General features: G+C 32.5%; 54 protein-coding genes (2 of these 54 only partly in view). 12 read left to right on the top strand and 42 right to left on the bottom strand.

Annotated elements, in window-relative coordinates:
- The 5 genes from RM519_RS01790 to RM519_RS01770 form a co-directional block, all read right to left on the bottom strand.
- Positions 1-254 carry the start of an alpha/beta hydrolase-fold protein gene (locus RM519_RS01790; RefSeq protein WP_311591788.1) on the bottom strand. Its footprint begins 958 nt before the window's first position, so the window shows 254 of its 1,212 coding nt (coding positions 1-254); its start codon is at positions 252-254; its stop codon lies beyond the left edge, outside the window.
- Positions 238-1,230: a hypothetical protein gene (locus tag RM519_RS01785; protein ID WP_311591787.1), complete on the bottom strand. Its 993-nt coding sequence runs from the start codon at positions 1,228-1,230 to the stop codon at positions 238-240. The genes RM519_RS01790 and RM519_RS01785 overlap by 17 nt, the downstream gene beginning before the upstream one ends.
- A 29-nt stretch (positions 1,231-1,259) precedes the next feature.
- Complete coding sequence (locus RM519_RS01780) at positions 1,260-2,528, bottom strand: nuclear transport factor 2 family protein (protein WP_311591786.1); 1,269 nt, start codon at positions 2,526-2,528, stop codon at positions 1,260-1,262.
- A 158-nt stretch (positions 2,529-2,686) separates the two neighbouring features.
- On the bottom strand, positions 2,687-3,376 hold the full coding sequence (locus RM519_RS01775) for a GOLPH3/VPS74 family protein (protein WP_311591785.1): 690 nt from the start codon (positions 3,374-3,376) through the stop codon (positions 2,687-2,689).
- A 126-nt stretch (positions 3,377-3,502) separates the two neighbouring features.
- On the bottom strand, positions 3,503-4,624 hold the full coding sequence (locus RM519_RS01770; RefSeq protein WP_311591784.1) for a histidine decarboxylase: 1,122 nt from the start codon (positions 4,622-4,624) through the stop codon (positions 3,503-3,505).
- 152 nt (positions 4,625-4,776) lie between these two features.
- Here RM519_RS01770 and RM519_RS01765 point away from each other — a divergent pair, with 152 nt between their 5' ends.
- Positions 4,777-5,238, top strand: coding sequence for an Lrp/AsnC family transcriptional regulator (locus tag RM519_RS01765; RefSeq protein WP_311591783.1), 462 nt, complete (start codon positions 4,777-4,779; stop codon positions 5,236-5,238).
- Between the two features lie 31 nt (positions 5,239-5,269).
- Here RM519_RS01765 and RM519_RS01760 read toward each other — a convergent pair whose 3' ends face one another.
- Positions 5,270-6,421 carry a glycoside hydrolase family protein gene (locus RM519_RS01760; protein WP_311591782.1) on the bottom strand — a complete coding sequence of 384 codons (1,152 nt, stop codon included), beginning with the start codon at positions 6,419-6,421 and terminating at the stop codon, positions 5,270-5,272.
- A 201-nt stretch (positions 6,422-6,622) separates the two neighbouring features.
- Between RM519_RS01760 and RM519_RS01755 the strand changes: the two genes are divergently transcribed.
- Together RM519_RS01755 and RM519_RS01750 are read left to right on the top strand one after the other, a co-directional pair.
- Entirely contained in the window at positions 6,623-8,905 is a 2,283-nt protein-coding gene (locus RM519_RS01755; RefSeq protein WP_311591781.1) for a type IA DNA topoisomerase, read from the top strand.
- Between the two features lie 325 nt (positions 8,906-9,230).
- On the top strand, positions 9,231-11,303 hold the full coding sequence (locus RM519_RS01750; protein WP_311591780.1) for a S9 family peptidase: 2,073 nt from the start codon (positions 9,231-9,233) through the stop codon (positions 11,301-11,303).
- Positions 11,304-11,383: 80 nt separating this feature from the next.
- On the opposite strand, the gene RM519_RS01745 is transcribed toward RM519_RS01750, so the two are convergent.
- The 17 genes from RM519_RS01745 to RM519_RS01665 all read right to left on the bottom strand — a co-directional run bounded on the left by RM519_RS01745 (position 11,384) and on the right by RM519_RS01665 (position 27,747).
- Positions 11,384-12,316 carry an EamA family transporter gene (locus RM519_RS01745; RefSeq protein WP_311591779.1) on the bottom strand — a complete coding sequence of 311 codons (933 nt, stop codon included), beginning with the start codon at positions 12,314-12,316 and terminating at the stop codon, positions 11,384-11,386.
- A 97-nt stretch (positions 12,317-12,413) separates the two neighbouring features.
- A complete protein-coding gene (locus tag RM519_RS01740; RefSeq protein WP_311591778.1) occupies positions 12,414-15,200 on the bottom strand; it encodes an alpha/beta hydrolase family protein in 2,787 nt (928 codons plus the stop codon).
- Between the two features lie 131 nt (positions 15,201-15,331).
- Positions 15,332-15,943 (bottom strand): carbonic anhydrase family protein, encoded by a 612-nt coding sequence (locus RM519_RS01735; RefSeq protein ID WP_311591777.1) that lies wholly within the window; start codon positions 15,941-15,943, stop codon positions 15,332-15,334.
- A 12-nt stretch (positions 15,944-15,955) separates the two neighbouring features.
- Positions 15,956-17,788 (bottom strand): SulP family inorganic anion transporter, encoded by a 1,833-nt coding sequence (locus RM519_RS01730; RefSeq protein ID WP_311591776.1) that lies wholly within the window; start codon positions 17,786-17,788, stop codon positions 15,956-15,958.
- Positions 17,789-17,885: 97 nt separating this feature from the next.
- Positions 17,886-18,146 carry a hypothetical protein gene (locus RM519_RS01725; protein WP_311591774.1) on the bottom strand — a complete coding sequence of 87 codons (261 nt, stop codon included), beginning with the start codon at positions 18,144-18,146 and terminating at the stop codon, positions 17,886-17,888.
- Positions 18,147-18,216: 70 nt separating this feature from the next.
- The gene (locus RM519_RS01720; RefSeq protein WP_311591773.1) at positions 18,217-18,837 is read right to left on the bottom strand and encodes a YqaA family protein; all 621 of its coding nucleotides are present in this window, start codon (positions 18,835-18,837) and stop codon (positions 18,217-18,219) included.
- Between the two features lie 232 nt (positions 18,838-19,069).
- On the bottom strand, positions 19,070-19,846 hold the full coding sequence (locus tag RM519_RS01715) for a Rossmann-fold NAD(P)-binding domain-containing protein (protein WP_311591772.1): 777 nt from the start codon (positions 19,844-19,846) through the stop codon (positions 19,070-19,072).
- Between the two features lie 95 nt (positions 19,847-19,941).
- Entirely contained in the window at positions 19,942-20,883 is a 942-nt protein-coding gene (locus RM519_RS01710; RefSeq protein WP_311591771.1) for a DUF4097 family beta strand repeat-containing protein, read from the bottom strand.
- A gap of 10 nt (positions 20,884-20,893) precedes the next feature.
- Positions 20,894-21,508 (bottom strand): HEAT repeat domain-containing protein, encoded by a 615-nt coding sequence (locus RM519_RS01705; protein ID WP_311591770.1) that lies wholly within the window; start codon positions 21,506-21,508, stop codon positions 20,894-20,896.
- Complete coding sequence (locus RM519_RS01700; RefSeq protein WP_311591769.1) at positions 21,477-22,043, bottom strand: RNA polymerase sigma factor; 567 nt, start codon at positions 22,041-22,043, stop codon at positions 21,477-21,479. Before RM519_RS01700 ends, RM519_RS01705 begins: the two co-directional genes overlap by 32 nt.
- Positions 22,044-22,169: 126 nt before the next feature.
- Entirely contained in the window at positions 22,170-23,039 is an 870-nt protein-coding gene (locus tag RM519_RS01695) for a porin family protein (RefSeq protein WP_311591768.1), read from the bottom strand.
- Between the two features lie 43 nt (positions 23,040-23,082).
- On the bottom strand, positions 23,083-24,783 hold the full coding sequence (locus RM519_RS01690) for a mechanosensitive ion channel family protein (protein WP_311591767.1): 1,701 nt from the start codon (positions 24,781-24,783) through the stop codon (positions 23,083-23,085).
- Positions 24,784-24,835: 52 nt separating this feature from the next.
- Positions 24,836-25,600 (bottom strand): LytR/AlgR family response regulator transcription factor, encoded by a 765-nt coding sequence (locus RM519_RS01685; protein WP_311591766.1) that lies wholly within the window; start codon positions 25,598-25,600, stop codon positions 24,836-24,838.
- Between the two features lies 1 nt (position 25,601).
- Positions 25,602-26,627, bottom strand: coding sequence for a sensor histidine kinase (locus RM519_RS01680; protein ID WP_311591765.1), 1,026 nt, complete (start codon positions 26,625-26,627; stop codon positions 25,602-25,604).
- A gap of 132 nt (positions 26,628-26,759) precedes the next feature.
- Complete coding sequence (locus RM519_RS01675; RefSeq protein WP_311591764.1) at positions 26,760-27,419, bottom strand: hypothetical protein; 660 nt, start codon at positions 27,417-27,419, stop codon at positions 26,760-26,762.
- 27 nt (positions 27,420-27,446) lie between these two features.
- Positions 27,447-27,584 carry a hypothetical protein gene (locus RM519_RS01670; protein ID WP_311591763.1) on the bottom strand — a complete coding sequence of 46 codons (138 nt, stop codon included), beginning with the start codon at positions 27,582-27,584 and terminating at the stop codon, positions 27,447-27,449.
- Between the two features lie 7 nt (positions 27,585-27,591).
- A complete protein-coding gene (locus tag RM519_RS01665; RefSeq protein ID WP_311591762.1) occupies positions 27,592-27,747 on the bottom strand; it encodes a hypothetical protein in 156 nt (51 codons plus the stop codon).
- Between the two features lie 227 nt (positions 27,748-27,974).
- On the opposite strand from RM519_RS01665, the gene RM519_RS01660 reads away from it, so the two are divergent.
- Entirely contained in the window at positions 27,975-29,711 is a 1,737-nt protein-coding gene (locus tag RM519_RS01660; RefSeq protein WP_311591761.1) for an ABC transporter ATP-binding protein, read from the top strand.
- A gap of 49 nt (positions 29,712-29,760) precedes the next feature.
- On the opposite strand, the gene RM519_RS01655 is transcribed toward RM519_RS01660, so the two are convergent.
- From RM519_RS01655 to RM519_RS01635, 5 genes are all read right to left on the bottom strand, one after another.
- Positions 29,761-31,077, bottom strand: coding sequence for a TolC family protein (locus RM519_RS01655; RefSeq protein WP_311591759.1), 1,317 nt, complete (start codon positions 31,075-31,077; stop codon positions 29,761-29,763).
- Positions 31,078-31,087: 10 nt separating this feature from the next.
- Entirely contained in the window at positions 31,088-34,258 is a 3,171-nt protein-coding gene (locus RM519_RS01650; protein WP_311591757.1) for an efflux RND transporter permease subunit, read from the bottom strand.
- Between the two features lie 2 nt (positions 34,259-34,260).
- Entirely contained in the window at positions 34,261-35,370 is a 1,110-nt protein-coding gene (locus RM519_RS01645) for an efflux RND transporter periplasmic adaptor subunit (RefSeq protein WP_311591756.1), read from the bottom strand.
- Positions 35,371-35,375: 5 nt separating this feature from the next.
- Complete coding sequence (locus tag RM519_RS01640; protein ID WP_311591755.1) at positions 35,376-35,828, bottom strand: MarR family winged helix-turn-helix transcriptional regulator; 453 nt, start codon at positions 35,826-35,828, stop codon at positions 35,376-35,378.
- Positions 35,829-35,971: 143 nt separating this feature from the next.
- The gene (locus tag RM519_RS01635; protein ID WP_311591754.1) at positions 35,972-36,748 is read right to left on the bottom strand and encodes an NUDIX hydrolase; all 777 of its coding nucleotides are present in this window, start codon (positions 36,746-36,748) and stop codon (positions 35,972-35,974) included.
- A gap of 78 nt (positions 36,749-36,826) precedes the next feature.
- Between RM519_RS01635 and RM519_RS01630 the strand changes: the two genes are divergently transcribed.
- Positions 36,827-38,797: a glycoside hydrolase family 3 protein gene (locus RM519_RS01630; protein ID WP_311591753.1), complete on the top strand. Its 1,971-nt coding sequence runs from the start codon at positions 36,827-36,829 to the stop codon at positions 38,795-38,797.
- Between the two features lie 283 nt (positions 38,798-39,080).
- Here the strand turns inward: RM519_RS01630 and RM519_RS01625 are convergent, their stop codons facing one another.
- Together RM519_RS01625 and RM519_RS01620 are read right to left on the bottom strand one after the other, a co-directional pair.
- Positions 39,081-40,190: a BamA/TamA family outer membrane protein gene (locus RM519_RS01625; protein WP_311591752.1), complete on the bottom strand. Its 1,110-nt coding sequence runs from the start codon at positions 40,188-40,190 to the stop codon at positions 39,081-39,083.
- Between the two features lie 75 nt (positions 40,191-40,265).
- Positions 40,266-40,718 carry a cold-shock protein gene (locus RM519_RS01620; protein WP_311591750.1) on the bottom strand — a complete coding sequence of 151 codons (453 nt, stop codon included), beginning with the start codon at positions 40,716-40,718 and terminating at the stop codon, positions 40,266-40,268.
- A gap of 110 nt (positions 40,719-40,828) precedes the next feature.
- Between RM519_RS01620 and RM519_RS01615 the strand changes: the two genes are divergently transcribed.
- The 5 genes from RM519_RS01615 to RM519_RS01595 are packed head-to-tail and all read left to right on the top strand — an operon-like array spanning position 40,829 to position 46,013.
- The gene (locus tag RM519_RS01615) at positions 40,829-41,356 is read left to right on the top strand and encodes a potassium channel family protein (protein WP_311591749.1); all 528 of its coding nucleotides are present in this window, start codon (positions 40,829-40,831) and stop codon (positions 41,354-41,356) included.
- 1 nt (position 41,357) lies between these two features.
- The gene (locus tag RM519_RS01610) at positions 41,358-42,512 is read left to right on the top strand and encodes an HlyD family secretion protein (protein WP_311591748.1); all 1,155 of its coding nucleotides are present in this window, start codon (positions 41,358-41,360) and stop codon (positions 42,510-42,512) included.
- Positions 42,502-43,545: a hypothetical protein gene (locus tag RM519_RS01605; RefSeq protein WP_311591746.1), complete on the top strand. Its 1,044-nt coding sequence runs from the start codon at positions 42,502-42,504 to the stop codon at positions 43,543-43,545. The genes RM519_RS01610 and RM519_RS01605 overlap by 11 nt, the downstream gene beginning before the upstream one ends.
- The gene (locus tag RM519_RS01600) at positions 43,542-44,945 is read left to right on the top strand and encodes an efflux transporter outer membrane subunit (RefSeq protein WP_311591745.1); all 1,404 of its coding nucleotides are present in this window, start codon (positions 43,542-43,544) and stop codon (positions 44,943-44,945) included. The genes RM519_RS01605 and RM519_RS01600 overlap by 4 nt, the downstream gene beginning before the upstream one ends.
- Positions 44,946-44,969: 24 nt before the next feature.
- Positions 44,970-46,013 (top strand): AI-2E family transporter, encoded by a 1,044-nt coding sequence (locus RM519_RS01595; RefSeq protein WP_311591744.1) that lies wholly within the window; start codon positions 44,970-44,972, stop codon positions 46,011-46,013.
- Positions 46,014-46,081: 68 nt separating this feature from the next.
- Here the strand turns inward: RM519_RS01595 and RM519_RS01590 are convergent, their stop codons facing one another.
- From RM519_RS01590 to RM519_RS01580, 3 genes are read right to left on the bottom strand one after another with little or no spacing between them, the layout of a single operon-like run.
- Positions 46,082-46,315, bottom strand: coding sequence for a DUF1456 family protein (locus RM519_RS01590; RefSeq protein ID WP_311591743.1), 234 nt, complete (start codon positions 46,313-46,315; stop codon positions 46,082-46,084).
- Positions 46,315-47,433, bottom strand: a complete 1,119-nt coding sequence (locus RM519_RS01585) for a DEAD/DEAH box helicase (protein ID WP_311591742.1) — start codon at positions 47,431-47,433, stop codon at positions 46,315-46,317. Before RM519_RS01585 ends, RM519_RS01590 begins: the two co-directional genes overlap by 1 nt.
- Positions 47,434-47,452: 19 nt before the next feature.
- Positions 47,453-49,009 carry a DEAD/DEAH box helicase gene (locus RM519_RS01580; protein ID WP_311591741.1) on the bottom strand — a complete coding sequence of 519 codons (1,557 nt, stop codon included), beginning with the start codon at positions 49,007-49,009 and terminating at the stop codon, positions 47,453-47,455.
- A 111-nt stretch (positions 49,010-49,120) separates the two neighbouring features.
- On the opposite strand from RM519_RS01580, the gene RM519_RS01575 reads away from it, so the two are divergent.
- Complete coding sequence (locus RM519_RS01575; protein WP_311591740.1) at positions 49,121-49,696, top strand: pseudouridine synthase; 576 nt, start codon at positions 49,121-49,123, stop codon at positions 49,694-49,696.
- Positions 49,697-49,959: 263 nt separating this feature from the next.
- On the opposite strand, the gene RM519_RS01570 is transcribed toward RM519_RS01575, so the two are convergent.
- Genes RM519_RS01570 through RM519_RS01550 form a run of 5 tightly spaced genes read right to left on the bottom strand, consistent with a single transcriptional unit; the run spans position 49,960 to position 54,501 of the window.
- Complete coding sequence (locus RM519_RS01570) at positions 49,960-50,826, bottom strand: 5-oxoprolinase subunit C family protein (RefSeq protein WP_311591739.1); 867 nt, start codon at positions 50,824-50,826, stop codon at positions 49,960-49,962.
- Complete coding sequence (gene pxpB / locus RM519_RS01565) at positions 50,826-51,551, bottom strand: 5-oxoprolinase subunit PxpB (protein ID WP_311591738.1); 726 nt, start codon at positions 51,549-51,551, stop codon at positions 50,826-50,828. The genes RM519_RS01570 and pxpB overlap by 1 nt, the downstream gene beginning before the upstream one ends.
- Positions 51,538-52,248, bottom strand: coding sequence for a 5-oxoprolinase subunit PxpA (gene pxpA / locus RM519_RS01560; RefSeq protein WP_311591736.1), 711 nt, complete (start codon positions 52,246-52,248; stop codon positions 51,538-51,540). Before pxpA ends, pxpB begins: the two co-directional genes overlap by 14 nt.
- A complete protein-coding gene (locus RM519_RS01555) occupies positions 52,248-53,450 on the bottom strand; it encodes an Nramp family divalent metal transporter (protein ID WP_311591734.1) in 1,203 nt (400 codons plus the stop codon). Before RM519_RS01555 ends, pxpA begins: the two co-directional genes overlap by 1 nt.
- Positions 53,443-54,501, bottom strand: a complete 1,059-nt coding sequence (locus RM519_RS01550) for a DUF2891 domain-containing protein (RefSeq protein WP_432280177.1) — start codon at positions 54,499-54,501, stop codon at positions 53,443-53,445. The genes RM519_RS01555 and RM519_RS01550 overlap by 8 nt, the downstream gene beginning before the upstream one ends.
- 197 nt (positions 54,502-54,698) lie before the next feature.
- On the opposite strand from RM519_RS01550, the gene RM519_RS01545 reads away from it, so the two are divergent.
- Positions 54,699-55,133, top strand: a complete 435-nt coding sequence (locus tag RM519_RS01545) for a hypothetical protein (protein WP_311591732.1) — start codon at positions 54,699-54,701, stop codon at positions 55,131-55,133.
- A 58-nt stretch (positions 55,134-55,191) separates the two neighbouring features.
- On the opposite strand, the gene RM519_RS01540 is transcribed toward RM519_RS01545, so the two are convergent.
- The 4 genes in view from RM519_RS01540 to RM519_RS01525 are tightly spaced (at most 1 nt apart) and all read right to left on the bottom strand, a layout consistent with a single transcriptional unit that may run on beyond the window.
- Positions 55,192-55,812 carry a trimeric intracellular cation channel family protein gene (locus RM519_RS01540; RefSeq protein ID WP_311591731.1) on the bottom strand — a complete coding sequence of 207 codons (621 nt, stop codon included), beginning with the start codon at positions 55,810-55,812 and terminating at the stop codon, positions 55,192-55,194.
- A 1-nt stretch (position 55,813) separates the two neighbouring features.
- Positions 55,814-56,581 carry a sulfite exporter TauE/SafE family protein gene (locus tag RM519_RS01535; RefSeq protein ID WP_311591729.1) on the bottom strand — a complete coding sequence of 256 codons (768 nt, stop codon included), beginning with the start codon at positions 56,579-56,581 and terminating at the stop codon, positions 55,814-55,816.
- Positions 56,582-56,764, bottom strand: a complete 183-nt coding sequence (locus RM519_RS01530; protein ID WP_311591727.1) for a zinc ribbon domain-containing protein — start codon at positions 56,762-56,764, stop codon at positions 56,582-56,584.
- Between the two features lies 1 nt (position 56,765).
- On the bottom strand, positions 56,766-57,671 hold the 3' portion of the coding sequence (locus RM519_RS01525) for an alpha-ketoacid dehydrogenase subunit alpha/beta (RefSeq protein ID WP_311591726.1). 1,068 nt of this gene lie beyond the right edge of the window; only the last 906 of its 1,974 coding nucleotides appear in the window; its start codon lies beyond the right edge, outside the window; its stop codon occupies positions 56,766-56,768.

The raw sequence follows: 57,671 nt of genomic DNA, 5'->3' as shown, positions 1-57,671 counted from the left end.
TCCTGACCATCTAACACATATAAAACAGGGTATGATTTAGCGATAGAAGTATCATATGACGGTGGTGTATAAACTTGAATTTCTCTATCTTGGTTTAAAACCTCAGAATTAATGATAATTCTAGTACCGATTACGATATTCGAAACTTCATTTTGCCCAATCGCTGATAAAGAGACGGCAAAACAACTAATAATGAGTATTCTTGATTTTATAAATTCTAATAACATCATTTTTTTTTTAAATTTCTTCTCCATTTAAATTGTAATTAGACCTTCCTAAGAATTGACCATTAGTATTATAATTATAAATGGATTTATGCACGCCATTTCTATCCCCAGTTCTTTCCCCTACGTTATCATAATAAGAAATACTTTCGCGCGTCATATTATTTCTATACGATATGACAGCATATGCCCTTCGCTTATGAGGATAACCTAAAGAATCGATGTAATAAATACGAGTAGGTTTTCCATATTTATTGAATTCACGCCAGTTAATTTTGGCCAAATCAAATTGTGGATGCAAAAACAACTCATTGTTTTCATCTAAGAATTGTTCTTCGAAAAACATTCCGTCTTCGTTGAATTGAAAAATTACAGTAGCATATCCCCGCTGTCCATTTACAACTTCCCCTTCTTCAGTTCTACTTTGCCGGTATAAGGTCAACCCATTCTTATCATAGGCAAAATGAACGATTGGGAAGCCGTTTCCATCTGGAATAATATCGCCTACTTTTGAGAATTGGATTTCGGTTGCTAATTCATTATCGCTGTTTCTAGTAACTATAGAATAAGCAATTCCACTTTCTAGTTGCTTTCCTTTATTCAAATGTTCTTTTTTAATCCAAAAACCATCAGGGTTCAAATGGTATTTTTTTTCAGTAACCCCTTTTTCAACACTCACATAGTTACCGTCCGTATCTTTAAATTTATCTATGTAGAATCCACTATAATAGGTGCGTTCTAATTCAAATGCTCCATAATTTCCATAATTACTCGGTTTACCCGAAAAGAAAAATTGTACCCTTTCAAATCGATTGGCGTCATCAAAAAAAACTTTATAGCAATTTATAGTTCTCGCTTCTGCATCAAATATTCGAATACTTGGTTTTACCGATCGTTCTGTATGATCTATATTCCAATCCATATAAAAACCAACTTTAGATTGAGCGATGACAACTTGTGAAGTGACAATCAATAAAACGAAAGCGAAATAAAACCTTATTTTCATCTTTTAATAGTTGTTTAAAGATTTATGAATTAATAAGGATATCTATTCACATCCTTATGCTGCCATAAAAGGTTGATAATAGTCCATTTTCCGTCTAACTTAATTAAATGCAAATATTCGACCCAATTATCAGAATACAACTTCACTGTAGCCATTCTGTGATAGATGTCAAGGATTGTAATTTGATTGTTAGGATCCGGAGGGAATCGCGTACCTGATTTATTCCAATCCGTTGCATTCTCAATCATTTTTTCTCTAGAAATGCTCGTTACTACTTCTTTTCTTATACTTCTATTGAAACCAATCGTTACTTTATTTAAACTATCATTCAGCACTTCATCCATTAAAACGGGATTCAATTCTTGAAGAGCTTTTAGATAACCTAGAGCAATTCTTTTAATTTCTAATGAGTCCTTTTTTGAAGCGATACTACTAAGTCTAATGTTTTGATTGTTCGGAACATCTCTTTCTCTCAATAATTTACCATTGGTATCGAGGTGTTGCTGTTTGATGTAATTTCCTTTATCGTCATATATTTTAATCCCTATTGCCAATCCTGAAGGGTTGATAACCAAATCATCTTCTTTGTTATGATAGGTATATTTTACATGATTTCCATTTTCATCATAGGTGTCTTGATATGATGCGACACCAGCAGAATTATTTACGATTTCAAAATCTTCATTAAGATTATACTTTCCTATTGGTGTTCCATCATTTCTAAACGTCATTCCGGTAGTGCCAAATTCAAAATAACTCGAAAGGTTTTTCGCTTCACCTTTTAAATTAAATCGTTGTTCAATTATCATTTTTTTGTAAGATTTCCACGTGTAATTAGAAATTCCCCAGTTAGACTCCATTGGATTGTCATCTAAATCGTAAAATTCTAATTTTGCGTAATTCCCCTTTTTATCAAGTGTGAAAATTTCTTTAAATACAGCTCTGTCATTTGGTACCCGTTCTCCATTAACATATAAATACACCCGAGTTTCTTGGTTTCCATTATAAGTAATCACTGTTTTATACGCGCCTATTGAGGCTAAAGGATGTCTTCTTTCTGTGGCATAATGATAGTTCGTTACCTCTGTTAACTGATTTTGTTTATTATAAGTAAATGTATAATGTGAAGAATTTAGTGCTTCCTTAGCACTAATAGGATAAATTCCCGCTAATTTTATATAAGGCGAAACATGGTTGTATCTTAAATGCCTGTAGTGTTTGTCTGTACTATTTTGTGAAAATGTTACTAGTGATACACAAAGGGTGAGCAAAAGAATTGCATAGGTTCTATAATTCATTTGGTTTACTATTAATTTTGTTAGTTAAGTTCAAATGTAAAAACTTGAATACTCAAATCTAGATACTTGAACTTTTTTTACCATTTATTTAACAAAAGTGAAATGCTATACCTTTAGATATTATGAACCTAGTACACAAATCCAAAACAAGTTATTTATTAATTGCTAGACATTGTCGCTGCAGTAGTAGATGTAGTTATAATCACAACAATCATTGCCAAAATTATATCGTGTACTTCTTTTATTGTTGAACTTATTGAGTTGTTATGTTTCGCGTCTTGTATTATTTCCTTTATATTCGATTTACATTTATTAGAGCGTTCCTTTCCATAAATAGTTCTATTTAAGTTACATGTGTCAATTAAACTAATCAACATCAATTCATCAACTTCAGGCTTTCTTAAATTTTCTATAATTTCATACAATCTTTTTCTAAGCATATTTTCTGGTTTAGAATTAACAGTAGGAAATTTATCATTGTTGAATACCCACAAAAACTTTTCTTCACGTTTTACAAGAATCCCTTTTGAAATAAGTTTTTCCAAAATCTCTTTTTTAATTTTTCGTTCTTTATTTCCAAAGGCCTGAACCCAATGCATAAGCGTTCTAACTTTTTTAGAGTTTGCTATCAATTCTAAATAAGTATCTAAAAAGACATCTTCAGTTCGTTTCTTACGCTTTAAGATTACCTTTTTGTTTTCAATTGAAACACATTCTTTCAGTGACAATTCTAAAAGAAGTGCGCCAGCCAATCCATAAGTCATAGCAAAAGGTTCTGAGGCAAAAGTGCCTTTGTCATCATCTAAGGCGAGTAATAAAAATTTATCAACTAAGTTTAATCGTATCATAATTATAAGTTATCTATTTAATTAGTGTCATATCTTTTAAAAAGTTACATAAAATTAAATCCTTTAAAGCAAATCACCCCACAAAATGCGGGGTGATTACTCAAATAACTATAATCTAATTGCCTATTAAGCGAGTACTAATTCTTTTTCTAAAGCTTTTTGTTCTTTCGCCAAATCTTCAAATAACAAATCTACATGTGCTTTTTTAATTCCGGGTACACAAATTACATGTGCAATATCATCTTCAGAAGCCAATTGATGTTTTGTACAAATGGCATCAGATGGTTTGTCAAAAACAACCGTTAAGGCTTTACCATTCCTCCAAGCATTCAAACCCAGTTCATTTAATTTGTCTTTTACATAATCTGCTAATGCAATCGATTCTTGCACTCTTCTGTTCAATCCTTCCTTTCCAAATTTTTGAATAAAAGACCACATAAATAACGGCGTTAATCCATTTCTTGACCCCGTAATGGTTGTATCAAAAGTTCCTACATACGAAACTGAATTCGCGACCCTATTTCTATGATTTCTTTTCGCCATCACAATTCCACTAGGCATTGGCCCCCCAATAAATTTATGTCCAGAAATAGAAATGCTATCTACTCCTTCTGAAAAATCAAATTTGGGTTTAGGAGTAACAAATGGTGCAACAGAACCTAAAAAGGCAGCATCGCAATGGATATAATAATCCTTAATTGCAAACTTTCTAATGATTGCCTTTATTTTGTCAAGGTCATCTATTGCTTCTTTCATCGTAGAGCCAATATTTAAAAAGAAAATTGCTGGCTTATCTCTTCGCAGCATTAGTGTTTGTTCTAAATCTTCATAGTCCATTTCCCCATTCTCTTGACTACGAATTACAATGTTATTTATGTTTAATAAGTGTAGATTCTTTTTTACACTATAATGCGTAGATTCACTGTAGTAAACGACACCGTTTGGAAAGTTTTCTCTTGCCAAATACAAACCATACAAATTACCTTCTGTACCACCGTTCGTAATATATCCCCAAACATCATCCATATTTGTAGATAACAAGTCTGCAAAGAAAGCTATACATTCTCTTTCCATTTCTTTCGTATCTATGGCTAATGTAGAAGTTGACTCAGGGTCTCCAATATTATTGATGCACAAATCTAAAAATGGAGCAAATTGCTGGTACGAAAAATCTTTAGCTAAAGGATAACCTAATAGGCTATCTGTGTTGCTTTTAATTCGTTTGTAAAGTTTATCTACAGTATTCATAAATGGATATATTTTTTTCACAAAGATAGATACACCATATAAATTTTTTATCAATAAATAAATAATACCTAAATTTTACTAAATTTAATTTATATGTTAGAAATTATTTCTTTTACTACCTTTGCAATTATTAAACAAAAGAAATTTTTACCATGATTCAGTTAGATGCGACAGATGTTCTATTAATAAATGAACTACAAAAAGATTCGAAGCAGTCCATAAAACAGCTTTCTGAGAAAATTAATTTATCAATAACACCTACCCATGAGCGTATAAAGAAAATTGAGGCAAGTGGTATTATTAGAAAATATGTAGCGCTTGTAGATCAAGAATTAGTTGGAAAGAAATTCACAGTATTCTGCCAGGTTACTCTTATAAAACATCAGGAGTCCTCTTTTAAAGAATTTGAAAAATACATAGCACCTTTTAATGAAATTCAGGAAGTTTCATATATCGCAGGTAATTATGATTATTTGCTTAAAATTGTCTTAAATGACATGAAGGATTATCAGGAGTTCATTATGCATAAGATTTCTCAATTAAAGGTTATTTCAAATATCCAGAGTTCATTTGTTATAAACCAAATAAAAAATGAGACTAAAATATTTCTATAAGAGTCTCATTTTTACAATTAAGTTGATTTAATTAATTTTTGGTGTAATCATTATGTATTATTTCTGCTAAGATTTCCCAATCTTTATCTGTCATTCTTCCTGGAGTAAATAAGCATATACCCGCAGCACCATTTACCATTGATTCTCTAACGGCATCCTCTAATTCTTCGGGAACCAATCCATGATTTTCAGGATCCGCTTGTGATGCTTTCTTTTCTGGATTTGGACATATGAACAAACCACTAAAAATTGGTTTTTTACTGTCTACTGAAGTTACAGCCTCTTTGGTTACTTCTCCAATCCATTTCGTATCTTCCAAATAGAAATCATTATAATTCATTGGATATATAGCATCTAAATTCCATTTATCCCATTCTTGTCGAACTAATTTTTTGGCAACCGAATGTGGACCAGGGAATACTGCTGCATTTATTTTTTTTCCTTTTGCATGCACAACATCAGCTAACCTGTTTACAATGGAAGTAATTAAATCGTATCTATATTGCTTCCACTCTTCTACCGAAGGAGCGTCATCAACTGATTTAATATCAATACCTGTTTTTGCCTTGAAGCCACTTGTACAATCATCACAATAGCAATAATCAAATTGAGGGTGTTCAACGTTCATTGTCAATCCATATTTATCCCATAAACCTCTTGCCAAAATTACATCTGGATAACGAATATAATCTAAATGAATTCCATCGACTTCAGGTACATCTGCAATGCTACCGTATAATTCAGATAGGAAATTATACGTTCCTTCCTTACTTGGACATAGAAAGGTATAATGCGAAACGTATGCTGGTTTATCATATGCAGACTCTCCATTTCTATTAATAGCATACCATTCTGGCTTTAATTTTTTGTTTTTTCCTTGCACCATAGTTGGCACCCAGGTATTAAATTCTAAGCCTTCAGCTTTTGCAATTTTGCCTGCACGAGCATAAGTTGCAGGGTCATGCCCTCCGTTATACATCAAGCCATCAACCCCTTTTTCTTTTAAATCTTTAAAATGAGCCTGTAATTCTTCATCACTTGCATCCTTTTTATGTCCCATCCATGCATGGACCGGAATTTTATAAGAAGCATCGGTTCCTTTTACAATATCGATTTTTTGCCTTTTATCGTTACATGATACTAATAAGCCTAGTACAATTAAAAAACTCATTATTTTTTTCATTTCTATAGATTTAAATATTACTCGATAAATTTGATGAATTTAAATTAAACAATCGCAAATTATTATATGGAAGTTGCAATTTAATAGATGAATGACTTATAATTGTTTTGAATTTCAAATGATAGAATGTGTATAACTTTTCTCTATATAATTGATGTTGTTTTTTAAATTTGGACATTCACTTAAATCGAATATCACATCATGCAAGTTTGTATTGCCGAAAAGCCGAGTGTGGCCAGAGAAATTGCTTCTGTATTAGGAGCAAACACAAAGCGTGATGGTTATTTTGAAGGAAACGGCTATGCTGTTACCTACACCTTTGGGCATTTGTGTACATTGTTTGAACCCAATGATTATAAGCCGCATTGGAAAAGTTGGGATTTGAATAATCTACCAATGTTACCTGAAAAATTTAAGACTAAAGTTTCAAAAAATGACGGTATTCAAAAGCAATTTGACATAGTTAAAGGTTTGTTTGATAAAGCAACGGTTGTTATAAATTGCGGTGATGCCGGCCAAGAAGGAGAATTGATTCAACGCTGGGTTTTAAATCAAGCGGATTATAAAGGTGAAGTGCAACGATTGTGGATTTCATCTTTAACAACAGAAGCTATAAAAGAAGGTTTTAAAAATTTAAAACCTAGTGAAGATTACGATAATTTATATTATGCTGGGTTTTCACGCGCTATTGGAGATTGGTTACTGGGGATGAATGCAACACGGTTATATACTGTTAAGCATGGCGGTTATAAACAAATGCTTTCCATTGGAAGGGTTCAGACTCCAAGTTTAGCGATGGTTGTAGAGCGCTATCTTCAAATTCAAAATTTTAAGCCTCAACCCTATTGGGAATTGCAAACGAGTTTTAGAGATACTTTATTTAGTTATGAAGAAGGGCGTTTTTTTAAAAAAGAAGAAGGTGAGGAATTAGCAAACAAAGTACAACAATCGGAATTTGAAATAACTGAGATAAAAAAGAAAAAAGGAAAAGAATACGCTCCGAAATTATTTGATTTAACAGGACTTCAAGTTTATTGTAATACAAAATTTGGATTTTCTGCTGACGAGACTTTAAAGATTGTTCAAAAACTATACGAGCAAAAGGCCGTTACCTACCCCAGAGTTGATACTACGTTTTTACCAAACGATGTATATCCCAAGGTTGAAGGTATTTTAAAACAATTAACGCGATACCAAAAATTAACGGCCCAATTAATTGGAAAGCCAATTAAGAAATCAACCAAGGTTTTTAATGATAAAAAAGTTACGGATCACCACGCAATTATTCCCACAGGTGTAGAGATTAATTTACAATATAATCAGCAGCAAGTTTATGACATTATTACCAAGCGTTTCATTGCTGTTTTTTATAACGATTGTATTGTTGCTAATACGAATGTGCAAGGTAAAGCTACCGATGTTTTGTTCAAAACAACCGGAAAGGAAATTTTAGAGAAAGGCTGGCGCGTAGTTTTTGAATCAGCAGATACTAAAGAAAAGAAAGAAGGAAATATTTTACCAACTTTTACAAAAGGCGAAACTGGTTCGCACACTCCTACTTTTACAGAAAAGTTTACCAAAGCTCCGAATCAATTTACTGAGGCATCATTGCTAAGAGCAATGGAAACTGCAGGGAAACAAGTAGATGATGATGAGATGCGAGAGTTGATGAAGGAAAATGGGATTGGACGTCCTTCTACACGGGCCAATATTATTGAAACACTTTTTAGAAGAAAGTATATTGAAAGAAAAAAGAAGCAATTATTGCCTACTTCTACTGGTATTCAGTTAGTTGCCACCATTCAAAATGATTTGTTGAAATCAGCCGAACTAACAGGTCGTTGGGAAAAGCGTTTGAAAGAAATTGAACGCGGTGAATTCAATGCAGGAACATTTATCAAAAACATGAAGAAAATGGTAGATGAACTGGTTTATGAGGTAAGAATGGAAAAAGTTAAAGCGAATATTTCTCACATCAATTCTAAAGTCGAATCAAAACCAGCCAAGAAGAAAATTTTATCAAAAGGAATTACTTCTGAAAAATGTCCAAAATGCAAACATGGAACAATTCTAAAAGGCTCTTCTGCATATGGCTGTAGTTCATATAAAGATGGATGTACTTTTAAATTACCTTTTAAGTTTGAAGGAAAGAAAATTTCAGAGAAACAATTTATTCGTATACTGCAAAAAGGATGTACTGTTAATTTAAAGGGCTTTAAGTCTAATAATGGAACTGTAGAAGGTCTTCTCAGGTTCGATGAACAATTCAAATTAAAATTAGAGCCAAAAACACAGCCATTTCCAACCATTATTAAATGTCCAAAATGTTCAAAAGGGAACATACTAAAAGGTTCTAGTGCGTATGGTTGCAGTAACTTTAAAAATGGATGTGATTTTGTGTATTCATTTGAGAATCTTAGAACTGCTGCAAATGGTCAGAAATTAACAAAGGAATTGGTTTACAAATTATTAACTAATAAGTAATCAAATTTATACTTATTTACTCAAAAAGTCCTTTCAGTTAATTTATGTTAAAGTTCTAATTCACTGCAACAAAATTCAAATGCTATCGTCTATAGAATATGGATTAACTAATTCAGTTATTTTTATTTGAATTGAAAGCGTAGCATTTCGTGCTGCGCTTTTTTTATATGCTCATTTTTCATTTTGAGTTCTATTGGAACAAAGAATGTTACAAACTTCAAGTTAAGTTTTTCCACACGTTAATTAGGTGTTAATAGCAGTGTTCCAACTTGATATATTAACTTTTATAGCATACATTTAGCATCTTAATTCAAATTAAAATATAATGAAGTTAAAAAAGTTAATTACTTCGAGAAAATTGCTCGCCCTAATTTTAACGGGTGGTGTTTTTTCATTAAACGCTCAGGACAAATTAAAAAGTATGCCTGGGTATGAAAATTACACAATTGTATCACCTAAAATTAATGATGCTATCGTTTCTGGCGCTGTCCCATCTAAATGGAGTGAAGACAGTAAATCATTTACATACATATTTGATGGAGATCAATATGAGTTTGATGTAAAAAGCAAGAAAAGTGAACTTATTGGAGAAGCGCCAAAAACAGAGTTTAGAAGAAGACGAGGTCCGGCAAGAGGAAGACAACATGCATCGGTAGATTCTCCTAATAATAAATTAAAAGCATTTACTAAAGATAGAGATATGCACATCAGCAATATTGATGGAAGCAATAAAATAACTATTACTAATGCCAATGACGATGTTGAAAAAGTAAAGTACGGTATTGCAACTTGGGTTTATGGAGAAGAACTAAGACAGACATCTGCTATTTGGTGGTCTCCGGATAACAAGAAAGTAGCCTTTTATAGATTTAAAGAAAAAGACATTCAACAGTATTATGTTTTATTGAATCAAACCAAAATTCAAGATTCTTTAGAAATAATGTCTTACCCAAAAGTAGGTGCAAAAAATTTACCTGTTGATTTAATGATCTATGATTTAGAATCAAAGAAGACTACCTTGGTAAATGCTAGAGATGGCCAAGCATTTAATGATGGAGCAATTGGTACATATCTGTACGGTATTAACTGGTCTACCGATAGTAATGAACTTTTATATCATAGCACTAATAGAAAGCAGGATATAATGGAATACAAGGCTGCAAATGCAACTACAGGTGAGTCTAGAATTGTTATTAGAGAAAAATGGCTGGCAAGTTTTACTAAGAATTCTCCAGAGATAAAAGTTCTAGAAGATGGTAAACGTTTTATCTGGGCTTCTGAAAGAAGTGGATTCAATAACTATTATTTATACAATTTTGATGGAACTTTAATTAAGCCGTTAACACAACACAATTTTGAAGTTTCAAGAATTGTAAAAATTGATGAGAATAAAGGAGTTGTGTATTATTTGGCACGTAGTGGAGACAACCATATGAAAATGCAATTACACAGTGTGAAATTTGATGGATCTAAAGATAAGCGTCTGACTGATCCTGCATTGAATAATACCGTTTCTATTGCTCCAAATAACAAATACTTTACGGTAGTTTCTCAAGCACACAATAAAGCGCCATTCACAAACCTTATGAGTATGAATGGTAAAAAAGTTTCTGAAATTGCTAAGTCAGATTTGACTGTATATAAGAAACTTGGCTTTAAAAAAGCAGAACGATTCAATTTTACCTCTGCTGATGGTGAAACTACTTTAGATGGTCTGATTCATTTCCCATCTAATTTTGATGAAACAAAAAAGTATCCTGTTTTATTAAGCATTTACGGAGGTCCAGCCACAAATGGATTTAGAGAGAATTTTGCAAAACCGAATTCATTAACCGAATACGGGTTTATTGTGGTTAATTTAGATGGACGTAATGTTGGTGGAAGAGGAAAACATTTGCTAGACAAACTATACGGTAATTTAGGTATTGTTGAAATGGATGATTTTGCTGAAGGTATTAAAGCTCTACATGATAGGCCATACATAAACAAAGATAAAGTAGGCGTTTACGGTACATCTTATGGAGGTACCACTGCAGCCATGAGTTTATTGCGTTTCCCTGATGTATATCATGCCGCAGTTGCAAATTCTGCTGTAACACATTGGAAAAATTATGACAATATTTATACAGAGCGTTTCATGAACTTATTAGAGAATAACGAAGAAGGTTATGATAATTCAAGTATTATGAAATATGCACCAAATTTAAAAGGAGACTTAATGATTTTCTTTGGTACTAGCGATAACAACGTACATCCATCTAATTCATTACAATTAATCGAGGCACTGCAGAAAGCAGAAAAAAGTTTTGAAGTTCAAGTTGGACCAGATAAAGGGCATACTCGTGTAAATACGGATAGAATGATGGAGTTCTTTATTGAAAGTTTAGTGATTGACTAGTAACTCATATTAGTTATTAATAATGTAAAAAGCACAGCAATTATGTTGTGCTTTTTTTGTGATCCTGGTTAGAAGTATTCTTACTCTTTATTTCTTATTTTAAATCTTGATAAAATAGCAACTTCTCTTTTACTATTGATAAAATAAACCCCTAACAATAAAATAAATGCAGCAATAATAGATTGGCCTGTTATTACTTCTCCTAAAAAATACCAACCTAAGAACAAGGCAATGATAGGATTTACATACGTATTGGTAGCCACTTTTTCTGGAGAAACCTTTTTTAGTAAATAATTAAATGATGTAAAAGCAATGATACTTCCAAAAATGATTAAGGCCATAACCGAATATAAGACATCTGTATCCCATGTTTCTGGACTACTCCACTTTTCACCAAGAGTAAAACTTGTAATACAAAGCATAACCCCGCCGATAAGCATTTGATATCCTGTATTGACAAAATAGTTTTTTGGTAAATCGGCTTTACCAACAAATAAACTTGCATACGCCCAACTGCACATACAGATAAAAATAAGTACAATACTCAATAATTTATTTTCGCCGGAAACTATATGACTTTGACTTACGAGTAAGTAAATTCCTATTACACCTAAAACAACTCCAATTATTGAGGTTGTTTGGATTTTCTTACCTTGCAACAAGCGCATTAGGATAAGCACCACTAAAGGTTGGGCTGAAATTTCTAAAGCAACAAAACCACTATCCACAAAATTTAGCGTCCATACAACAATTCCATTTCCAAAAGTGAGAAACAAAAAGCCCGCTATTGCAGTATTTAGCAGTTGTTTTTTAGTCACCTTTAACGACAATCCTAAAAGTTTAGCAATTATCATTATTACAATTCCCGAAACTGTAAATCGAATGGCTGCCAACATAAATGCCGGTAATTGTGTTACAGCAATTTTATTTAACAAATATGTTGAACCCCAAATTACATAAATAGAAAAGAAGGCTAATATAATAATTACTCTTTCAGAGAATTTTTCTTTCATACAGCCAAAATAGTTTCATTAATTCTCAATTACATTCATTTTAAATGAGAGGCTTATAAAAAACGGACACGATTCAAATCAAGTTCGTTATGCATTGTTAATCAACTAATTCCAATCCTTGATTGATTCCTTTTTCTATGGCAGGCACTCCACGATCCATCCATACAGGTTTTGCTTCGCCTTTTAAATAGTGGTCAAAGAATTGCGCCATTCTCATTTGAAAATCTTTTCTGTTTTGCATTTTTAAAGGCCAATGAGGTTCTTCATTATAATTTAAAAACCAAGACGGTTTCCCTAATCTTCTTAACGCCACAAAAAATTCAATTCCCTGATACCATGGCACATGACCATCTGCATCGTTATGCATTATTAATAAAGGCGTATTTATTTTATCAATATTAAAAATTGGAGAATTTTCGATGTACAACTCAGGTTTTTCCCAAAGCGTTGCTCCTAACCTACTTTGCGTATGCTCATATTGAAATTGTCTGCTAAGACCTGTCCACCATCTTATTCCTCCATAAGCACTAATCATATTTGGAACGGGTGCTCCAGATTCAGCGGCTTTAAAAATATCCGTTTTAGTAACGAGATGCGCTATTTGGTATCCTCCCCAACTATGACCTTGAACACCAATATTATCTTTATCTATGAACCCTTTTGCAATCATCGCCTCAACTCCAGGTACAACACAGTTATAAGCACTTTCTCCCGGATATCCTATTTTGTATTTAACATCTGGATTAAAGATGACATATCCTCGACTTGCATAAAAACTATAATTGATAGATGATCTTCCAGGATTTGGAACTTGATGCCTAAACAAACGATCAGAACTGCGCTCATAAAAATTAACAAGCATTGGATACTTTTTGTTTGGATCAAAATTTTCAGGTTTTATAAGCATTCCTGTCATTTTATCGCCATCTAAAGATTCCCATTCAACTAATTCAACAGTACCCCAATTATAATCTCCTTGTTGAGGGTTCCCATCGCTCAATACAACTTCATCATTAAAACTTAAATCTGACGTTCTGATATTCGGAAAGTCCTTAAACGAAGATCTTGTATAAATTACTTGATTATTTAACAGCGCTTTTTCAGGAGTTGAATAATTAAATGGACCTGAAACTAGTTGCTTAAATGTTTCTTTCTTAAAATTATAAGCACCATATCCAGAATGCTTCGTTGCATTATTAAATGTTGAAAGTAGTAAGTCTTCTTTAGTATCAATAAATTCTTTATCGCGATCTAATTTGATAACTCTATAAGTTATTCCTTCTTCTCTACCATTGGTAAGGTTGGTTTGTTCACCTGTTTTAGGATCAAATTTCCAAACATCATACCTGTCGTAAATTAAAATTGAGGCATCGTTCTCAGTCCAACCAGCGAATCGATATGAACTTGGTTGTCTAGGAGAATCATTCAATTCATCATAAAATTTAGAATCATTTGTTAATATTTTATAAGTATTAGAGACAATATGGTATGCAAACCATTCACTTTTATTCATATCATAACCATACGCAAACTCTGCGTTTGGACTTAATCTAACAGAAGCATAAACACCTTCTAATATTTTAGTTAATTCGCCGGTTTCTATGTTTCTAATAGCATAATCATATGTACTATGTCCTTGCCATTGCCGCTCTAAATCGTAAGGTTCTGTAGCGCTAACCAATGCGTATTTAGAATTTCCTTTAGTTCCTAGTTGCGTATTTGGATATTCTAAGGAAGCAATTTGAACTAATTTATTCCCTTTATTTAAATGAATCGCTGTTTCAAAAGATTTCTTTTTATCTCTTTCTACTTGTAATTCTTGTACCGTATAGAGTCTAGGTTCATCATAGGTCCAAACTTCTACATTCACTATTTCTTCGTCAATTAGAGTGGTATCCTTGACAATAGGTGGTTTCGCTAATCCAAAAAATAATTTTGACTCATCCTTAGAAAAATGAATTTTACCATCTGAGGAAACTCTATAGCCATCTGGTGCACTATGTGAATCTATTAGCTTCGTCGCTTTATGATCACCTTCATTCCATGCAAACAATTCATTAGGCCTAACCTGAATTTTAGTTGTGTCTAAATCTGCTACAAATCCTATATGCTTACCAGATTCACTTAAACTAAGTTGATGGTATTTCCCTTTCTTTGATTCATGAATTAAGCCTGTATTCCCATTTTTAACGTCAACAGTTACTACGCCCGCATTAGATTCTTTATCTTTTCCAGAGGTCACGTATACCAATTTAGGAGTCTTTTTTGCAAAACTATAATTAGTCACAAACTTAAATGTGTCTTGTTTCTGACTTGCTAAATCTCTAAGCACCAAGTGAAATCCGGTTTTCTTTCCAACTTTCTTCGTTTTCTTCTTCTTTTTCTTGTCGGCTTTGTCATCTTCTTTCTCTTTCTTCGTCTCTGTTTTTACATCCTCTAAATAATAAGCAATAGTTCCAGACCATTCTTCTGGAGTTGAAAACGATTTTACATTCGGAATTTTAACAAGACTCTTTTTCTTGATGTTATAAATGACTAAAGTGTCTTTAGGCAACTTTTCTTTTTTTACTTTTCTTCGCTTCAACTCTACGATGCTATCTTTCCATGCGTTCACTGTAAATAAAACATATTTGGAATCATATGTAAACTGACTTTTACTTACTCTTGGGTAGGATAACACTAAATTTCCTTTAATATCTTTCAACAATAAAGTCTTATCTCTTTCACCTTTTTCTAATTCATATTTAACAAATTTCCCATTCGGTGAAAGTTGGTCGTTTTTGATTTGATTCCATATCTCATAATCCTTGTGATCTAATACTTTCTTTTGTGAAAAAAGTGAAATTGAAAAACAAAAGAGCAAGATTGAGTAGCGTAATTTCATTTTTATAATTTTATTGATTGGTTATATTTATTTAAGCGTCTCAAATATACACAATAATGTATGTGATTTACTAAAAAACAAAAAGGCTTCGAATTTCTTCGAAGCCCTTACATATACAATCTATACTTAGTTTATAACCAAGTAACTTGTCCACTTTCAACATGATAAATAGCACCAACGATTTCAATTTCGCCATTGCTTTCCATTTCTGCTAAAATTGGACTTTCTTTTCGAATGTTTTCTATTGAATGCTTTACATTCGTTTCAGAAACTGTTTCTATTGCTTCAGGAGTAAACTCATCTACTGTAGGCTTAATTTCGTTTACTGCAGGTTGAATTTTACTTAATAGCGCTGTAATATTTCCTAGTTCTACTCCTTTACATGCTGCTGTTACCGCACCACATTTAGAGTGGCCTAATACGACTATTGCTTTAGAACCCGCTACTTTACAAGCATATTCTATAGAACCTAAAATATCTTCGTTAATAATATTTCCTGCAACACGAGCACTGAAAATATCACCAATACCTTGATCAAATACAATCTCTGCAGGCACACGAGAATCTATACAACTAAGCACGGCCGCAAATGGAAATTGTCCTCCACTAGTGTCTCCTACTTGCTCTAACAAGTTTCTCTCTGCTTTAGTACTCGCAGCGAATCTTTCGTTACCATCTTTTAATAGTTGGATTGCTGCCGCTCCATTTAATTTATCTTGACTTTCTTTAGTTTGTGCTTTCATTTTTTCTAAAATTTAATTTGAATGTTCTTTTTTAATACATGCTACTGCTTCTTCAAAATGATCAAAGATGTGTTCATTTGGAATTAAATCAGGAATAATATCGATCCTTTCTAACATATATTTAGGTTGTTCTAACATATTTACTAAGAATACATTTTTACCATTCTTCATAAGTTCTTGAACAACATCTTCCATTGCATATAATCCAGACTGATCAATATATTGCATTCGTCCCATACGAATTATTACATCAGTTGCAGAATCAGGGATTTGTTTAGATAATTCTTGGAAATCACTCGTTGATCCAAAGAATAAGGGTCCTTTTATGTGCTTAACATAAATATCTTTCTTTAAATCTGATGGAATACTTAAATCATCCTCTGCTCCTTTTTCACTTTCAATAGGTTTTATATCTGATCGTTTTGCAGTTAAATCCCCCATTTTCTTCATAAACATTAAGGAAGCAATTACAAGACCAATTCCCACTGCATAAACCAAGTTCCAAACTGAAGATAAAATTAGTACCGTAAGCATAATGATTACTTCTGGTTTTGGCATATAAGGAATAGCCTTTAAACCTTTATAATCCATTACACCAATACCAACTGTAATTAAAATACCTGCTAAAACTGCTGCTGGAATTTTAGATGCGATTGGACCTAGCGCTAATAAAATAATTAACAATAAAACTCCGGCCATCATACCTGACAAACGTGTTTTACCACCTGCGTTAATATTTACAACCGTTCTAATTGTTGCCCCGGCACCTGGAATACCACCAAACAAAGCAGCTACACTATTACCAATACCTTGACCAACTAATTCCTTATTTGGCTTGTGCTTGGTTTTTGTCATATTATCTGCAACTACTGAAGTTAATAAGGAGTCAATTGCTCCTAATAAAGCCAATGTTAATGCCGTAAATATATATGGTGTAATTGAACCAAAACTAAACTCCGTAAAGATTCCAAAGTTTGGAATAGGCAACCCACTTGGAATTTCTTCAATTGGTCTATAGTCCAATCCAAACCCAATTGCTATTCCTGCCATTACAACTAAAGCAACCAAAGTACTTGGCACTGCTGTTGTAATTCTCTTAAATCCATAAATAATAATTATAGTACCAAGTGCTAATATTAATTCTAACCAGTTAATATTTTGAAGAGCTCTAGGTAAAGCCTTGATTGAACCCAATACACCAGAAGAATCTTTTCCTGCTAAACTCTGTGATTCTTTTAAAATTTGCGCATCTGTAATTTGATTTGCCCTGTTTATAGTTTCTTCAAAATGTTCCAATACTAAAATATCTTCTGCCGCTTCATCCTCTAAGATTCCTTCTAAAATAACTGCTTCAGCCTGTGGTTTAAATTGCTCAACAAATGCAGCATCCTCTTTTGGATAATACCCAACCGTTGGCAATATTTGTGTTACTAAAATAATAACACCAATTGCGGTCATAAATCCAGATACTACGGGGTAAGGTATATACTTAATATATTTTCCTATTCCTAGTAATCCTAATCCTACCTGCATTAATCCTGCTAATAGAAAAACTGTTAATATGGCTGGTAACGCTTTTGAAATATCTCCCTCAAAAGTTGCTACAATACCTGCAATAACAACCATACTTACTGCAGTCATAGGCGCAGTTGGACCTGAAATTTGTGTATTTGTACCTCCAAAAAGTGCGGCGAAAAAACTAACAAATATGGCGCCATATAAACCAGCGCTTGGCCCTAGTCCTGAACTAACACCAAAAGCGAGCGCTAGTGGTAATGCAACAATACCGGCGGTAATACCACCAAACATGTCACTTTTAAAATGTTTGAAATCAAATAATTTCATAAATAGTAATTGTGTTTGTGCACAAAATTATGTGCGTTTATAATTAGATTGAATAGGTTTTTAAAACCCAAAAGGTATTCTGAATTTAATGCTTAGATTAAATAAACTCCGGAGGTGGAGATTTAATCTTTTCAAAGAAGTCTAAGGTGTCTTCTTTTAAACTGTAAATTGAGGTAATCCCATAATTTGGGATATAGTAATTCTGGTAATGAGTTATTTTTTCTTTTTCACCATCATTCTCAAAGTCTTTCTCATACTCAACTTCGTATCCGTCTTCATTTTCCAGTTCTAATGAAAATTCAACCAAAAAATCAGTGCCATACTCAATAGTTATTGCTACACTAAAAAGTATAGTCAATAGAAAAAAATTCAATACAAAAAGTTGCATAAGTTTTAATCGAGATATGTCGGATTTGTTCTTCATTTATTTAAACGACGTTAAAGATAACCAATGCGTACAAATAAAACCTAACAAATCTTAAAAGTCCAAAAAGAATATAGTTTCTAAACTTATAATTAATAATACCAGCTGCAATACTTGTTATTGAAAATGGAATAGGTAAAAGGGCCCCCACAACAATTAAAAACCCTCCCCACTTACGAATCATCTTAATATGTTTCTCCATTTTTACCTCAAGATAATTATAAACCGAAGGCAACTTAGAAATTGATTTACCAATAAAAAAAGATATTATTCCACCGGTATACGATAAAATAGCGAGCAATGTTAAATATAACATTGGATGAGAACTCTTACCTGCCCAAGCAATGAATATTTCTGGAGGGACCAATCCTAAAAATGATTCTGATACAAAAAACACTCCTAAAATTACTGCCGGTGAATATGTATTGACGATAGAGGTAAATAGTTCGTTAAAATCAATTAAGTAATGATGAACCATTATTAAGGCAAAAACAAATAAACCTATAGGCAGTAAAGACTTAACCATACTCTGTCTTACAAACTTGTAAAACCCAGTATAGGAGTAATACTGATGTAACAGTTTAAATCTAGATTTCTTTGAGGTTGTTTTTGAATTTGAACTCATAGACTCGTTATTCTTCTTGCTGTTTCTTTTCTTTTCCAAATGAGCGCAAAGATAACATTATTACTGAATTTTCAACAAAAACCAATAGGCATTAACAAAGATTTAAGAGTTAAATTCAAACCTTTTTCATGACCAATGTTTCTTTTTAGAGATCTGTCTTATTTGGAGTTGTGCAGACTTACTTTATGTTTCATTGGTATTTAGAATATTTCAAAATCCATGCCAAATTAATTTATAAATCATGTTTAAAGGAATAATTTAGAACACGCTTTAATTTTGAGTTATCAATAATTTTAAACTGAGTTGGTTTACTATAATTAAATATCGGCGAGTCCCTTCCTATCAACTTAGTTTGTTCAATATAAAAATCCTTTCTTTTTGGGTGATTATTAGAGCACCCGTTAAAAACTTCACCCCAACATTCTTGTTTAAGAACCTCAAGAATAATTCCTATACAATCTCCTTTATGAATAAGATTTACATAGCCGTCTGGGTTTTGAATAATTCTACCTTTTTTCATAAAATTCCCTGGATGTCGTTGTTCATTATACAAACCAGAAAATCTTAAAACAGTTGTTTTAAAATGAGTGCTTGACTGAAACAATGATTCGATAGTAGCAAGAGCACATTCTTTTAAACTGCTTTTTTCAGTCACCTCATTATTTGTGAATGGATATACCGATGTAGAACTAACAAAGATCACTTTCTCTACAGGTGAATTATTTATGAAATTAATCAAATTTTGAAACCCTTCTACACTTTTTGAAGTAATATTTACAATAAGTATTTCTGTTTCCAAGAAATTTCTAATATTGGTAGTAATTAGATTATCAATATCAATAACAAATGGCTTCGCTCCTATCTTTTCTATTAACTTTAACTTAGATTCAGATGTTGTAGATCCTTTAACGATAAAGCCTTTAGTTACCATTTCATCAACCAATGATAACCCTAGCCATCCACTACCTAAAACACTTATTGATGGATTAGTTTTTTCTTTATTTACCATCCATCAAAACATTTTAATAATTCTTGCATTGTACAAAAATATAAAAAACCAAAACTACAGATGTAATTTTGGTTTCTTATTAAAAAATGAAGTGATTACTTTCTCAAATAAATATTTCCATAACCAGCATCTAATTTCATTTTTACTTTTCCAGATCCTAATTTCAATTTCATTTGCTGACCACTATGAGTGGCATTTTCAGAGAGAATATCGAAGTCTAAATCACTTAAAATATCATCTCCCGAAGCATCTATTGCTACGCTAGACTTTTCGGGCAAGGTTATGTCTATAAACCCATTATTGCTATAAATAGAGTACAATTTATTTGGCATAGTTTTATCAAAAACTGCAGTTACATTACCTCCAATTGTGTTGATTGTAACAGGCCCTGAAACATCGGTTAATTGCAGGTTGTTCAATGTCGATGAAATTTCTACTTCGCCTTTAAAATCGGCTAATTCTGATGCTTTTGAGTTAAAAAACCTAGTTTGCCTTTTACTGCTGCATCCGTTTGTATCCCAATCTAACTTTATAGTATTAGGAATTAAAATCTCGTAGCGTTCATCACTAACCATTACAAACATATCTTCGTAATCATCTGTGATGATCAATTCATTTCCTTTTTGTTCTATCTTTAAAAAAATGCCATTCTCTTCTGCTTCGGCTTTTTTTCCTAATTTTTTTAATCCTTTACTTTTTTCTGCTTCATCAGTTCTAAAGAAATAACCAACATAAATTGAATCTCCTTCTTTTCTTGATTTTGGGGCCCTTACAGTACTGCTTAAATCTGTTGATCTTGCTTGCCTGACAACGACTCTTTCATTATTAGAGCCCTTATTGTAAAAGGAATACGATGTTTTGCTTGAATGTAAACTTTTAATCATTACTTCTTTACCATCATATCCTTTTATATTAAAATTCTTGGAGGAGCAGAGTTTTAGAACTCCGGAATTAAATGGAATTTTAGTTTCTTGTGCCTGCATCAAAAATGTGATGCAAAGAGAAACTATTACAGTTAAATATAGCTTTGTTTTCATAATATCTGTTTTACTTATTATTAATTGTTGCCATTGCTAAAGATGCATTGCTCAATACAATTGGCAGGGTTTCTTGATTATTCATTAGATTTTCAAGAGATTTTTGTGCACGGTTTTCTCTTAAAGCACCCAACGACTTAATCAATTTTATTTGCACCAGCGGTGCCGTTTCTTTTTCTAACGCAGTAATTAAATTTTCTCTTACCAATTCACTGTTCGGGAATTTTAATAAGGCTTCTACGGTCGCTATCTTCACATTTACATTTTCATCATTATGTAAAATATGGATTAGTGTTTCCATAATTTGGGCATCTTCCTTTTCATATTTATCCTCAAAATGATACACGCCCTCCAATCGAGTTCCAGCAGAGTCATTGCTTAAATTTGCTAAAATCTGTATTTTATCATTTTTAAAATCTACCGATTCTATTGCAATGTTTCCAAGTGTAAAAAGTAAAACTGCACTGGCCGCTACAGTTATAAATCTTAGGTAAATTACCTTATTCCTTTTTTGCGGATGCAATTCTTTTTTCAGCCTTTTTTCAAAACTTAAATCAACATCTATGGATACATTTTCTGAATCTAATTGTTCTTTATTTTGCTGTATGCATTGCCTTAAATTCATGACTTCTATGTTTATGGAACATTTCCTTTAATTTCTTCTTTCCTCTTATGTATTGATTTCTAACCGTGCTCTCTTTTAATTGAAGTTCTTCACTAATCTCTCTATGGTTGTAATTTTCGATTAGATACAGGGTTAAAATCACTCTATATTTCTCACTAAGATTATGAATACACTCTTTAATTAAATCTATTGTGATGCTTTCCTCTTCAATTAAATCATCAGAATTCACATCTGCTTCAATTTCAATCTCATCAACATCATCCATCCATTGTTTATTTCTTTTTCTTAAAACATCTAAAGAACGGTTTATTGCTATCCTTTTAAACCACGCTCCTATATTAGTGTCGTCTTTAAGTTGCTCTACTTTTCTAAATCCCTTTATAAAAGAATCTTGCAACACATCCTCTGCATCCTGCTTGTTTTTAAGAATTCGCCAACTGGCATTAAATACCTGTCTTTTATGCATATTATATAATTGCATTTGAGCAGTATAATTATTCTTTTTACACTCTTTTATTAATTCTTCTTCTTTCAAAAAAAGGTTTCTTTGGTTAGCCTTCAATAGTATAACGAAACTAAAATAAAAGTGTCGCATTAATTCCAAAAAAAAAATGAGCCCGATTTTAAATCAGACTCATTTTCAATGTTTTAATTATTATTTTTAATCCAATGCATAGGCATATCCTAGAGAAAATACAACTCCTCCAATATGACTTTGACCAAATGTTTCATCGAACTGTATTGCTGTAAAACCATAAGAACCACGTGCGTTTAAAAACAGAGAACTTTTATCGCTAATGTTTTTACTCAAACCTAGGCCAATTATTCCTCCAAAATTTATTGTTCGTAAATCATCCGTAATATCAGTATCAGCAGTAAGATCTTGCGCTCCAATTGGCACAAATTGCGGTCCATTAGCAGGATTCGTTGGATCGAAATATGGATTCGGAACAACGACTTCATTCGTTCCTGCTTCATCATAATAGAACTCACTATTGCCCATCGTTTTTTGGGTTGCGCATAACATGTAGCCTATATAAGGTCCTGCTTCAATATGAAATCTTAAATCGTCTCCCCAACCAAATTGTACTAAAACCGGAACTTCTATATAATCAATATCAAATTCACTATCAAAATCTGCGTACAAAGGATTTTGATCTGTTACTAACGGCATCCCTATTAATGGCAAGAATTGATTTAACATACCACTTAACTCATCACTCGGTGCTGGTTGCATGCCTTTTCTAGTACCACCTCTATCCGTATAGTTTATTTCAGTTTGAATAGAAATTAAATCATTAATTGAAAATGTAACTTGAACACCAACATCCATTCCACTTTTAGATTCATATTCCTTTGTGTAAATATTATCATTACCATCGGTCAAGTTACCTAAACTAAAACCCGCCTTTACTCCTACTTTTATAGGTTTCTTTTCAGTTTCATCAATATCTGAATTCTGCGAAAATGTAAATGGGGCATATAATAAACATGCAATGGCTATACTCTTTAAGAGGGATCGTTTCATCATTTCTTTAAGTTTTGGTTAATAGTTATTTCAGTTAATTTTATAATTATTCATTATTTGGTTCATCTCTTTTCTTAATTGTTACTTTTTGATTTCTACCTGTTAGGTGATCCGTAATTTTATGTAATGGGCTTTTATCTTCAGGTTTTAATTGACTTGGTACAGTGGTTAAACTACCATCTCTTGCCGCCATATATCCTGGTGATAATATCTCCACTCCTCCTTCATCAAATACATCTAAAATATTTTTATGTATTTCAGAATAAATCCAAGGAATTCGTTTTGCCTCTTTGGTACTTACATTTAATTGATATGAAACATAAAAATCGTCTAAACTTGTTTTTAATACAAATGGTTTTGGATCATCTAATATCAATTTTGTTCTATCTGCTGCCTGCAAAAGCAATTCTTCAGCTTTTCGCCAGGGTAAATCATATCCCAAAGTTATGGTAGTGTACAAAATAGTATTGGCTTCTTTATTATTAGAATAATTTATAATATTACCCGTTAAAATATTTGCATTTGGAATAGTAATGTCTTCATTTTTAGGAGTTCTAACAGAAGTTACCAAGGTGTTCCTATCAATTACATCTCCAATAATACCTCCAATTTTAACTCTATCTCCTATTTTAAAAGGCCTCATATAAGTAATTACAATACCCGCTATAATATTTGCAATTGCCGATGTAGAACCAAATGATATAATGGCACCAATAAAGATTGAAACTCCTTGAAATGCAGTTGAACCAGAACCTGGTAAGTAAGGGAATATTAAAACTAGTGCAAAGGCATAAATAAATATGCTTACAATTTTTTCGGTAGGTCTTGCCCAATCTTTATGGAAATTAGTAATTTTGAAGTTGCCTAGTTCAACATCTAACGCTATTTCTTTAAGAACACGAACAATATATCTTGCCAAATATCCAATTACTATTATAAAGAAAAGAGAAGGGATAAAATCTATAAAACCAAATACAACAAACTTGACAGGTGTTGATATATAGCCATAAAACGTATGTACAACTTTCTCTGCCCAAGGAAAGAAACTGAACATAAAAGGCGCATAGAAAAACAACGTAATAACAATCAATGCTATACGGACTATCTTCGAAAGAAAAACAAAAATATTAGCCGTATTCTTAGGAATGAAATACTTTAAAATATTTCGCTTCTTTCTTAAAAAAGACTTTTCAATTTTCGAAAGCCGTTTATCTAACCTTCTAAACAAGTAATTGATTAATTTTATAAAACCAATCAACACTAATAATGATACGGCAAAATATCCGATTCGTTTTAGCCATTCTTCGGTTGACAGTACTTCTACTTTATTTAGCGTATTTATAAAACTTACCAATTGAACTTCAGCCAATCCGTTTAATGGCACTTGCTGAATGGACGCATCACTTTCAGTAACAATAAAAGCGACATCATCATTATACATTATGGCTATGTAGTCATTAATTTGTTTAGCGTAGATACTATCCTTCTTACTGTCATACCATTTGGTTAATTTTTGGAGTCTACTCGTAACCTCTTCAGATCTAACTTCTACTGGAAAAGTATTTGCCCAATTTTGAACATAAAAAATAGTGTCCCCTTTTAGCACAATTGGTGCAGAAACAACTTCTCTTTCGACTGGTTTTAGTTGAATAATTAGTGAGTCGTTATTAACTTCGGGGATAGAATCTTGAGCAAACAAGACTGCAGGAAACAAACACAGTGTAAGAATTAATTGTTTGATTGGCATTTACAATAATTTGTTATGCTAATGTATCGAAATTAATTCAATATTACAATTGTTACTTATTGAGCCAATCTTTAAACGCTCTCGATTTGGCTTTACTTACTACAATTCTTTCTTTACTCGGCGGATTGGTTTTTACAATAAGTTTACCGTTGAAATAGAAGGACATCGATTCAACTGCTTCTCTGTTTGCAATGAACTGTCTGTTTATTCTAAAAAACAAATCTGGGTTTAATTCGTTTTCAATATCTTCTAACTTTTTATCTACCGTATAACTTTGGTTCTGAAATGTTACCGCTTTTACCATCCCTGTATCAATATAAAAATAAGAAATATCATTCGTTTTCAACGGAATCAACTCATCTTTAAAATGAACTAGATACGAACTTTTAAATGTCTTTTGACTTTCTTTAAGCAAATCCAAAAGGCCTGCCATTTGACTTGTAGAATCTGTTACTTCTTTTTCTGGGGCACTTTTAAATTTATTAATTGCATCAGATAATTCTTCTTTATCAATTGGTTTTAATAAATAATCAACACTATTTACCTTAAATGCTTTTAGAGCATATTGATCATAGGCAGTCGTAAAAATAATTGGAGTATTAATTTTTACCTTATCAAAAATTTCAAATGATATACCATCGGCCAAATGAATGTCCATAAAAATCAATTCCGCTTCGTCAGACTTCGAAAAATATTGAATCGATCCTTGAACAGAATCTATTACATTTAGTATTTCAATGGTAGGGTCTATTTTGTGTAACAAGTAACTTAAATTATCACTTGCAGCTATTTCATCTTCAACAATTACTACTTTCATATCAGTTTAGTGAGTATTTTACTTTAAACACATTATCAGTATCGCTAATGGTAATGTGCTGTTTTTTTAATAGAAATAATCGTTTATCTAAATTAGATAAGCCGTTACCTGTTCCTTCCGCTAATGTTAGTCTTGGCCTTATTTCATTTTCTACACAAATAAATCCATTATCGGTATATACATTTACAGTTAAAGGATTGCTCGCAGAAATCTCATTGTGCTTTACTGCATTTTCCACTAAGACTTGAAGACCCAATGGCGGTATACATTTACTTAATAAAGAGTCATCAATATTAATTTCTATAAAAAAACGCTCTCTATATCTTGTTTTAATTAGGTAAATATAACTATCTAAAAACTTTAATTCTTCTTTTAATGTTACCATATTACGATCACTACTTTGTAAGATATAACGGTACATAAATGACAACTTATTTATAAACTGGGTTGCGTCATCATTTTCTCTCACTAAGGAATTTAAAGAGTTTAAGGAATTAAATAAGAAATGTGGGTTAATTTGATTTCTCAAGGCTGTTAATTCATTTTCTAAACTTTGCTGCTTCAACAGTTCTTTTTCGATTGTATCTTCTCTATGAATAATTTGATAGCGTAAGATCCCTGATAAAAAGAATAATACCAAAACTACTACAAAGTATATGATATAAAATAAATCAGCTTCAAGCCCTTCAATAGTTTGCCCAATTAATAAAGGGTACACGTACAACAGGATCTTAACCGCTACAAACCATAAAACTATATTAATTAGGATGGTTACCACCCATCTAAATAACAATGATGTTTTATTGTAAATGAATCTAGTATTTGTATTAAATTGAAGTAAAACCCAAGAAAAAATAAGAATTGCTAAAAACCGAAGCCCAATATCTTTAGGTGAAATACTTACCAAATCGTCGCTGATTTGGTCTGTAATATCATAAAATGATAAAACTCTAGGTACACTAATTAATAGCGAAACGATGATCGCTGCTCTAATAATTACAGTTTGTTTAACCTGTTTTATATTCATTTTGATTGGGAATTACATTAATTACTAGTTTAACAAAGTTACATTATTTATTAAAATTATGGGGTAAAAAAAAAGGACCGTTGCGATATGGTTAAATATCTATGCAACAGTCCAAAATCAACTAACCAAACTTTACTTTACTGGAAATAATTCCATTAGTTCTTTTGTTATTCTATCTGAGAAGTCCTTAGAAATCTTTGTCAATTTTTGCGGATCATCTATCTCTGTTGAAACTACAGCTATTAGTTCTTTGTCCTTTGGTTTAGACAAATCATAAATTACAGTTTCTAGTTTATATTTCTTTTTTACTTTCGTTGTAGAAGTACTGGTTCCCATATCCATATACATTCCTCCATAATATCCGTGAAACCCTCTATATCCTCTATAACCATACATCGGCATTCCATAACTAGATCCAGTTGTATTCGTTTCTGTGTATTCTTTAATCTCCTTTACAGCACTGATTGCAACTAGGTTTACTCCATTACTTTGCAACTTTTGCTTAAGTTTAGTTACATCCTCTTGAGAAACCTTTTTTGTTGGATTCATTTCCGGATATTTAGCATAACTCTCAAAAGACTCAAATCCATTTGCGTTTAATGCTGTTGTTATATCTTTTTCAAAACGTTGTCTTGAGATCTCATTGTTTGTGACACTAACAACCATTATTTGTTCTCCCTTAATGTCTTTTGAACTTTCTTGCCTCCAAGAGTCCGTTACTTTTACTGATGAACAACTTACAACCAAAAGTGTAATTGTCAGAAGTCCTATTATTTTATTTAAAGTTTTCATGATTTATTTGATTTTAAGTATTGATAATTATATGAATAGAAAATTCATCTCTTCATTTTCATGTGTGTTTTTGGTACCGTTCAATCTATCGGTATTAATACTTACAATGTTTTTCCAATCCACTTGAAGTAATTCCATTTCTAATATTGATTTTAATGATTTCATTTTTTTATTAATTATGAGTTATTATACTGTGGGCGTATCTTCCAATTGATATTATTGAGGCTCCTGTTAAAAAGAATAACAATCCTTCGACAAATCCACTTGATGCAATAATTACTGTTGTCAATACAGCTAAAACAATTAATAAATTATATATAGTTCTCATTTTATTATATTTAAAAATTCAACTTTTATTTTTAATTACATAACAAATGTACACCCACTATACTCCCTGAAATCAACGTTTTAAGGTGAAACGTCCTAAATAAGAAGTGAAACGTCAAAAGAAGAAATTAAAACAATAAAAACTTGAATATTTAGTACCTGCAAAATCCAAATTATGACGATGTGGCACATCTTTTATTTTGGTTCGGTATTCGCAATTGAACAATTATGACAAAACAAAAAGTTTCTTTCGCATGGGCCTTTAAAGAATTTATTTGGCCTCGTAAACAAATCGTATTTATTGGTTTAATGTTAATTATTGTTCGAAGTCTAGCTGGACTAGTACTCCCCTATGCGACCAAATACTTAATTGATGATATCATCCCTGGTAAGGATATTGAATTACTTAAAATATTAATTCTTGCAGTAGTTGGAGCCATCATTGTTCAATCGGCAACGTCGTTTTCTTTAACTAGATTACTTAGCGTAGAGGCTCAACATCTCATTTCATTGTTAAGGGCAAAAGTACAGCGGAAACTGTTAAAACTGCCTATTAACTTTTTTGACAATAATAAATCTGGTGCTTTAGTATCGAGAGTAATGACAGATGTTGAAGGAGTTCGGAATTTAGTAGGAACCGGTTTGGTACAGTTAATAGGAGGTACATTTACATCTATCATATCTTTAGTAATTCTTTTAAAGATTAGCACCTCTATGACCTTGTTTGTATTGGTTCCTGTTGGAATCTTTGGATTTGTTGCTTTAAAGGCTTTTGGATATATCCGACCAATCTTTAGAAAACGAGGAAAGATTAATGCCGAAGTTACAGGAAGACTTACAGAAACTTTAAACGGTGTGCGTGTTATAAAAGGGTTTAACGCAGAGGAACAAGAAAGCAAAGTTTTTGAAAAGGGAGTTGAACGTTTATATTTAAATGTTAAAAAGAGTTTAACTGCTACAGCATTAATGTCAAGTTCCTCAACATTTTTATTAGGTTTGGCATCTGCTGGAATTATGGGTATTGGAGGTTATTATGTCATGAATGAAACCTTATCTATGGGAGATTTCATTTCTTTTACATTATTCTTAGGATTTATGATTGCTCCTATTGTACAAATGGGAAATATTGGAAGTCAGTTAACTGAAGCTATGGCTGGATTGGATAGAACGGAAGACTTAATGAATATGCCTGAAGAAGACAACCCTGAGCAACGAACAATTGAGTTAGGACAAATAACTGGTGACATTGTTTTTAATGATGTTTCTTTCAGTTATGAAGAAAATAAAGAAGTACTTCATAATATTTCATTTGATGCCCCTAAAGGCTCTGTAACAGCTTTAGTAGGCTCATCTGGCTCTGGTAAATCAACGATTGCGGGGTTAGCCGCAACTTTCTTAAATCCGAATTCGGGTAAAGTCACACTCGACGGAATTGATTTGTCTCAAGTAAACTTGAGTAGTTTCAGGAAAAATTTAGCAGTGGTGTTGCAAGATGATTTCTTGTACGAAGGAACGATTCGAGAGAATATACTATTTCCAAGGCCAAATGCAACCGAAGAACAATTACTAGAAGCCGTAAAAGGGGCTTATGTAAATGAGTTTACAGACAGATTCGAAGATGGTTTAGATACCGTAATTGGAGAACGTGGTGTAAAATTATCCGGTGGTCAAAGGCAGCGTATTTCAATTGCGCGTGCTCTATTAGCAGATCCTAAAATCATAATTTTAGATGAGGCTACATCAAACTTAGATACAGAAAGTGAATCGTATATTCAACAAAGTTTACAAGTGCTGATGAAAGATAGGACTACCTTTGTAATTGCGCATAGGTTAAGTACGATACAACAAGCAGATCAAATTTTAGTAATAGAAGACGGTAATATTGTAGAACGCGGAATACACGATACTTTAATTGCTCAAAAAGGACGTTATTACGATTTATATACGTACCAAAGCAGGATATAAAAAAAAGCACCAATTATATTGGTGCTTTTTTTATCAATTGAATTTCAATCTAATTGTTTAATAGTTCTCCTGCTAAATACAATAATTGGTATTCGGCATTTTTTGCATCGTATTTAGATTGACTTAAATCTCGTTCTGCATTTAACAAATTAACCTGTGCTAAACGAAAATCTATAGAACTAATCTGCCCTAATTTGTATTGTTCGTTTGTTCTTTCAAAATTACGCTGATTCGTTTGCACATTCGTTTCTTGAACTTGTAATTTAAACAGAGCATTCTGATAGAATTCCCAGGCATTGTAGACATCTCTCGTTAATTCTTGAGTGAATTGTTCTTTTTCAATTTCTTGTGCATCCATTGCAATTTTAGCATTCTGAACATTCGTTTTTGTTCTTCCACCATCAAATATATTCCAACCAAGAGAAACACCTGCATTTAATCCATATTGCTGACTGTTTGCAAACGAGAATCCAACAGGTTCATCATTAATGCTTTTATTCCATCCGTAAGAACCGTTTGCAGAGACCGTTGGCATCCAACCAGATTTACTAATAGAAACATCATAGTCGCTTATTTCTAGTCCTTTATTTACCTGTAATAACAATACGTTATTATCCAAAGCATTTTGAAGTAAGACTTGCAAATTTAAATCTATGGCATACTGTACATCAGTATCAACATTAAAACTCGTAATGTCCGCTTCTCTACCTAGCACTACATTTAAATTTCGCTTAGCATTAGTTAATTGACGCTGACTATCCAAATAATTGATACTATCATTATTTACATCAACTTCGGCATTCAATACATCTAATTTCGTGTTTTGGCCATAACTAGACGCATATTCTGCACGCAATAATCTTCTTTTAGATATATCTAATGTTTGCTTTTGGTTGTTTTCGTTTTCACTTAATCTTGCAACCTCAAAATAAGCCAAGTACAAACTAAGCATGGTACTTTCTATTACCTGCCTTGCTTGCAATTCTGTTAAATTGTAAACTTCCTTCAACCTTTTGTAGGAGTATTTTCTATTTAAACCATCGAACAATACATAGTTAACACCTAGCGAGGCATTGTAATTTGTCGAAACTACATTATGAGCTTCTATTTTAGTTCCATCTGCTGTTTCAAGTAAACTACTATTGTTGTTATATCCTGCTCCACTTGACACCGACGCGGTTGGCAAATAACCAGAATTATAAACACTTGAATTATTCTCCGCTATTTCAAGATCTTTCTCTATTACCTTAATATCGTAATTGTTTTCTAATGCAATTTGTAATGCATTATCAATTGAAAGTATTTCTTGCCCGTTTACTAAAAACACGGAACAAATTAAACTTACAACAAAACTGAATTTCTTCATACTTCCTTGTTTATTCATTATCTAAATCTTCATTTTCTACAACTAATTCTTTTACTGCTCTTTCAACCTGCTCCCTACTAGGTTTTTTACCTGTCCAGAACCATTTTGTCAATACTTTGAAATCGTTCGAGAATTTTAATAAAATCGGTAAGGTTAGCAAGGTTAACATGGTAGCAAAGGCAATACCGTAGGCAATTGCAATGGCCATAGGTATTAAGAATTGTGCTTGTCTACTTGTCTCAAAAATTAACGGTGCTAAACCAGCAACAGTTGTAAGAGATGTTAAGAAAATAGCACGGAATCTTGATTTTCCAGCAGCGGTTAAGGCTTCATCGTATTTCATCCCTTCCTTAAGGTAGTTATTAAATTTAGTAATCAATACCAAACCATCGTTTACTATAATACCAATCAAGGCAATAATACCAAGCATCGATAAAATATTTACCGGGAACCCATGAATATAATGCCCCCAAGCAACACCTACCATACTAAATGGTACCATTAGCAATAACATAATAGGCTGACTGAATGATCTAAATGTAAACGCAATAACTACATAGATTAATAATAAAACAATCCAACCAACTTTACCTGCTGATTCCGAAACCTTAGAAGCTTCTCTGTTCTGTCCTTCGTATAATGCATTTACACTTGGGTATTTTGCATTTATCTCAGGCATAATTCTTGTCTTAATATCATCAAGGATTGCAGTTGCACTCTCCTTTCTGTTTTTCATATCTGCTTCTACCCTAATTTCTCTCTGTCCATCTAAGTGATTGATAGAAATCTCTCCTCTACCCATTTCATAAGTGGCAATTTCAGATAAAGCTACCCTATCTCCAGAAGGGGTTTGAATAAGCATATTGTCCAAGTTTTTTATTGATGAACGTTCTTCTCGATTGTATCGAACCCAAACTTTAATTTCATCTTGACCGCGTTGAAAACGTTGTGCTTCTAAACCAAAGAATCCACTTCTAACTTGAGAAATAACATCATTTAATGTTAATCCTAATAAATAAGCACTGCTTTTAAGTTTCAGTTGAATTTCTTTAATTCCCTCTGGATCTGTATCATTAACATCCTTAAGCATCGGGTTTTTAAGCAATTCATTCTTCAACTCTGTTTTTGCGAGTTTTAACTCTGCTATATTATTACTCAACAATGAAACAGATACCGCTCTTCCTCCAAAACCAGTCCCAGAACCAAATGATACTGTCTCAGCACCATAAATAGGTCCAACTTCTTCTTGAATAGCATTTGCAATCTCATCCGCTGAAAAATCTCTTAATTCACCCTGCAATAAGTTTACATTTACAGAAGCACTTGCACTTCCTGGTCCTATTCGTTTTATAACATTTAATACAACTGTATCATTATTTGTTTGGCGTTCTGTAAAATCTACATTTACTTTCCAAATGGCTTCTTCTATTTTTGTAGCAATAGAATCCGTAATTTTCTCATTTGTACCTTGAGGCATTTTTAAACTAATCTGAACTCTATCACTTGCTATAGATGGGAAAAATGTTCCTTTAATAACACCTCCTTGAAAACCACCAATTGTAATCATCAATAATACAATTGGGAATATCAAGCCGAAAATTCTAGTATAAATATTCTGCATAAAGAAATCCAAAACAGGTGAATAAAACTTATCTCTCAAAAAATTCATGAATTTTTCGGCGGTCTTATTAAACCCAAACATTTTTTGTTTTGGAGTTAACGCTTTAGAGTGTGCAATATGCGATGGTAAAATTACTAAGGCCTCAAGCAGTGAAATTGCTAAAACCAATGATACCACCGTAGCGACTTCCCCAAAAAACTCACCAATATTTCCATCTAAGAAAAAGAAGATAGAAAAAGCTAAAATTGTGGTAGTAATGGCAGAAATAATTGGAGGAATAACTTGCATTGTTCCATCAATTGCTGCTTTAATAGGTGATTTTCCTTTTTCGAATTCGCTATAAATATTTTCAGCAATTACAATTCCATCATCTACTAAAATACCAATTACAATAATCATCCCGAATAGCGATAATACATTGATCGTTACTCCAAAAGAACCAGCAAAAATGAACATTCCTAAGAATGAGAATGGAAGACCAAACGCTACCCAAAAAGCCAATCTAGGCTTTAAAAACAACGCTAAAAACACGAAAACCAGCAACATACCAACAATAGCATTTTCAGCCAATAATTCTGTTCTTTGCGTTAATGTTATCGATGAATCTCTAGTAACATAAATCTGAACACTTGAGTGTTTACTATTGAAATCTTCAATATATTCTTTTACCTTTTCTGAAGTAGAAATTAGATCTTCACTATTCGTATTGTCAACTTGAACTCTTACAGATGGGTTTCCATTGTAATAACTTGCATTTGGAGTCTCATTAAATCGATCTACTACAACAGCAACATCTTTAATCCTAATCGAGTTTCCATTAGGCTCTGTTCTAATAATTAAATTATCTAATTCATCTGCAGTATAAAGCCTATTTCGAGCTCTAATTAAATACTCCTCTGCATCTGTTTTAATAGAACCACCCGAAGATATTAAATTCGCTTTTCTAACTGCTGTTGCAACCTCTTGAAAAGAAATTTGATAAGCCCTTAAGTCATCTTCGCTTACAGAAATTTCAATTTCTTCATCAGGGAAACCGGATAATGTTACTTGTGAGATACCTCTCATTCGGAGTAAATCCGTTTCGATATCCCTAACTAGATCTTTTAATGTTTTTAAAGAAACATTTTCTCCACTAACAACAAAACTGATAGATTCTGCAATACTTTCAATTTTTGCAACAACCGGAGGTTCCATTCCTGCTGGAAAATTTGGAACCCTGTCAACAGCATTCTTTACTTCTGCAAGCACAATATTTACATCATTTCCTTTTTCTACCTCTACCATAATATTGGCAGAGTTCTCAGAAGATGTTGAGGTAATTCTATCTATTCCAACAGTACCTTTTAAATTGTTTTCAATTAGAAGCACTACACCTTCTTCAATTTCTTGAGGCGAGGCGCCAGGATAAAAGGCATTGATACTTATGAATTTCGTTCGCGTTTGTGGAAAAAACGAAGATTTCATGTTCATATAACCTAGCACTCCCATTATAAAAAAGGCTAAGATTATTATCCATCCAGAAACTGGATATTTTATAAAGTAAGAAATTAATTTTTTCATAATTATTCCTCAATAATTTTTACAGTCATTCCTTCATATGCTCCTGGAATTTGCTTAGACACTAATTTCGTTCCGTTTTGCAAACCTTTAATAACAGCAGTACTTTCATCAAAATGAACAATATTTACTTCCTGCAATTTTAAGATATTCTCTTCAACAACAAATACAGCTTTGTTATCTATTAAAACCTTTCTTGCTATTTGGTATGCATCTAATTCATCTCTTCCAGGCACATCAGCCTCTAAATACATTCCTTCACGCAAATTATCTCCTCTTACTTCAACATAAATATTAACTGTTTGGGAACGCTGATCTACTCTACCGTTTATTCTTACGACTTTGGACAACCAAGAACTAGATTTATCTAAATTAAACAAGGTAACTTCTTTCCCAATTTTTAATAAATCTGCATATGCAGCATTAATTGCAATTTCCATTTCGAAAACTGTAGGGTCAATAAATTCACCCATCTTTTGTCCCGATCTCACCAACGCACCGGTATTTACACTAGTTTCGGTTAAAACACCATTAAAAGGAGCCACGATATTATATTTTTGAAGACGAGCCTCAAGGTTTTTTACATTATAATATGTTGTATAAATGTTTTTCCCTGTTATAAAGTATTTTTCTTGTTCAGAACCAGGTTCAGGTAATGGCTTTACACTTGAGTCAACATTAAAAGATGATAAGTAATTGTTCCAAACATCAAACGAGTTTGGGTAATCCAATCGGATATCTGGCATAATTGAAGCAATTAAGTTTTGCAACATGCTTTTCTGAGACTGTAAATTGGCATAATGCTCGTCACTATTTATCATTAATATGGTTTGTCCTTTTCTATATTGAACTCCAGGCCTAAATTCTTTTGAAGTAACTTGTAATACACCTTGAACTTCAGAAAATATCTCAACTTTATTCTTAGCTGTTAAATTTCCGTTTGCTTTAATTTTTATTGGAATAGCACCATTTTCAACAGTATTGACAAATGCAACTTTCTCTAATTTCTCTGTTTTTGGTTTAAAGCCTTTTTTGCTATTTCCTAATGCGCTCATAGTAAAGTATCCTATGACTAACAATGCTACAGTGGCAATAATGATAATTAATTGTCTCATAATTATTAGTTGCTATCGCAACTATCGATTTTAGTGATTAAATGTTCTTTTAATTTTTGCATTACCCGAATCGTATCTCTTATTTCAGTTTCGGTCAATGGTTCTTGAATATTGTTTAATAATTGTTGAATGATGGGTTTTGTTTTTTGATATAATAAGTTCCCATTTTTTGTTAGATGAATATGGTTTATTCGTTTATCTAACTTAGATGGAATTCTAGCAACAAGATTCTTTTTTTCCATTCCAGATAATAGCCGTGTTAGTGAGGTTTTGTCTCGATTCGTAACAAATGCTAAATCATTTTGAACACGACCATCCTCATCGCTTAAAACTTTTAAAATAATCCATTGTTTTTTACTAATATCAATGTTATTCTGTTTGAAATAATCATGAAAATAAATATCCATTAATTTCATGGTTTTACCCATCCATGGTCCTAAGGTATCTTGAAAATCCATTAATTAATTGGTTAATTCGAGCCGCGAATATAAATTAAATATTGACTTTAGTTGCATATGCAACTAAATAATAATTAATTTTAGGATTTCTTTAACAATTGAGAGAAGAATGAAATTATTAAATAAAAAGAATTTACATTTAATTAATTGATATAACCAAATCCCTTTTTGAGTAATTTCTTGTATTTTAGTTTGTCAAATTTATATAGATAAGGTGCCTTATGTGCCCCGCCTAAATTTTGTTTTTCTAATCGAATAAGAATATCTAATTTTAACATCTTTTTTTGAAAATTACCTCTGTCAATTTCCTTTCCTAGAATGGATTGATATAGTAGTTGCAACTCTTTCATTGTAAATTTTGAATCTAACAATGTAATTCCAATAGGTAAATAATTTAACTGCATTTTAATTTTCTGCAACGCCATTTTAATCATTTCATTATGATCATAAATGAGGTTAGAGACATTATTCAAGGATACCCATTCACATCGTTCAGATAATTCATCCGGAACTAAATTGCATTTTTTAATATTTACAAGTGAAAGATATCCAGTACTAATAAATCGTTGTGAAATCCAATTGATTAAATTTGAGTCATGACCAATCAATGATTTTATTTCTGAAAGAAAAGATTCTTTGCCTTTCCTATTTACATCACCAAATGAATGGAACTGTTCCAAAAAAGGTAGTGATATCCCAGTTCTTTCTTGGAGAATTCTAATTGCAGCTTTATCTAAATCTTCATCATTTCCAATAAATCCTCCAGGCAAACTCCATTTTTCAAAGGCTTTCCATTTTAGTAACAACACTTTTATTTCTCCTTGTTCAAATCCGAGGATAACACAGTCAACAGAATGTCCAGAAAAAAAGTTCTTATCTAACATAACTGGCTTAGCAATAGTAACTTCTTTTTGATTCATATTGCGAAAATACAAAATTTTGCATGTTTTTCTTTGTTCAAATATAAAAACAAACTATCATTGTGTAAAATTTACACAATGAATAAAGCAATGAAAAGATTCTTTAGAATAATAAGTCGAATTATTGGGATAATACTCATTTTACTATTTCTATTTGGTTCATTTAAATATATTCAAAAATCAAATTCAATTAAAAATAATTACGCTTTACTAGGTGATGAAGCACCAATTCTTAATTTGAATGGAAGTGAATTTAGAGATTTAAACAAAAATGGAAAATTAGATATTTATGAAGATGTATCTGCTGATTTAGAATCCCGAGTTAGTGACTTAGTAAATCAAATGACTCTTGAAGAAAAAGCAGGTACAATGTTTATAACTATGCTTGGAATGACAGATGAAGGCAATCCTATTGACAAACCTTTCTTTACCACTACCCCATTTGATTTTATGTTTTTTTTAGCAATGCCGTCAAGTTCAGAAATGATTGCAGTTAAAAAAATGAATAATTTTAATATTGTACACTCCTACGAAGCCGATATTATCGCTACGCTGAACAATAATATTCAAAAAATGGCTGAGCGATCTAGACTTGGAATACCAATGACTATTGCAACTGACCCACGTCATGGCACCGAGAGTAATCCCGGCGCAGCCTTGTATACACCCTCTTTTTCACAATGGCCAACTTCATTAGGCTTGGCCGCTACTAGAGATACGTTATTAGTTCGTGAATTCGGAAATATTGCAAGACAGGAATATTTAGCAACAGGTATTCGATTGGCTCTTCATCCAATGGCCGATTTAGCTACAGAGCCACGTTGGGGCCGAACAAATGGAACTTTTGGAGAAGACGCTCAAGTTTCTGCAATGATGACGAAAGCTTATGTTTTAGGATTTCAAGGTGATTCCTTAGGAAGGAATAGCGTCGCAACTATGACCAAACATTTTTCAGGAGGGGGGCCACAAGAAAATGGTGAAGATGCTCATTTTGGATATGGCAAAAATCAAGTATATCCTGGAGATAACTTCGATTATCATTTAATTCCTTTTGAAGAAGGTGCTTTTCCTGCGAATACTGCCCAAATTATGCCATATTATGGAATACCTGTTGGACAAACTGATGAAGACGTTGCATTTGCTTTCAATAAAAGAATTATAACTACTCTTCTACGCGAGAAATACCAGTTTAATGGTGTGATTTGCACCGATTGGAATATCATATCTGGAAGTTCAATAAGCGAGGCAAGAGCTTGGGGAGTAGAACACTTAACACCTCTAGAACGTGCTAAAAAAGTTTTAGAAGCGGGTTGTGACCAATTTGGAGGAGAGAGTTCTCCAGAATTGATTATCGAACTTGTAAATTCAGGTCAAATAAGTGAAGAGAGAATTGATAATTCTATTAAGCGCATAATGCGTGATAAATTTATACTTGGTTTATTTGACAATCCATATGTAAATGTTGCTAAAGCAAAAACAATTGCAGGAAGTGAACAGTTTAGGAAGAAAGGTGAAATTGCTCAGGCCAAATCAACCATACTTCTTAAAAATGATAATATTTTACCACTAAAAAAAGGAACAAAGATTTATGCAGTAGGCATGAAAGATCCTTCTTTAATTAATTCGTATGGAGAATTTGTAGATGAACCTGAAGATGCCGATGTTATTTTGACTAGAATCACTACACCATTTGAGCCTAGAAGTGATGAATTCTTAGAAAACTTCTTTCATCAAGGAAGATTATATTACAACAAGGAAGAGTTATCAGAAATTTTGAACTTAATTAAGCAAAAGCCGACAATTGTTGTTGCAAATCTAGAGAGGCCTACTATTTTAACAGAAATAAATTCAGAGGCCAAGGCCTTATTGGCTGAATTTGGTACGTCTGATAAAATACTAACTGATATTATATTTGGAGAACATGTGCCATCAGGGAAATTACCTTTTGAATTACCTTCTTCTTGGGAGGCTGTTAAAAATCAAAAGGAAGATGTTCCATATGATTCCGATGCTCCACTCTATCCATTTGGTACAGGATTAACTTATTAAATCAATACCCTAATTTTCCTAGTTACAACCTCAATATTGAATTATTGAGGTTTTTTTTAATAGTTAAACCCTAGTAAATTCCAATAACTCTAACAAGGTATAATACCTTGCGACATTCTGTATCCATCCAATTAAATAATGATTTGGAATCATAACTTATCTCAAAAGGTTGTGATTGTATAGGAGTTATAGAAAGAAATAAAATCAATAGAGAAGCACTTCGAATCATTGTTGTCGAATTAAATATTTACAATGGTTGATTCAATATTTTTTTAAAACAAGTCTACCTTGTAAAGGCTTCTCCTATTCTAAAGTATATACCCCAATCATCTTTACCAGCAGCAACATCGATACCTATATTAATTTTTGATTTTGGTATCGCTAAAAATCGAACACCAAAACCAGCTGCAGGTAGCATGTCTCCAATATTTACCTCAGAAAGATAATCAACTGCAGTTGCAACACCCCCAAAAGCTACAAATCCCCAACGATCGGCAAACCAATGTCTGTATTCAGATTGAATAGCATGTACTTGATTCCCTCTAAATTTACCATTTGAATAACCACGTAAATCATCTCTACCTACAACATTTTGCCCGGCAAATGGTACATCTCCAGTTGATATATCGCCATAATAACGTGCCAATACAGTATTTCTTTCTTTTATAGGAAAATAATGAGTGTATTCCATATTTAGTTTTGTGTACGAATTCGTACTTCCAAAATCTTCCAAGAAAGATAAGGTATTAAACTTAGCATGAATTCCTTCTGTTGGTGCTAATTGGTTATTTCTTGAATCATTCGCAAACGAAATTCCAAAACCAAATTGATCTATTATTTCATTTGGCGCCAATGGAAGATCGAAATCAGTTTCGGAATGAGAATACACGAAATGCGTACCAACATACAAATCTTTATACGTTTTAAACAAGATTTCTGCATAAGCAAAAAACATAGAAGTACTGTAGTCTATAAATTTTCCATCATCATCTGATGTAGCCACATTTATCGGAAACAAATTCATAAATGAAGGCCAACTAACATAGGTCTGAAAATTTATATTCCCCGCTCCTATAGCTGTTTTTATTCTAAGTTTATCCTCATTGAAATATAGTTTATTTAATTGACCTGCAAACCACGTCTTATTAGTCGTATACATGCCAATGACTCCACTTGAGGAAAGTGGCGAAACGGTATCATTCTTTTGTGTATGATAAAACCCAGAGCCATATGCTCCAAACGAAGCCCCAAAACTATTGCTGTAATTAATCATGGGTATACCAACAAGACTTACCTTTTTGTCTTTATTGTCTATACTATCCTTATTAGATTTATCCTGAGCACTTAGAGAACAAGTAATAAAAATGATTAAAATTTGGAACGTATACCTCATAATTAAATTAATTTCTATTTCAATAAAAAAGGAGTCCAATCGAACTCCTTTTTACATAACTTAAAATTTAATGTCTTAAATTTTCTTAACTCGTACTGCATTCATTCCTTTTAAGCCTTTCTCTAACTCAAAAGAAACTTTATCATTTTCTCCTATCTGATCAATCAATCCACTAACATGTACAAAGTATTTCTCTTGAGTTGTTGAATCAATTATAAACCCAAAACCTTTTGAAGTATCAAAAAATGAAACTTTACCTTGTTTCTCTTTTGACTCTTCTTCCATCTCCTCTTTTTTAGGAATACCTAAAACAATGCTTTCAGCATCCACCTTAATTTTTTTCGTTGGATCTGGCGGCGTATCCGTCAATTGACCATTTTCATCAACATATACCAACATATCTTCAAGTTTAGCACCCTTTACTGCATTTGCTTTACGCTCTTCCTTTTTCTTTGCTTTTAATTCACGTTTTTTTAAACGCTTTTTTTCCTTTTCAGATTTGTTAAATGTTTGTTGTGACTTTGCCATTACTCTTAATAAATGTTTTTTAAATGTTCTACAAATATAATAGAAACGCAGCGAAACTCCTAAATATTGATTTCTAAATTATATAGAGGAAGAAATGACCCTCATTTAGTATGTTAAAATTATTATATTTGAGTTATCAATTGAATAATGCTATGATTTCAAATTTAATACTGAATTTCTTTCTTCTTATCCCTACTGGACTATTGCTTAATATTTTTTTAGGACTGGTGATAATAGGTATTACCGTGGCTATACAAGCTTACGGATCAAGTTTTTGGATGCGCTATGTTGGAAAAAAAATAAAAAACCTCACTAAATTAGAATTAGATAAAACTTCAGTTAAACTTCTAGTGTCGACTGCATCTTTTCTCTTATTGTTAAATTTTTCTCAAGCTATTGTTTGGGGACTATTGTATTATTTACTCCCAAATATAACTGAATTCGAGACGCTTGAAAAGGCCATTTATTTTTCATTGGTCACTTTTACATCATTGGGCTATGGAGAAATCACAATTAGCTCTTCAAATCGAATTTTAGCTGGTTTTGAAGCTATGAATGGAATTCTATTACTCGGTTGGTCAACAACCTTGATGTTTTCTGTAATGCAATTTATTTGGAAAAATTCATTAAAAAAATAATATGTCTGAACAAAACGATACCATCGAAGAAATAAATTCCGAAGTTGAAGAAGTCACTAAAGATGAAAAGTCAAACTCCGACAAAACACAAAAAAGCCCGATTAAATTAATTACTTCAATTGTAATTCTAATTTCAATAGTATTCTTCGTTTGGTATATTTCTTCTGAAAGACATACGCCTTACACGGATCAAGCTAGATTAAAAGGATTAATTACTCCGGTCTCTCCAAGAGTTTCTGGTTATGTAACAGATATTAATATTCATCTTCATAAAAAAGTTAAAGCTGGAGACACATTATTTCAACTTGATTTAAAACCATTTGAAATAGCGGTTAAAAAAGCAGAAGCAAATATAGATAATACGACACAATCTATCGCAGCAAGTACATCTTCGGTTAAATCTGCTGCGGGAAAATTAGGAGTAGCGAAAGCACAATTAGACAGAGCAGAAAGAAATTGGGCGAGAGTGCAACGAGTAATGCAAGAGAACTCAGGGGCCCTTTCAGAAGCGGATGTTGATCAATCAGAAACGGCGCTACTTCAAGCAACGGAACAAGTGGCTTCCTCTGAAGCCAATTTAGAACGTGCAGAACAATCCTTGGGCGATTCTGGACCAGACAACCCTAAGATTAGAGCAGCGATACAAGATTTAGAAAATGCCCAATTAAATTTAGAATTTGCAACGGTTATCGCCCCTACAGATGGTGTTATCGAAAGTTTTGATATAGACTTGGGATATTATGCTGCTGCAGGGCAACCTCTAACTACATTAATTTCTAATAGTGATATTTGGATTCAGGCAGATATGAAGGAAAACAATTTGTCTTTAATGCGTATCGGAAACAAAGTGAAGATTTCATTCGATATCGCACCAGGCAAAGTATTTGAAGGAACCATTAGAAGTATGGGATATGGAGTTGCAACAGATCAAACAAACAAAGGAGGATTGCCTTCCATAAGCAACAAGACAACTTGGTTAAGAGACCCTCAGAGATTTCCTGTTATTATTGCATTTGAACCCGATTCAGAATTAAAAAGTTTTTATCGTTTAGGTGGTCAGGCAGATGTTGTAGTATATACTGGAAATCATTCTTTTTTAAATGCAGTTGCAACGTTTAGGATAAAATTAAACGCATGGTTATCATATGTTAGATAAACTATCTATAAACAAAACGAGTGTATATAATTGGAGGCTGTCCAAACCAGTTCTAAGATATGTACTGGGTACTTGTTTAATCTTAACTGTTACCACTTTAATGGACTACCCTCTCTCCTATCTTACCTCAATTTTAGCATTGAGTTTTATGGCTCCAGGAACAAAACCATTATCGTTTAAAAAAGGATTTGGTTTTATTTTAGTTTTGACAATTCTCACAGGTTTTTCGTATTACTTCAGTGAAATATTTATTGATTACCCATTGGTTTTCATGCCAATGTTATGCCTCGGGGTACTATGGATTTATTATTCACAAAAACTACCCATGATCATAAAACTATTTGCACTAATGAGTGTCCTGTTAATTCCGTTACTTGCGCTAGAGGCAAAGGCCGTTTCTGCTTTTGTAGCGCTCAGCCTTGTTTTCAATACACTTATGGCAATTTCACTAACTCAGTTAATGTTTGTTATTTTTCCTTGGGATAAGGAAGATGCTTTTTTTGAAAAGTCTAAAGGGTTATCTGTAAAAAATAATGATCTGGTTCAGTTTAGATATGCTATGAATATTATGATTGTTTTACTGCCTTTATTGCTTCTATTCTTTATTTTTAAATTATCTGGAGGAATCTTAGTTTTAATTTTTGCAGCAATACTTTCTTTTAGCCCGGCGCTATCAAATATAAAAACAGGTATGGTAATGATTATAGCCAATATTTTTGGAGGGCTCTGTGCTATTGTCGCGTATAAATTATTGGTTGTCGTTCCTATATTTTCATTTATGGTTTTATTAACTTTAATTGTAGGACTCATATTTGCATCCAACCTTTTTTCAACAAAAAAAACAGCCGCAATATTTGGAACTGGTTTTTCAACCTTTCTTTTAATTTTGGGTTCCGTTACATCTTCAGATGATGCGGCAGGAGAAGCCGTTTGGGCTCGTGTGGTCCAAATCTCGTTTGCTGTTATATATGTTGTTGTTGCTTTTGGATTGCTAAATTATTATCAAAAAAATAAAGCTTTAAAGAATACATGATTCTCATTAAAAAACATAGTTCTCATATAATTAAACTAATTCTAGTTGGTATACTAATAATTGGCGTTTATTCTTGTAATGTTGGAACTGAATATGTGAGACCTGAACAGAATATAGCCCAAGAATACAAAGAGCAATTCCCCAAGGATAGCGCTATTTCAAATATTCCTTGGTGGGAACTTTTTAAAGACCCTATTTTGGTCAATTTAATTGATTCCGCCCTTGTCAATAATAAAGATGTGAAAATGGCGGCATTGCGGATTCAACAATCTCAACTGGCTTTAGATATTTCTAAAGCAGATTTGTACCCCTCTATTAATTACGGAGTTGTTGGAAGTTCTAGCGTAAATTCTGAAAATTCAAAATTTTCCAATTCTGTATCTCCAGTAGTTAATGTTTCATATACAATTGATTTTTGGCGTAAGATTAAAAACTTAAATGAAATCGCTTTACAGAATTATTTAGCAACTGAGGAGGCCTATAGGGCCCTTCAAATGGGCTTGATATCATCTGTTTCACAAGCATATATAGGCTTACGTGATTTAGATAATAGGCTTACAATTTCTGAAAAGACTGCTGAAAATTTTCAAGCAAATTTAGACGTAATGCAAGCTAGGTCAAATGCGGGTATGATCAGTGATGTTGATTTATATCAGGCTAAAATACAATTAAGTGAAGCACAAACAGCGGTTGAAGTATTTGAACGCTCTCGTGTTCAAGTTGAAAATAGTATTAGTATTTTGCTTGGAAGTATTCCAGTTTCAATTGAAAGAGGATTGCCCTTATATGAACAACTTTCTTTGCCAGAAGTCCCTGTTGGTGTTCCATCTGAATTACTAGATAGGAGACCAGATATATTAATTGCTGAACGTAATTTACATGCCCAGACTATTAATATCGGTGTAACAGAGGCTTTAAAATATCCTAGCATCACATTATCTGCAGATTTAGGTGCAGAAGTAGTAAACCCTTCTCTATTATTCGCCTCCTTTGGTGCCCAAATTTTGGGACCTATATTTAATTCTGGAAAAATTAAAAAAAGTGTAGAAATTGAGAAGTTAAAAACGGAAGAATTACTGAATAATTATCAATATACATTTATAAATGCAGTTAAAGAAGTTGAAGATGCTATGATTGCCGTTGAAACCTATAACAATGAGTACGCTCTTAGAAATGACCAAATGCAAATGGCTACAATGGCTGCAGAATTGTCTTGGGTTAGATATGATGGAGGACTTACAAGCTACTTAGAAGTATTAAACCTGCAAAGTTCTCAATTCAATGCTGAATTAAGAGCTTCAGAAGCATATAAACAAGAAATGATATCTTTAGTAAAATTATATGAAGCATTGGGAGGTGGTTGGACTACTGATGATTCAAACATTCCCAATCAAGAATAAATTAATTAATCTAAATTATAAATAATGAAAACTCTTAATCCGAATCAATCCATTGATGCCTTTATTAAAATAGTCGTTTTGGCTGTTTTAATTATTTCCAGTTTCCTTATTGCTAAACCTTTTTTATTGCTAATGGTTTGGGCAATTATTGTTGCAGTTGCATTGTATCCATTTTATGAAAAGATTATACGTCTAACAAAAGGAAAAAAGAAAGGATTGGTCACTACCCTATTTACATTGGCCCTTTTAGCAATTATAGTTGTACCGTCTATTGGTATGGCCAGTTCAATTGCAGAATCTTCTGGAGAAATTTTCGATAATTTTAAAGCTGGAACATTAAAAATTGATCCACCGAGTGAATCTGTAAAGTCGTGGCCTTTAATTGGTGAAAAAGTGCATGCAATGTGGTCGAAAGCATCTAATGATATTCAAGGATTTATTAAAGAATACCCAGATCAAGTGAAAGCATCTGTAGGATGGTTTTTTGGTTCATTTACTGGTATTATGGGCTCTGTACTACTATCTTTAGTGGCGTTAATAGTTGCTGGCATCTTCATGTCTTCTGCTAAAGAAGGTTATCAAACAGGATTAGCTTTTGCAAATAAAATGATGGACGGAAGTGGTGAGAAAATGATGACAATGTGTATTAACACTATTAGAAGTGTTGTAAAAGGAATCCTTCTAGTAGGTGTTATTCAAGCAATACTGGCATTCGCAGGCTTCTCTATGATTGGTCTTTCTACTGCTGGTATATTAGCCTTTGCAGTTCTGGTATGTGCTATCATTCAGATTCCAGTAACTCTTGTTGCTATTCCAGTAATAATCTATGTTTTTTCTTTTGCAGATACTACACCTGCCATCATATTTGCTGTATACATTTTCGTAGTATCACTACTCGATAACTTTTTAAAACCGATGCTTTTAGCAAAAGGATTAGAAACACCAATGATTGTAATTTTAATTGGAGCTATTGGAGGTATGATGTTTATGGGAATTTTAGGACTTTTTATAGGCCCCGTAATCATGGCTGTTTCTCACAGAATCTATATAAACTGGGTGACAACTTAGAATATTCTAACCAAAAAAGAGGGCTCACTAATTTTTAGCAAGCCCTCTTTTTTTTATGAATCCTTTTTTTATTTCTTTGGTAATGGTCCTCTTAAATGAATCACTAGACCATTTAAAAAGTTTCGTAAAACTTGATCTCCACATTCCATGTATTTCGGGTGGTTTTCATTTCTAAAAAAAGCGTTTAATTCACTTTTAGAAATTCTAAAGTCTACAAGTTTACAAATCTCAACTATATCAGTATCTCGTAATTTATGAGCAACTCTTAATTTCTTAAAAATATCATTATTAGTTAATCCCATTACACCTTTGTTTCATTAAAATAAATTCCTAATTCTTTTTGAATTTCTTGAATTCTTTGGAATTCATTTGGTAAAATTAAGGCTATAGAATAGCCCGCTTTACCTGCTCTAGCTGTTCTTCCACTTCTATGTGTATAATATTCATTTTTTTCTGGTAATTGATGATGAATTACAAACCCTAAGTTATTTACATCAATTCCACGTGCGGAAACATCCGTTGAAACTAAAACATCTATTGTTCCTTTCTTAAACATACGCATCACCTTTTCTCGATCGCGTTGCTGCATATCTCCTTCTAATGCATCCACGGAATAGCCTTCTTCTTTTAAGGAATGTGTCAAATTCTGAGTTCCTGCTTTAGTTCTACAAAAAATAATTCCACGTTCAGAATGTCTTGCCTCTAAAAGTCCCATAATGGTGTCTAACTTTTGCTTAATAGTCGTTTTTACAAACAGATGTGTAATATTAGCATTCACCAACGCGTTTTTGTTTACCTCTATCTTTTGAAGACTTGCACTCATGTAGGTTTTAACAATTCGCTTTATCTCATCTGGCATGGTGGCAGAAAACAACCAAGTATTTCTATCACCGTTGGTATACTTTAAAATTCTATTTAAATCTTGTTTAAAGCCCATGCTTAGCATTTCATCGGCTTCATCTAATACAACGGTTTTTAAGTTTTTAAGATCTACAGCTCCGCGCTCAATTAGATCAATTAGTCTACCTGGAGTCGCAACTACTATATGCGTAGTTCTTTCTAGAGCAGCAATTTGCTTTTCAATTTTTTCACCTCCATAAACCCCTTCAACAAAAATTCTGTCTTCAACATATTTTGTGAACTTAAATAATTGCTTTTTGATTTGTTGTGCCAACTCTCTCGTAGGGGATAAAATCAATCCTTGTACAACTGGTTTTTTAGCATCTATTTGTGCTAAAAGTGGCAAGCCATACGCTGCGGTTTTACCAGTTCCCGTTTGGGCTAATCCAATAAGGTCAGTAGATGAATTCAATAAAACAGGTATTGTACTCTCCTGAATTTCAGTAGGATAATTTATTCCTAATTCTTTTAAACCTTTTATATAATCCTTCTGAATTCCTAATTCTTTAAATGAAGCCATACCTAATAATTGTTAATGATTAATCTTCAGGTGGATACCCGTGAATCTCTTCAAACCTAAGATCAAAATTATCTCGCAAATAAAAACGTAGTTTTTTTCTATAATCTTCCCTCAACCAATCTACAAAGTTATGAGTACTTCTACATATACATTTTGTATACCTTCCAATTCTATAATCGATGTCTTCACCTAACAGCTTAGCCAATGCATATGCATCAAATACATCTTCACTATTCTCGATACAGATGGTTGCATGTTGAGCAATAGAACGCTCTAACACTACTTTAGATGATTCTCCTTTCTTTATAGAATCCAAATAACATTGTTTAATGTCAAAGTATACTTCCTCAGATTTTGCAAAGTCTTTTCTAAGATCATCTGGCATTTCGTATCTAAAGTTACTTTCAATCTCTTCATCATCTAATATCTTGTCTAAATAATAGTTAGGTGAAGTGAATATTTTCTGCCAATCTAAATCTGCACCCCAAGGTCCGAATCTGTGGAAATTATTTCCTAAATCAATAATTGAAAAGTTTGATTTTGCAGGTAATATACGAGATCCTCTACCAATCATCTGATAGTATAATGTCAACGATTTTGTTGCTCTATTTAAAATTACAGTATCTACTGTAGGTTCATCGAACCCTGTAGTTAAAATACTTACCGAAGTTAAAATAGCATTTGGAGTCTTTTTAAACCACTGTAATATAAAATTACGTTCCTTTTTAGTACATGTATTGTCTAAATGTGCAATTGGGTATCCGGCAGCCTTAAACGCTTCATAAACAAAAATAGACGTATTAATACCGTTGTTGAATATTAATGTCTTCTTTCCTTTAGAACGTTCCTCATAAGCCTTAATTAACTTAGACAACATGTCGTTGTTCGTATACAAGTCTTCTGAAGACTTTACCGTATAATCCCCGTTTGCACCAATTTCTAACGATGTCAGCCCAACATTATACGAGTAAAATTCTGGCTTTGCCAAAAACTCATTTTCAATTAATGATCCAATTGATTCTCCAACAATTAACTCGTTGTAATTGTCTTTCATTGGCAAATTCATATTCGAACTTAAAGGCGTCGCAGTAACTCCAAGAATAAAAGACTTTTCGAAAAATTTGAATAGTTTAGTAAATGAATTATAATGAGCCTCATCAATAATAACAAGCCCAATATCAGTCATATCAAACTTTTCATCATTTAAACGATTATTCAAAGTTTCAACCATTGCTACAAAACAACTGTATTCATTTTGATCATCTAACTTTGCCTTACTATCAATCACCTTATTCACCACATCAAATTCTGTAAGCATTTTTGACGTTTGCTTACATAATTCAATTCTATGTGTCAATACTAAAACTCTTTTGTTATGATGCTTTAAATATTGTCTAACAATTTCTGAGAAAATAACAGTTTTTCCACCACCAGTGGGCAATTGATACAACAAATGATAATCATCTGGGGCCTCTTCAAAACACTTGAATATTTTACTTATGGCACCTTTTTGATAACTATAAAGATCTTTACTTTGTTTGGTTTCTTCAATTAATGAGGTGGTTGCTTCGGACATGCTCTTAAATTTTTAACTTTGCAAAAGTACGTCCTTTCATTAGTTTATAACGAATTTATTTGTTGAAATTAATTAACAACGACACGGACAGTCGTATTTGCATTCATTTATATGCCGAAAAATTTCATTATTTGTAAGCCCGATGGTTATTTAAGTCAGTTTATAAACAATCAATCCAAGCGAAATAATAAACGCTTATTAGGTGAGTTATTTGATTTCCCGGAAGGAGCCATGGCTATTGGTCGATTAGATGAACCATCTGAAGGATTGCTTTTGATTACAACAGATGGTAAAGTAAGTGAGCACGTGCGTAGTACTAAAGTAGAAAAGGAATATTATGCGCAAGTAGATGGAATTATAACTTCAGAAGCCATCGAAATATTGAAAAATGGGGTTTCAATTGGCTTTGATGGTACCACTTACATCACCAAAAAATGTAAAGCAAAAATTGTAAACCCATCTATTGACTTTCCGATCCGAAAGAAAAAAATTAGGGATGAACGACATGGGCCAACAAGTTGGGTTGCTATTACATTAACTGAAGGTAAGTTTAGACAAGTTAGAAAAATGACGGCTGCAGTTGGTTTCCCTACTTTAAGATTAATTCGTGTAAGAATTGGCGCAATTCAACTTAATGGATTGCAAGCAGGAGAAGTGATTCCTGTAAATGGAAACTTCTGCCTTTAAGCCCCTTCACCAGTTTGTTTTAGAATCATAGGTGTTAAAATTTGTTAAATAGGTACTTTGTTTTGCATAGTACTGTAACAAATTATATTTACCGTCGTCTTATTAGTATAAAACAAACAATAACTTAAAAACATATATTATGAAAACGCAATTTATTGAATCACCAACAGAAGCTAAAAAATTTGTATTCTTTTCTAACTTTAAAAATAGTAAACGAATACGTTGGTCTCAGAGTAGACATTTCGCACACTAAAAACAACAGGTTAAGTTAGATTGATCGTGGGAGTTAATTCAAAAGAGAATTCATCTCCCACTTTTTTTTGCGCTAAAATTGCAATTGACAGTTCTGTCAATTGTAAAATTCTTGGATATCCGCCAGTTGTTTGTCCATCTTTCATTAGAACTACTAACTTTCCATTCGGTAAAAATTGTACCGTGCCTGGTATAACAGGACTTGTAATTAAAGATTCACGATGCCTAAACAGTAACTCATTTAATTGATATCCCATCCGATCATTATTATTCGAGACAGAAAATTTTTTATTAAATAATTGCGCAAAATCTTCTTTTTCAAATATTTCAAAATCTGGTCCTTTTGAAACTTGAATTTTATTTTTATCATAAAAATCTACTTTGTTAGCCACAGAAGCATTCATTAGTTGATTTATTGGGTTTCGATTAACTTGAACAGTTAACAAATCATTTTTTTCAATCTTGGCATTTTTGGTGATTGGATAAAATTGAGATCGACTGTTTAATATTTTTGAAGAGTCTATCCCTCCTCCTATCGCCAAATACGCTCGAACGCCTTTTTTTAACTTACCAAAAGATAGTACATCGTTTGTATTAACCTGAATTAAGCAATTGTTAGTTACGACTTTTCCGTTTAATTTTGGTTGCATATATGCCCCTACAATAGCTATAGCGTAAGATTGAAGGAACTGTAATTTAGGCCCAAGCATCGTAATCTCTAATAGAGCACATTCGTTAGTATTATTAACTAAAATATTGGCCAAGTTAGCAGATACACTATCCATGCATCCACTAGTAGGTACACCTTGATTTCTAAAACCAATTCTTCCTAAATCTTGAATAGACGTATAAAAACCCGGTGAAATAACTTTTATCATTAAACCACTTCTTTAAATTGATAAATGTTCGAAGTTATTTGGATTCTTATTAAATCATATTCTGCTTTACTAATTGACTTAAATCGAACTTTATCTCCTGCTTTTAAAAATGTAGGGAGCTTACTGTTAGCGTTGAACAAATTTAATGGAGTACTACCCACAATATGCCATCCTCCTGGAGAATTTTGAGGATAGATACCTGTCTGCTCACCACCAATTGCTACAGATCCCTTTAACACTTTAAGATTGGGTGTTGTTTTTCTAGGAATAAATAATTTCTTATGCAGGCCTCCCAAATATAAAAACCCCGGTAAAAAGCCTATCCCATACACCGTATAAGTCGTTTCACAATGCAATGCAGTAAATTCCGATTTTTGCATATTCTTTTGTTGCAAAAATGTGTTTAGATCCTGCCCAAATTCTTCATCGTAACAGACAGGAATTTCTATTGTTTTGGCTTTAAAAAAAGTTATTGAGTATTTGTTATGATAAATCACTTTCAAAGCATCAACTAATTCTGATGCCTTAATTATTTGATTATTAAAGCTAACCAACATAGATGCATATACTACGTTTATATCGGTTATTCCTTTTATATTCTTTGCTTTTAAATTTTCTGAATAATTACATATATCGGCTAGAATTGATTCATCAATTTTCTTGGGCCATTCGATCAAAATAGCACTTTCACCATATTTTTTGAATATTATTTTAAACCGAGCCATGAACTGCTTTTATTAATTCAAGTGCTTTTGGTGTATCAGAGTGAATACAAAAGGTGTCAGCAACTAATTTCATTTTTTGATTATTAATTGTTTTTACTTGACTTTTATTCAGAATCAATTGTACATGGTTTATCATCACTAATTTATCACTTATCAATGCATTTTCATTATTTCTAGACACTAAACTTAAATCGTCATTATAATTTCTGTCGGCAAAGGCCTCACGAACTATTGAAAATCTGTTTTTTAAAGCTAATTGTTCAATAATTGAGTTATTTGAAACAAATAATTTAAAAGAATCTTTAAAAGGTAAAATTGCCTTCAAAAATAGTGTCGCTTTAATCTCATCTTTCGATATATCATTGTATAAGGCTCCATGTGGTTTTATATGATGAATAGATGTACCTAATTTTGTAGTAATATCTTTAAGTGCATTTATTTGGTTTCTAATTGAATTTATCAAGGACTCTTCTGAAGTATTCATTGACTTTCTTCCAAAATTTTCTTTATCAGGGTACGACGGATGAGCGCCAATTAACACCTTGTTCTCAAGTGCCAAAGTTACCATTTCAGTCATCGAATTTATTGTTCCTGTATGACCACCACAAGCAATATTACAATAGAATAGATAAGGGAAAATATCTTTTTCATTTTTTGCACCTTCGCCAACATCACTATTCAATTTTAAAACTTTCATTAGAGTAATTCTATTACTTTAAGAATACTTTTTAAGCCTAATACTACTGTAATCAAAATGATAAGAACTGATAAAATATTTTGAAACCAACCATTTATATAAGTTCCCAGCACACTTGATTTATTGACAATCCATAATATAAGCATCCCTATCAATGGCAATAAAATACCATTTGCTATTTGAGCAAATTTAATTATTTCGATAGGCGCAAATTTTAAAGTTGAAAATACAACTCCTATAACTAATATAACACTCCAGGATAGTCTAAATCGTACGTCTTTCATGCCTGCATTCCATCCAAAACAACTATTTGCCACATATGCAGCGGCCAACGGCGCTGTAATTGCAGATGTAATTCCTGCAGCAAACAAGCCTACACCCAATAAATACTTAGCCGATGACCCATAAACTGGCTCCAACGCTTTTGCTAAATCTATAATATTAGAAACACTTCCCGTTCCGATAGCTGCGGCCGAAATTAGAATAGCCATTGATACTAATCCTCCCAAAATAACCGATATGATAGTGTCTTTTCTAGCAATGGAAACATCTTCTTTCATTTGCCACTTTTCTTTTGCTATTGAGGCGTGTAAGAACAAGTTGTATGGAACTACAGTAGTTCCAATCAACCCAATAATAGTTAATAAACTTTGATCAGGAAATGTTGGAATAAATGCATTTTTAATCAATTCAGAAATGTTTGGCTTTGTAAGCACTGCTGCTAGAATAAATGAAATACTCATTAATAATACAAGGAGTATTAAAATTCTTTCTAATACTTTATAATTACCAATGAATAGAAGTCCAAAAGCAATGGTGCCAATAATTAAAGGGTAAAACCTGCTGAATTTTTGTCCGAGCACCGCAGAAATTCCCAATGATGCACCTGAAATATTTCCAGCTTCATAGGCTCCATTTCCAACAATTACCGCTGAAATAATTAGGATTAAGACTAGTTTTCTCAAAAATGATGAAGGTATATTTTCCTTAATAACTTCTACCAAGCCTTTATTTGTTATAATTCCAATTCGAGCTGCCATGTCTTGCAACACAATTGTTGCAATTATGGATAATGTTAACGCCCACAATAAATTAAATCCAAATTGCACGCCTGCAATAGTGCATAAAGTTACTGTACCTGGACCAATAAATGCTGCAGCAATCAAAGTTCCCGGACCAATATTTCGAAGCCATTTAATCATGTTTTACTTCTTTTAAAGCATAAATCGCAAAAGACCCTAACCAATGAGAACCTTCATAATTATCACCAACGAGATTAGGCAAAGAATAATTTATATGTTCAAATGCAATTTCTTCTAAATATTTATATTCCTTAAACTGATTTGCCAACCCTAACAAACACCAAGCTCTACTAAAGTTTACACCATCTAAATGCACCAATTTACCATCACTTCTATCTGAAACTTCACCAACCGCTAATTGGTATTCAGGAGATTGTAATTCGGGTAAAAACTTTAAAATCCAGCCTTTAAATTCTTCTTTTGGAAGCACCTTTCTCATAATATTCATTTCTTCTAGGCATGGAGATAAGAAATCAAACCCACTAGGCTCCCAACTTATAGGGCAATTAGTGTCATTTATGAAAAAATCTCGAGATCGGTCTTCTATTAAATACTTCAAATCTTCATTTCCAGTAGTTAATGCAAAATCATATGCGAATGATAATCCAAAAGCTGTATTGGAATGCTCTCCTACCCTAATTGGATAATTCAACTTTGGTAAAAATTCTATATAACCATCTATAATAATGTTTACAAGAGGCTCTAAATTCATTTCTAATTTTCTTGCCACTGGATCATCCCATAATTTTATTTCTTCCGCAAGTTTTAACAACCATGCCCAACCGTAAGTACGCTCAAAAGACTTATTGTATTTAGGCTCAAAATATTCCATTTCTAAAGCAATATTTTCCTTAGATATGTTTTCTAGCAATCGCTTTTTAATCAAATCTGCATCATCCAAATTTGGAAATTGCCGCAACAATGCAACCATTGACCAATGCCCATGAACTGCAGAATGCCAATCGAAACATCCATAAAATGCGGGGTGTAATTCCTTTGGAGAACGAATATCAGCCCCTGTTCCTAGGGTTTGATTTAATTTATTTGGATATTCAACTTGAATGCAATTTAGAGGTAAAGAAACCAGTTTATTTGCTTCTTCTAGGTTAATTCCTAAAAGCTGCTGATCAGAACCTTGGGAAAAAGAATTAAACACAATTCCAAGGGTCATAATTAATGTTACTATTTTAATAATTTTCATAGTTAATTTTCAGAATAAAAAGTTGAATTTAAAACATTTCATATTTATGTAAAAATAATTATTTACTACAATTTTTCACGCACAGATAACGATTCATTAAATATTACAAATTTCGAATTCACAATATATTACTATATTAGTAAAATACTAACTTAAAACAATTTACAATGACAGATTCAACTAACAAACCAACTACAGGATTTTGGGTGATTTCAGTAATTGCCCTTATTTGGAATTTAATGGGTGTTATGGCTTACATTGGTCAAGCTTATATGACGGATGAAGCCCTTTCCGCACTTCCAGAAGCAGAGCAGGCTTTATATGAAAACATACCTGCATGGGCTACAGCAGCCTTCGCAATTGCCGTTTTTGGAGGAGCACTTGGTAGTTTATTAATGCTACTAAAAAAGAAAATGGCTTCTACCATATTTACCATTTCAATGTTGGGTATAATAGTACAAATGATATACAATCTATTTATGAGCAAGGCTACTGAAGTATATGGTCCGGGAGGAATGGTAATGCCTATTATGGTTATTATTATTGGTGCTTTTCTTGTGTGGTATTCAAAAAAAGCAACTTCAAATGGATGGTTATCTTAATAAAGATGTTCAATAGAAAATATTAAGCAGTACTTATCGGTACTGCTTTTTTTTTAATCTACTTTCCAAATACATCGTCTTTTATTCTAGGTAATTGCAATTTATATTTTACCGCTAATATTCTTATTATTATTACTGTTGCCATTGTTGCAGAAAACTGTATTGTATATGGCAATTCAAAGTAATATGTAGCCAAATAAACCATTCCTCCCAGCAAGCATGCAGAGGCATATATTTCTTTTTTGAATATAAGCGGAACTCTATTTGTAAGTACGTCGCGTATAACTCCACCCATTACAGAAGAAACCATCCCCATCACCAACGCTACAAATGGATGCAAGTCATAATTCAGTCCTTTTTGAACTCCTAATAATGTAAATACTCCTAGTCCAATTGTATCAAATAAAAACATGGTTTTACTCAATGGTGCAATTTTACTTCTAAATAAATATGTACATGCTACGGCAACTAAAATTGTCCATATATAGTTTAAATCTCCAATCCAATTTATGGGGTGTGCATCTATTAATACATCTCTTGTCATTCCTCCACCAACTGCTGTTGCAAAAGCAATTATTACCACACCAAACAAATCAAAATTCCTTCTAGAAGCAACCAAAGCCCCGCTAATTGCGAATGCAAAAGTCCCTAAAATATCTAATATATATATTGCGTCCATATCAAGCTCTTAACAGCATAATAATTCCACCAATGGCGGTAATTACTAAGATAAATTTTCTATAATTTGTATTTGACAATTTTTTAACTATTCTAACACCTACTAAAAATCCTAATATAATTGTAGGAATTAAAGTAACATTAACTGCAACTGTTTCGATAGAAATTGTTTCCCAAACAAAAATATGAAATGGAACTTTAAATACATTTACGATAAAAAACAACCATGCAGCTGTACCAATAAATTCGTTTTTTGGGAACTTGATTGCCAAAAAATAAATATTAGCTATAGGCCCAGCAAGATTGCCAATCATGGTAGTGAATCCAGCTAGAAACCCCATAGAGCCCCCAAACACTTTATTTGTAGGTACTAAATTCGTTTTTTTTCTTTCAAAAATAAACAACAGAATTACACATCCAATTATAATAACCGCCATCAACTTTTTAAAGAGTATTTCTGAAATATCATTACCTACCCAAACACCAACAAGCACTCCTACTAACATCCATGGAATTAGCTTAATTACGATATTCCATTTTACATGTCTCTTGTAGTAGGATACGGCTAAAATATCAGCAAAAACAAGCATTGGTAAAAGCATACCTGTAGATGGTTTTTCTCCAAAAACAAAGGCAAGAATTACGACTATTATCACTCCGAAACCTTTAATTCCTGCCTTTCCCATTCCTAAAATAAAGGAAGCTGTTAAAATAAAAATCCAGTCCAAAACTGAAATGTGAAACGATTTTAAAATTTCTAAAAACTCCATTTATTGTTCGATATTTATAGCTGAAAAGTGTTGTAATTCTCTATTACTAAACGCTGCAGAAAACTGAATTGGATTACAACAAACTTCGCAATCCTCTATACTCGTGTTACTTTGTATAGAAGTATCTAATAAAAATGAAATTTGTTCCCAACAATATGGACATTGAAAAAAGTGCTCTATCATTTTAATATAATAATAATTCCTCCAGTGTCTCTGAAAATCGATTCTTAGCCAAATAGATATCTTCTAAATTCTTGGCAAATGGAATCGGTGTTTCTAAACTTGCACATCTTTTAACAGGTGCATCTAAATAACTAAAGCATTGCTCTGAAATAGTGGCCGCTATATCAGAAGACACTCCGCCAAATAGTGAATCTTCTTGTAGAATAATTACTCTTCCTGTTTTTTTAACAGATGTAATTATTGTTTCAATATCTAAAGGGTATAAGGTTCTAAGGTCAATTAAATCGGCGTTAACAGTGCTTTTATTTAATTCGTCTAACGCCCAATGTACGCCTAAACCATAGGAAACAACAGTCACTTCATTTCCTTCTTTTATTAACGCTGCTTTACCAAAAGGAAGGGCGAAATAATTTTCTGAAACGTCTTGTCGTAAGGATCTATATAAGGCCTTATGCTCAAAAAACAGAACTGGGTTCGGGTCCTCAATAGCGCTAGCTAAAAGACCTTTTGCATCTTGAGGAAATGCTGGATAAACTACTTTTAAACCTGGAACCTTGGTAAACCATGCTTCATTAGTTTGACTATGAAAAGGTCCAGCACCAACATCTGCTCCGCAAGGCATTCTTAATACAATATTTGCAGTTTGCCCCCAACGATAAAAGGATTTAGCAAGAAGATTTACAACAGGATTAAACCCTGAAGAAACAAAATCACTAAACTGTAATTCTACTACGCTTTTAATTCCATTAATTGAAAGCCCATATGCCGTCTCTATAATGCCAGATTCGCAAATCGGCGTATTCCTAACTCTTTCTTTGCCAAATTCTTCTACAAAACCTTCAGTAATTTTAAAAACACCACCGTATTCAGCAATGTCTTGTCCCATTATAACTAAATCTTCATGTTT

The sequence above is a fragment of the Urechidicola vernalis genome (assembly GCF_031846385.1).
GTDB lineage: Bacteria > Bacteroidota > Bacteroidia > Flavobacteriales > Flavobacteriaceae > Urechidicola > Urechidicola vernalis.
This window is presented reverse-complemented; position numbering and strand designations above follow the sequence as displayed.

Excerpts from the sequence above, each read along its gene's own strand:
- RM519_RS01785 (WP_311591787.1), bottom strand. The coding sequence starts at position 1,230 with ATGAAAATAAGGTTTTATTTCGCTTTCGTTTTATTGATTGTCACTTCA.
- RM519_RS01780 (WP_311591786.1), bottom strand. The coding sequence starts at position 2,528 with ATGAATTATAGAACCTATGCAATTCTTTTGCTCACCCTTTGTGTATCA.
- RM519_RS01775 (WP_311591785.1), bottom strand. The coding sequence starts at position 3,376 with ATGATACGATTAAACTTAGTTGATAAATTTTTATTACTCGCCTTAGAT.
- RM519_RS01770 (WP_311591784.1), bottom strand. The coding sequence starts at position 4,624 with ATGAATACTGTAGATAAACTTTACAAACGAATTAAAAGCAACACAGAT.
- RM519_RS01765 (WP_311591783.1), top strand. The coding sequence starts at position 4,777 with ATGATTCAGTTAGATGCGACAGATGTTCTATTAATAAATGAACTACAA.
- RM519_RS01760 (WP_311591782.1), bottom strand. The coding sequence starts at position 6,421 with ATGAAAAAAATAATGAGTTTTTTAATTGTACTAGGCTTATTAGTATCA.
- RM519_RS01755 (WP_311591781.1), top strand. The coding sequence starts at position 6,623 with ATGCAAGTTTGTATTGCCGAAAAGCCGAGTGTGGCCAGAGAAATTGCT.
- RM519_RS01750 (WP_311591780.1), top strand. The coding sequence starts at position 9,231 with ATGAAGTTAAAAAAGTTAATTACTTCGAGAAAATTGCTCGCCCTAATT.
- RM519_RS01745 (WP_311591779.1), bottom strand. The coding sequence starts at position 12,316 with ATGAAAGAAAAATTCTCTGAAAGAGTAATTATTATATTAGCCTTCTTT.
- RM519_RS01740 (WP_311591778.1), bottom strand. The coding sequence starts at position 15,200 with ATGAAATTACGCTACTCAATCTTGCTCTTTTGTTTTTCAATTTCACTT.
- RM519_RS01735 (WP_311591777.1), bottom strand. The coding sequence starts at position 15,943 with ATGAAAGCACAAACTAAAGAAAGTCAAGATAAATTAAATGGAGCGGCA.
- RM519_RS01730 (WP_311591776.1), bottom strand. The coding sequence starts at position 17,788 with ATGAAATTATTTGATTTCAAACATTTTAAAAGTGACATGTTTGGTGGT.
- RM519_RS01720 (WP_311591773.1), bottom strand. The coding sequence starts at position 18,837 with ATGAGTTCAAATTCAAAAACAACCTCAAAGAAATCTAGATTTAAACTG.
- RM519_RS01715 (WP_311591772.1), bottom strand. The coding sequence starts at position 19,846 with ATGGTAAATAAAGAAAAAACTAATCCATCAATAAGTGTTTTAGGTAGT.
- RM519_RS01710 (WP_311591771.1), bottom strand. The coding sequence starts at position 20,883 with ATGAAAACAAAGCTATATTTAACTGTAATAGTTTCTCTTTGCATCACA.
- RM519_RS01705 (WP_311591770.1), bottom strand. The coding sequence starts at position 21,508 with ATGAATTTAAGGCAATGCATACAGCAAAATAAAGAACAATTAGATTCA.
- RM519_RS01695 (WP_311591768.1), bottom strand. The coding sequence starts at position 23,039 with ATGATGAAACGATCCCTCTTAAAGAGTATAGCCATTGCATGTTTATTA.
- RM519_RS01690 (WP_311591767.1), bottom strand. The coding sequence starts at position 24,783 with ATGCCAATCAAACAATTAATTCTTACACTGTGTTTGTTTCCTGCAGTC.
- RM519_RS01685 (WP_311591766.1), bottom strand. The coding sequence starts at position 25,600 with ATGAAAGTAGTAATTGTTGAAGATGAAATAGCTGCAAGTGATAATTTA.
- RM519_RS01680 (WP_311591765.1), bottom strand. The coding sequence starts at position 26,627 with ATGAATATAAAACAGGTTAAACAAACTGTAATTATTAGAGCAGCGATC.
- RM519_RS01675 (WP_311591764.1), bottom strand. The coding sequence starts at position 27,419 with ATGAAAACTTTAAATAAAATAATAGGACTTCTGACAATTACACTTTTG.
- RM519_RS01670 (WP_311591763.1), bottom strand. The coding sequence starts at position 27,584 with ATGAAATCATTAAAATCAATATTAGAAATGGAATTACTTCAAGTGGAT.
- RM519_RS01665 (WP_311591762.1), bottom strand. The coding sequence starts at position 27,747 with ATGAGAACTATATATAATTTATTAATTGTTTTAGCTGTATTGACAACA.
- RM519_RS01660 (WP_311591761.1), top strand. The coding sequence starts at position 27,975 with ATGACAAAACAAAAAGTTTCTTTCGCATGGGCCTTTAAAGAATTTATT.
- RM519_RS01655 (WP_311591759.1), bottom strand. The coding sequence starts at position 31,077 with ATGAAGAAATTCAGTTTTGTTGTAAGTTTAATTTGTTCCGTGTTTTTA.
- RM519_RS01650 (WP_311591757.1), bottom strand. The coding sequence starts at position 34,258 with ATGAAAAAATTAATTTCTTACTTTATAAAATATCCAGTTTCTGGATGG.
- RM519_RS01645 (WP_311591756.1), bottom strand. The coding sequence starts at position 35,370 with ATGAGACAATTAATTATCATTATTGCCACTGTAGCATTGTTAGTCATA.
- RM519_RS01640 (WP_311591755.1), bottom strand. The coding sequence starts at position 35,828 with ATGGATTTTCAAGATACCTTAGGACCATGGATGGGTAAAACCATGAAA.
- RM519_RS01635 (WP_311591754.1), bottom strand. The coding sequence starts at position 36,748 with ATGAATCAAAAAGAAGTTACTATTGCTAAGCCAGTTATGTTAGATAAG.
- RM519_RS01630 (WP_311591753.1), top strand. The coding sequence starts at position 36,827 with ATGAATAAAGCAATGAAAAGATTCTTTAGAATAATAAGTCGAATTATT.
- RM519_RS01625 (WP_311591752.1), bottom strand. The coding sequence starts at position 40,190 with ATGAGGTATACGTTCCAAATTTTAATCATTTTTATTACTTGTTCTCTA.
- RM519_RS01620 (WP_311591750.1), bottom strand. The coding sequence starts at position 40,718 with ATGGCAAAGTCACAACAAACATTTAACAAATCTGAAAAGGAAAAAAAG.
- RM519_RS01615 (WP_311591749.1), top strand. The coding sequence starts at position 40,829 with ATGTTAAAATTATTATATTTGAGTTATCAATTGAATAATGCTATGATT.
- RM519_RS01610 (WP_311591748.1), top strand. The coding sequence starts at position 41,358 with ATGTCTGAACAAAACGATACCATCGAAGAAATAAATTCCGAAGTTGAA.
- RM519_RS01605 (WP_311591746.1), top strand. The coding sequence starts at position 42,502 with ATGTTAGATAAACTATCTATAAACAAAACGAGTGTATATAATTGGAGG.
- RM519_RS01600 (WP_311591745.1), top strand. The coding sequence starts at position 43,542 with ATGATTCTCATTAAAAAACATAGTTCTCATATAATTAAACTAATTCTA.
- RM519_RS01595 (WP_311591744.1), top strand. The coding sequence starts at position 44,970 with ATGAAAACTCTTAATCCGAATCAATCCATTGATGCCTTTATTAAAATA.
- RM519_RS01590 (WP_311591743.1), bottom strand. The coding sequence starts at position 46,315 with ATGGGATTAACTAATAATGATATTTTTAAGAAATTAAGAGTTGCTCAT.
- RM519_RS01585 (WP_311591742.1), bottom strand. The coding sequence starts at position 47,433 with ATGGCTTCATTTAAAGAATTAGGAATTCAGAAGGATTATATAAAAGGT.
- RM519_RS01580 (WP_311591741.1), bottom strand. The coding sequence starts at position 49,009 with ATGTCCGAAGCAACCACCTCATTAATTGAAGAAACCAAACAAAGTAAA.
- RM519_RS01575 (WP_311591740.1), top strand. The coding sequence starts at position 49,121 with ATGCCGAAAAATTTCATTATTTGTAAGCCCGATGGTTATTTAAGTCAG.
- RM519_RS01570 (WP_311591739.1), bottom strand. The coding sequence starts at position 50,826 with ATGATAAAAGTTATTTCACCGGGTTTTTATACGTCTATTCAAGATTTA.
- pxpB (WP_311591738.1), bottom strand. The coding sequence starts at position 51,551 with ATGGCTCGGTTTAAAATAATATTCAAAAAATATGGTGAAAGTGCTATT.
- pxpA (WP_311591736.1), bottom strand. The coding sequence starts at position 52,248 with ATGAAAGTTTTAAAATTGAATAGTGATGTTGGCGAAGGTGCAAAAAAT.
- RM519_RS01555 (WP_311591734.1), bottom strand. The coding sequence starts at position 53,450 with ATGATTAAATGGCTTCGAAATATTGGTCCGGGAACTTTGATTGCTGCA.
- RM519_RS01550 (WP_432280177.1), bottom strand. The coding sequence starts at position 54,501 with ATGACCCTTGGAATTGTGTTTAATTCTTTTTCCCAAGGTTCTGATCAG.
- RM519_RS01545 (WP_311591732.1), top strand. The coding sequence starts at position 54,699 with ATGACAGATTCAACTAACAAACCAACTACAGGATTTTGGGTGATTTCA.
- RM519_RS01540 (WP_311591731.1), bottom strand. The coding sequence starts at position 55,812 with ATGGACGCAATATATATATTAGATATTTTAGGGACTTTTGCATTCGCA.
- RM519_RS01535 (WP_311591729.1), bottom strand. The coding sequence starts at position 56,581 with ATGGAGTTTTTAGAAATTTTAAAATCGTTTCACATTTCAGTTTTGGAC.
- RM519_RS01530 (WP_311591727.1), bottom strand. The coding sequence starts at position 56,764 with ATGATAGAGCACTTTTTTCAATGTCCATATTGTTGGGAACAAATTTCA.